Here is a 55,824-nt window from a genome sequence, read left to right on the forward strand (position 1 = left end):
GTGATCCTGCTGCAGGTGACCGAGGCGAAGGTCGGGCGTCTGCGCGTGGACGGCGCGCAATACAACTCGCCGCAGAACATCCGCGACGCGGTGCCCGCGCTGGCCGAAGGCAAGGTGCCCGATTTCAACCAGGCCCAGCAGCAGCTCACCGACCTGAACCGCTCGGCGGACCGCCAGGTGATTCCGGTGCTGAAGCCGGGCGCGCTGCCGCAGACGGTCGACGTCGATCTGAAGGTCGACGATCACAGCCCGCTGCACGGCTCGCTCGAACTGAACAACGACAACAGCCCCGGCACGTCGACGCTGCGCACGACCGCGAGCCTCAGCTATTCGAATCTGTGGCAGCTCGGCCACGTGATTTCCGGCACCTACGTGATCGCGCCGCAGCATCCGAACGATGCGCGCGTCTACGCGTTCTCGTATCTCGCGCCGATCAAGGATTCGCGCTGGAGCTTTCTGGCGACGGTCGTGCATTCGGACAGCAACGTCGCGTCGGTCGGCAACACCAACGTGCTCGGCAAGGGCACCACGTACGGCTTCACCGCGATCTATTCGCTGCCGGCGACGGAGACCTACGCGCATACGGTCAGCATCGAGATCGACCGCAAGCACTACGACGAAGACGTGTCGCTGCCGGGCCAGGGCGGCTCGACGGCGCCGCTCACTTACGTGCCGGTGACGCTGTCGTACAACGGCCAGCTGAGCCTGAAGAACTCGCAGACGTCGTTCTCCGCGTCGCTGACGACGAACATCCGCGGCCTCGGCAGCGACTGGGGCGCGTGGGACAACAAGCGCTACAACGCGACGCCAGATTTCGTGTACGGCAAGTTCGACGTGAATCACACGCAGCGCTTCGCGAACGACATGCAGGCCAATGCGCACGTGAGCGGGCAGATCTCGAACTCGCCGCTCGTGTCGAGCGAGCAGTTCGCCGCCGGCGGGATGAACAGCGTGCGCGGCTACATGCAGGCGGAAGACACGGCCGACAGCGGCGTGATCGCGTCGCTGGAGTTGCGCAGCCCGTCGCTGTCGAAGTGGCTCGGCGGCGCGGTCGGCAGCCGGGTGAACGAATGGCGCTTCCATGCGTTCTTCGACGCGGCGCACCTGTGGCTGCTGAGCCCGCTGCCGGAGCAGACGTCGCGCTTCAACCTGATGAGCGTCGGCGTCGGCACGCGGCTGCAGCTCATGAAATACGCGAGCGCGGATTTCGAGGCCGGCTGGCCGTTGAAGGCCGGCGTCTACACGCGGCAGTACAGCCCGCGGTTCGATTTCTACGTAAGGCTGGGTTTCTGACGGATTTTTTGTTCGTGGCGGGGCGATGCGACGAGCGCGGCGCCCGCCCATTCGGGGAGTGGATCGTGAAGCGAGTCTTGTTTTTCCTGTTGGCGGTGATGCTCGGCGTGCTGCCCGGCATCGCGAACGCATGGTGGCAGAACGACTGGTCGTACCGAAAGGCGATCACGATCGACGCGAGCCCGAAGGGCGCGAACCTCGCGGAATCGGCCGGCCGCGTGCCGCTGCTGATTCGCCTGCATTCGGGCAACTTCCAGTTCGACGGGCTGGCCGACAACGGCGCCGACATCCGCTTCGTCGCGGCCGACGACAAGACGCCGCTGAACTTCCATGTCGAGCAATACGATCCGGTGCTCGGCGTCGCGCTGATCTGGGTCGACGTGCCGAAGCTGCCGGCGGGCGCCGCGGAGTCGATCTGGATGTACTACGGCAACAAGAAGGCGCCGGACGGCGGCAAGCCGGCCGAGACGTTCGACCCCGACTACACGCTCGTCTATCACTTCAACGGCGCGGCCGGCGCCCCACCGAAGGACGCGACCGCGTACGGCAACCACGCGCAGAACGCGTCGTTCCGCACGATCGAGGACGGCATCGTCGGCAAGGGCGCGCGGTTCGACGGCACAGGGTCGCTGACGCTGCCGGCGAGCCCGTCGCTGAACGTGCCGGCCGGCGGCAGCTTCACGTTCAGCGCATGGGTCAAGCCGTCGGCGCTCGCGCCGAACACGCTGCTGTACGGTCGCCGCGACGGCGCGAACGCGCTGCTGATCGGCCTCGACAACGGCGTGCCGTTCGCGGAAGTCCAGGGCGCGGCCGGCAATCCGGCGCCGGTGCGCACGCCGGTCGCGTCGCCGGTCGCCGCGAACCAGTGGACGTATGTCGCGGTCACGGCCGACGGCAAGAACCTGACCGTCTACGTGAACGGCAAGCAGGTGTCGCAGGTCGCGGCAACGCTGCCCGCGCTGAACGGCGTGACGACGATCGGCGCGGATGCGCCCGGCGCACCGGCCGGGTTCGCCGCGTATGCGGGCGCGCTCGACGAACTGCGCCTGTCGAAGATCGCGCGTTCGCCGGCCGCGATCGCGGTCGACGCGCTCGCGCAAGGCTCGGAATCGAAGCTGGTCGCGTACGGCGCCGACGAGAAGCAGTCGGGCTTCGGCTTCGGCTACTTCGGCGTGATCGTGCAGTCGGTGACCGTCGACGCGTGGGTCGTGATCACGATCCTGCTCGGGATGGCGCTCGTGTCGTGGATCGTGATGTGGACGAAGGCGCGCTACGTCGGCACCGTCGACAAGGCGAACCAGTATTTCGTGCAGCGTTTCCGCGAAGTGGCCGGGCGTCACCTGGTCGGCCTCGCGCACGTCGACGAAGGCAGCGCGGAAGGACGGCGCCTGTACCAGTCGTCGCTGTACCGGCTGTACAAGGCCGGCGTGCATGAAATTCACAGCCGCGTGGACGGCAACGGCCGCACGGTGATCACGTCCGAATCGATCGAGGCGATCCGCGCGTCGATGGACGCGACGCTCGTGCGCGAGAACCAGCGGCTGTCGAAATCGATGGTACTGCTGACGATCGCGATCTCGGGCGGCCCGTTCCTCGGCCTGCTCGGCACGGTGGTCGGCGTGATGATCACGTTCGCGGCGATCGCGGCGGCCGGCGACGTGAACGTGAACGCGATCGCACCGGGTATCGCGGCTGCGCTGCTCGCCACCGTCACGGGCCTGTTCGTCGCGATTCCCGCGCTGTTCGGCTACAACTACCTGCTGATTCGCAACAAGAACGTGACCGCGAACATGCAGGTGTTCGTCGACGAATTCGTCACGCGCCTGGCCGAAGCGCATCGCGCGCCCGACCACGCGGTGCTGGCCGACTGACCGCACGCAGGAGACCACCATGCAGGTTCAGGACGACGACAAGCCGTACGACGACATCAACATCACGCCGATGCTCGACCTCGCGTACGTGCTGCTGATCATCTTCATCATCATGACGACCGCGTCGGTGCAGGGCATCAAGGTCGACCTGCCGAAGGCGAGCTCGTCCGCGAGCCTCGCGAAACCGAAGACGAAGGCGATCACGGTCGCCGATTCGGGGCAGGTGTTCCTCGACGCGTATCCGGTGACGATGGACGAGCTCGAAAGCCGCTTGCGCACCGAGAAGGCGACCAATCCGGAATTCCCGATCGTGCTGAAGGGCGACGCAGCCGTGCAGTACCAGAAGGTCATGGACGTGCTCGACCTGCTGCGCCGGCTCGACCTGTCGCAGGTCGGGCTCGTGACCGGCAAGGCGAAGCAGGGCGGCTAGCGCGATGGAAATGACCTACAACGGCGGCCCGCCGCAGAAAGGCCCCGGCCGTTTCGTGAAGCCGGTTGCGATCGCGCTCGTGCTCGCCGGGCTCGCCGCGCTGATCTGGCATTTCGCGGGGGACACCGCGGGCGTGAAGCGCGCGAGCGCGCCGCAGGTGACGACGGTGATCCCGTTGCCGCCGCCCCCGCCGCCGCCGAAGCAGAAGCCGCCGCCCGAGAAGGTGAAGGAAGAGGTCAAGACGCCGGTCGACCGGCCGACGATCGCGCCGAAGCCGTCCGAGGCGCCGAAGCCGTCGGACAACCAGCCGAAGCAGATGACGATGAACGCGCCCGCGCAGGCCGGCACCGACAGCTTCAACATCGGCGCGGGCGACGGCTCGGGCATGGTCGGCAGCGGCGGGGGCGGCAAGTTCGGCAACGCGAGCTATGCGCAGTACATGGTGTACGTGCTGCAGCGTGCGATCGAACAGGACAAGGGCGTGCAGGAGGCCGGCGGCGCGCGGTTCGCCGGCAGCCTGAACCTGTGGATGGATGCGTCGGGGCGGATCACGAAGGTGACGGTCGCGCAGTCGACCGGCGACGCGAAGATCGATGCGGCAGTCGTCGCGGCGGTCGAGGCGCTCGGCAAGGTCGACGAAGTGCCGCCGCCGGCGACGTCGTACCCGGTGCTCGTCAAGCTCCAGGGACGCAAGCCGGCATGACGATGCGCGAGAGAGACCACGAAAGAATCATGGGGCAGGTCCGTCGCACGGATCCTGCCGGAAAAGAAACGAAAATTGTTCGGAGCACTAGATGACTCGGAAGATGAACGGACGGGGCGGGGTGCCCTGCAACGGCGCGCCGCCCGCGCGCCTGTCGCGCGTCGGCGCGGCGGTGCTGACGCTGGGGCTGACGTGCGCGTCCGTCGCACAGGCGCAATCGCTCGAGGCGCAGGCGGCATCGGGGAAGGCCGCGCCGACGGAGAGCGTGGTGATCAACCTGATCAACCTGCTCGTCAAGCGCGGCGTGCTCACGCAGCAGAATGCGAACGAGCTGATCAGCGAGGCGCGCACCGAGGCCGTGCAGGCGCGGGCCGCGCGCGGGTCGGGCGCACCGGTCGTCGCGGGCGGCGTGGTCAATCCGCCGACGCAGCCGGGCGACGTCGCGGTGCCTTACGTGCCGCAACTTGTGCGCGACCAGATCCGCGACCAGGTGAAGCAGGAAGTGATCGCACAGGCGAAGGCCGAGAACTGGGCGCAGCCGAACACGTTCCCCGACTGGGTGTCGCGGATCAAGCTCGACGGCGACCTGCGCGTGCGCGACGAGTATCACTTCTACGGCAGCCGCAACGCGAACAACGTCACGAACTTCGCGGCGATCAACCAGGGCAACGGGTTCGACATCAACCCGAACACCAACACGACGCAGTTGCCGACGCAGAACACCACGCAGAACCGCAACAACCTGCTGCGCTACCGTGCGCGGCTCGGCGTGACCGCGACGCTGTCCGACGAAATGACGGCCGGCATCCAGCTCGCGAGCGGCAACGACAACGGGCCGGTGTCGACCACGGCCACCGCGGGCGGCGGCTTCGCGAAGAAGAACATCTGGCTGAACAAGGCGTTCTTCGCGTACAAGCCGACGCCGTGGCTGAACCTGACGGCCGGCCGCTTCGACAATCCGTTCTTCAAGTCGGACCTCGTGTTCTCCGACGACCTGATGATGGACGGGCTCGCGGCGAACCTGCGCCACGCGTTGCCGTGGAATCCGGACGTCACGTTGTTCGGCACGCTCGGCGTGTTCCCGATCCAGTACACGGGCGAGAACTTCCCGTCGAACAGCACCGACAAGGCCGGCAGCGACACGAAGTGGATGTTCGGCGCGCAGTTCGGCGCCGACTGGAAGATCGACGCGAAGAACCGGCTGCGCGGTGCGGTCGCGTACTACGACTTCCAGAACATGCGCGGCACGCTGTCGTCGCCGTGCGCGCTGTATCTCGGCGCGACCAACTGCAGCACCGACAACGAGGCGCCCGCGTTCATGCAGGGCGGCAACACGCTGATCGCGCTGCGCAACATCGTGCAGAACCCGAACCTCGCGCCGGGGATGACGCCGCAGCCGCAGCTCTTCGGGCTCGCGTACAACTATCGGCTGCTCGACCTGAAGGCGCAGTGGGATACCGTCGTGGCCGATCGCTTCAAGCTGCGCCTGGACGGCGAATACGTGCGCAACCTCGCGTACAACGACAACAAGGCGTTCGCGGCGGCGTCGCTGCCGGTCAACAACTACGAAGCGACGTCGGTGAACGCGACGCGCGCCGACTATCGCAGCGGCCCGAACGGCTTCCTCGCGAAGGCGACGGTCGGCGAGCCGGAGCCGCGCGAGAAGGGCCAGTGGAATTTCTCGATCGCGTACAAGTACCTGCAGCCGGACGCCGTGCTCGACGCGTTCAACGATCCCGATTTCCATCTCGGCGGCACCAACGCACGCGGCTACGTGATCGGCGCAGCCTATGCGGTCGCGCGCGACACGTGGGTGTCGGCCCGCTACCTGAGCTCGAAGGAAGTGTACGGGCCGCCGGTGTCGATCGACGTGCTGCAGATCGAGCTCAATGCTCGCTTCTGACCGGAGCCGCGCATGAATACGATCACTCGCACGATGCCGGCGGCGGCCGTCGCCGCCGCGCTGTTGTTCGCGGCCGTCGGCGCGCACGCGCAGAGCATCGAGGACAAGCTGCGCAGCCAGCTGCGCTCGACCGTGCAGGAGCTGCGCCAGTTGCAGGACAGTCAGGCGCAATTGCAGAGCGACAAGGCGGCGGCCGAGAAGCAGCGCGACGATGCGCTCGCGCAACTGAAGGCGATGCAGGGCCAGCTTGCAGCGGCGCGCGGCGACTCGGGCGCCGAGGCGGCCGCGAAGCGCGCGCTCGCGCAGGAGCGGGCCGGCCGCGAGCAGGACGCGAAGTCGCTCGCGAAATACAAGGCGTCCTATGAGGACTTGCTTGCCGTGTCGCGCGCCCGCGATGCGCAGCACGCGCAACTGCAGAAGGACGTCGCCGCGCGTGACACGCAACTGAAAACCTGCCAGGCACACAATGCCGAGCTGTATCGCGTCGGGCACGAGATTCTCGACGCGTACGAGCATGTCGGGATCGGCACGTTCCTCGCGTCGAGGCAGCCGTTCGCGCAGTCGGCCCGCGTGAAGTACGACGATCTCGCGCAGCGCTACGGCGATGCGTTGTATGCGGGAAAGTACGATCCGGCCGCGCGTGCGGCCGCCACGGCGCCCGCACCGGAATCGGCATCGGCATCGGCGGCGAGCGCACCGTGAGCGCGTCGCGCGATGCCGCACAGGAATCCATCGATTCGTCGAACAGGAGGAACCTCGACATGCAGGACAAGCAACCGAACGCCGGCGCCGAACGCGCGGCACACGATGCGCCGATCGAAGCGATCAGCGCGGACCATCTGGCCGACGTGCTGCGCCGTGCCGGCTACCGCGTGACGGCCGCCGAGCAGAACGGCTCGGTGCAACTGATGAGCGCGAGCCAGGGTATCGGCTTCGCGGTGCGCTTCGGCAACCCGGCGGCGCCGCTCGCGCCGCAGGGTGCCGACACGCCGCTCGCCGCGCTGCCGTACATCGATTACACGCTGTCGTGCGTGCTGCAAGTGCAGGGCGACTTGCCGGCCGAACTCGTCGCGGACTGGAACCGCACCAAGCGCTTCGCGCGTCTTGCGAGCCACGGGCAGTTTCTTGCGCTGGAGATGGACGTCGTCGTCGCGGGCGGCGTGTCCGAGCGCTATCTGCGCTCGACGGTCGAGCTGTGGGATCGGTTGATCCAGGAATTCCTGCTGCACCTGCGCAACCGCCCCGCGATGGCCGAGCAGGAAGCGGCGGCGCGGGCGGCGGCCGGCGAGCCGCGCGCCACGGCCGCCTCCGTCGAAGCGGCCGCGCAATCGTGATCGTCGCGCACCGGCTCGGTGCCGCGCTGCGCGCGTGGCTGCCGGGCCGCACGCGAGCCGACGCGACGGCCGCGGGTGACGCGCCTGTCGCGTGGCGCACGTACGCGCAACACGTCGCGCAGTGGCTGCAGACGGCGCTCGATGGCGACGATGCGGCCGCGGGCCGACTGCGCGCGGACATCGAACGTTGGGCCGACGCGCGGGCCGATGCCGGCGACGACGGGCCCGTGCTGCCGGTGCGCGCATGGCTCGACCGGCGCGGGCGGGTGACGCGGGTCGACAGCGCGGCGGCCGGGCAGGCGGTGCTCGACGCCGCACTGCACGCAGCGTTTGCCGGCAGGGAGATCGGCATGGTGCCGCCGCGCGGGATGACGCAACCGCTCGTGCTGCGTGTGGCGCTGACGGACGCACGCTGATACGGCGTCCGTATTTGAAAGAAGCAATCGAGAGGGCAGTCGAACGATGATGACGAAGATGAAGATGCTGGCGATGGTGGCGGGCGCTCTCGCGCTGGGCGTGCCGCTCGCGGCATGCGCGCAGGACGACGTGATCGCGAACGCCGCGCAGGCGTCGGTCACGCAGGCCGACGTCGCCGGGCTGTTGAAGACCGTGAGCGCGGAAGGGCGCGAGCGCCTCGCGGCCGATCCCGCGGCGCTGGACCAGGTCGTGCGCTCGACGCTCGCGCAGAAGGCCGTGCTGGCCGAGGCGAAGTCGAAGGGCTGGGACCGGCAGCCGCAGGTGCAGGCAGCCGTCGAGCAGGCGCAGCGCGAAATCGTCGTGCGCAGCTATCTCGCGTCGGTGAATGCGCCGCCGGCCGACTACCCGTCGGACGCGGAGCTCCAGTCCGCTTACGACAAGAACCGCGCGGCGTTCACGGCGCCGCGTGCGCTGCACGTCGCGCAGATCTATGTCGCGGTGCCGCCGAACGCGGATGCCGCGACGCTCGACAAGGCGCGCAAGCAGGCCGCCGATCTCGCGAGCCGCGCGCGCAACGGCGATTTCGCGGCGCTGGCGAAGGCGAACTCGCAGGACAAGGCGAGCGCCGCGAACGGCGGCGATCTCGGTTTCGTGCCCGAGCAGCTGATGGTGCCGGCGGTCCGTCAGGCCGCCGACGCGTTGAAGCCGGGCCAGGTCTCCGCGCCGATCCAGACGCCGGCCGGTTTCCACGTCGTGAAGCTGATCGAGATACGCGCGACCGCGCCGCGTCCGCTGGCCGACGTGAAGGAGCAACTGCGCGCGATGCTGCGCGCCCAGCGCACGCAGCAGAATGCCCAGGCGTATCTCGCGAAGCTGGCCGCGAACGCCCCGATCAACGAAGACGCGCTGAAGAAAGCGCTCGCGTCGGCCCGGTAGGCGCGCTCATGGCCACGCTCCGTTCGACGCCGCGCGTCGAGGCGCCCGACGCGCGTACGCCGGAGCGTCGTCGCTCCGCCGCCGCCTCCGACCGTCCGCGCATGCCGAAGGCGAACCCGTGGCCGGGCCGGCCCGGCGAGTGGCCGACGCATTGTCCGCTGTGCTTCGGCGCGCTGGAGCCGCTGCCCGGCGCGGGCGGCTATGCGCGGCACCGCAGCGCGCGATGTTCCGCGCAGTGCGTGCTCACCACACGCCAGTATCAACCGGAGGAGCCGACGATTCGCGGCTCGCGCGACGTGCAGGTCGCGGCTCGTCATCGGGACCGCTTCATCGCGCAGTGGCCGCGGCATTACGCGCTGATGCGGCGCGCGTGGCCCGCGCTCACGATCGGGCGCTTCATCGCGGTGATCTCGTGCGCGGATGTCGCGGATCTCTGGTCGTACAGGACGTTGCGCGACGACGATCTCGCCGCCGTGCTGCTCGTCCTGGCCGGTTTCCTGCGCGTGCCGGATGCGTCGGGCACCGCTGCGCCGGGCGTCCGTATGCCCGGAGCCGGTACGCCCGGAGCCGGTATGCCGGGTGCCCGTATGCCTGCTGCCGGTACGCCGGTCGACGATGCGCGCCCGCCAGCCGTTCGCTGGGTGCGCTTCTGGTTCGACGCGAGCGTGCGCGACGTCGGCGATTTGTGGACGGCCGGCAACGACGCGGCGCCGCTGTTTCGCGTCGACTACCGGGAGCCGCTCGTCACGCCGTATCCGACCGGCGCGCAGGTGCACGCGTGGCAGCCGGTCGACGGCATGCGCGAGGCATGGGCGCGGCATGTCGATGCGGGCGAACCGGCCGTCGACGCAGCCGATCGCGCGGCGTTCGGGCGCTTCCTGGCCCGTGCGCCGGCGGCCGGCACGGGAGCATGACGGCATGCGCGCGACGGCGTCGTTACCGATGGAGGCGCGGATGAAGCGGCGACGAAACGGCATCGCGGCGGCGATCGTCTGCCTGCTGCTGGCGGCCGGCGCGCATGCGCAGGGCGGCCGCGCGGCGGCGGCCGAGCCCGGCTCGGCCGCGAAGCCGGTGTGCGTCGACGCGGAAGTCGACGGCAAGCGCGCGCTGTCGTACGACTGCCTGAGCGAACAACTGAAGCCGAAGGCCGAGCCGCAGGCGGGCGCGTCGCAAACGGATTCGGAGCGGCTGTCGAAGCAGCCGTCGAACCGTCTCGGCACGTTCAACCTGTCGACCGAGCGGAATCGCTTCGGCGCGAACTGGGGCAAATCCGTGACGCCGCAACGGCCGAATGCGCCGGTTGCCGTGCCGCCGAAGTGAAGCGCTCGTGCAGCCGCCGCACGCGAACGGTGCGGCGGACCAACGGTCGGGGAACGGGCATGGGCCGGCGGCGCGCCGGCGCGAACCGACGAGGAGCAGCAACGTGAAAACGGGCAAGCACATCGGCAGCGGGGCGGCGCTCGCGGCCGGGCTCGCAGTGACGCTCGCCTGCGCATGCGGCGCGGCCACCGGCGCCGAGCGCGCGGTGCAGGGTGCCGGCACGCCCACGGTTGCGCTGCCGAACTTCGCGGCGCTCGTGCGGCGCGTCGGGCCGGCGGTCGTCAACATCAGCGTCACGCGCGAAGTCACGCAGATGGGGATCCAGTTGCCGCCCGGCATCGCGCCCGATCATCCGCTCGCGCCGTTTCTCGCGCGGCGCGTGATCGGCAACCGCGAGGAGGTGAGCCTCGGCTCCGGCTTCATCGTGAGCGCGGACGGCGTGATCCTGACCAACCGGCACGTGGTCGGCGACGCGCTCGCCATCGACGTGAAGCTGACCGACAAGCGCCAGTTCAAGGGGCGCGTGATCGGCAGCGATCCCGTATCCGACGTCGCGGTGATCCGCATCGACGCGCACGACCTGCCGGTCGTCGCGACCGGCGACCCGGCGCGCACCGAGGTCGGCGACTGGGTGATGGCCATCGGGTCGCCGTACGGGTTCGCGAATACGGTCACGCAGGGCATCGTCAGCGCGAAATCGCGTTCCCTGCCCGGCGAGCAGGCGATTCCGTTCATCCAGACCGACGTGCCGATCAATCCCGGCAATTCGGGCGGCCCGCTGTTCGACCTGAGCGGCCGCGTGATCGCGATCAACTCGATGATCTTCTCGAAGACGGGCGGCTACCAGGGGCTCGCGTTCGCGATTCCGATCGACATCGCGCTCGACGTGAAGGATCAGTTGCTGCGCACCGGCAAGGTCACGCGCGGCCGGCTCGGCGTGGCCCTGCAGGAAGTGAGCCAGGCGCTCGCGCGTTCGTTTGGCCTCGCGAACCCGGACGGCGCGCTGATCACGATGGTCGAGCCGGACGGCCCGGCCGCGCGCGCGGGCCTGAAGGCGGGCGACGTCGTGCTCGCGGTCGACGGCAAGCCGGTCGCGGAATCGGCGGATTTGCTCGGCATGGTTGCGGCCATGCGGGCGGGCCGGCAAACCGATCTGCTCGTGTGGCGCGCGGGCCGGGCGATGCACGTGATCGCGACGGTCGGCGCGTTCGACAGCGGCACGGCGTCGGCGGGCGGCGAACAAGGCCCCGCGCGGTTCGGGCTCGCGCTGCGGGCCGCGACGGAGCAGGAGCGCCAGCGGCTCGGCGTCGGCCAGGCCCTCGTCGTCGAGCAGGCGAGCGGCCAGGCGGCGCGCGCGGGGCTGCAGCCCGGCGATGCCGTGCTGTCGGTCAATGGCGTGCCGGTCGCGAGCATCGGCGCGCTGATGGCCGGGATCGACGCCGCGCACGGCAACGTCGCGCTGCTGGTGCAGCGTGGCGGCACGCGGCTGTATGTGCCGATCGAGATCGGCCGGGCGGATTCGTCGTCGAAACGGGAGGCGGGATGAAGCGAATGCGCAAGCAGCGCGCATCGGGATGGCTGGGGGCGATCGTCGTCGCGTCGGTGCTGGCCGCGGGCGTGGCCCCGGCCCCGGCCGTCGCGCAGACGGCCGACGTGCCGCAAGCGTGGATCCGCTACGGCCAGCTCGCCGGGCAGCAGTTCCAGACGTGGCTCGAAGCGGACGGCGACGCGGCCGATCGGCTCCACCGCTATCTCGAGACGCGCGTGCTGAACGCGCGCGCCGATGCGCCGCCGCCCGCGATCGTCGTGCGTGCGTGGATCGGCGCGAACGGCGTCGTCACGCGCGTCGAATTCGCGTCGCTCGGCGATCCGGACGCGGACGCGACGTTGCGACAACTGCTGACGGCCGGCCCGCTGACCGAGCCGCCGCCGCCGGACATGCTGCAGCCGTTGCGCGTGCGCCTGCGGCTCGCGCCCAATCCCGACGCGGCGGCGGCCGCACCGGCGTCGGCGGCGCGCATGCCGTGACGTGCCGGGCCGGGTAGAGATCGACGGATATCGTAATAAGATATGAAGAGATCGCATCGGCGGGACAATGACGTCCCGCTTTCCTGAGAGGAGCTATCCGTGCAACTGACCCAGTTAGGCGGGCATGTCGCCCAATCCGGCATCGCCGAGCGGCAAAAACACGCGCAAGCATTGATGTTCGGGATGGCGAACATCGACGAGTACGTGTCCGGCGGCGTGTGCTACGACGCCGCGGCGTATGTCCGGTATCTGCTGCGCGCCGACACGATGATCGCGCCCGGTGTGCTGCTCGACACGATCGGTCAGCTGTGGAAGACGCGCTTCAACTTCGAGACCGGCGATCAATGGGACGGACGTGCGAGCATTCCGGCAGGCACCGCGGTCGGCTTCGCCCGCGGCGGCAATGTCTTTCACGCCGCGATCGCCGTGGGCGGCACCCGGATCCGCGGGATCAACGGCGGCCTGCTGGGCGCCGGATGGCTGCATCCGGTCGATCTGGCACGGGTGCTGCAGCCGGATCCGGCCGGCGGCTTTACGTACGATCGCACGACCATTCGCGTTTATCTGTCGCGCCTGTAGGCCGTCGGGCGTCGAATCTCGCGCCGTTTCCGCCGTGACCCGTTGGCGGCCGCGCGCCGGCGCCGCGCGGCCGCTTTCCCGCCGTTCGGCGATATCCGCATGGCGTCGCGCCGTCCAACGCTGCTATCCTCTCGACCTTGAGTGACGCGTCATCGCGGCGTGGGCGCGCATGCCGCCTCGCGGCGCCGTGCACCGGTGCGAGCCATGCGCGCACTGAGGTAGCATGACCGAATATCCACGACGATCGATGACCTGTTTCGTGACCGACTTCCTTCCGTCCATGTCCACATGGTCAAGACAACGATGAGCGATGCACCCGATCCGGCAGCGCCCGGCGACGACGAGCCGTCCGGCGGCGCGTCGTCGTATCTGGTGCCCGGCCTCGAACGCGGGCTGCGAATCCTCGCCGAATTCTCCGCGCGCGAGCCGGTGCTCGGCGCGCCCGAGCTGTCGAAGCGCATCGGCATTCCGCGCACGACCACGTTCCGCCTGCTGCAGACGCTCGAAGCGCTCGGTTTTCTCGAACGCGTGAACGGCGATCGCTATTTCCGGCTCGGCGTCGGCGTGCTGCGGCTCGGCTTCGAATACCTGAATTCGCTCGAACTGACCGATCTCGGCGCGCCCGTGCTCGAACGGCTGCGCGATTCCACCGGCCTGTCGACGCACCTGCTGATCCGCGACCAGCGTGACGTGGTGTTCGTCGCGAAGGCGCAGAGCAATGCGTCGATGTTCGGCTCGGTGAAGGTGCACGTCGGCACGCGCCTGCCCGCGCATGCGACCGTGCACGGCCACGTGCTGATGGGCGACCTGACGCGCGACGCGTTGCGGCAGCTCTATCCGGAGAAGAAACTCGAACAGTTCACCGAGCGCACGCCCGGCACCGTGGACGAACTGTACGAACGCGTGCGTCATTACGCGCGGCTCGGCTACGCGGTCAGCGAGGCGGCGTTCGAGAGCGGCATTTCGGCCGTGACCGCGCCCGTGCGCGATCACTCGGGCTCGATCGTCGCGGCGATCACCGCGACGGTGCCGCGCTCGGAGATCGGCGACGCCGGCGAGAAGGAGCGGCTCGTCGAAGCCGTGTGCGGCGCGGCGGTCGACCTGTCGCAACGGCTGAACTATCGGCCGCTCGAAAGCGACCCGACGTTCGCGCATGCGCGCCACAAGGTCGCGATGTTCTGATCCGCCGAACGAGCCGCATCGCGGGGCTTCGCCGATCGCCGGCAACCCGTCGCCAACGAGAAAGAGCAGCCCGCGGGCTGCTCTTTTCGTTTGCGGCACCGGGGCAACCGCGTCCGCCGTCGCTCAGAACGAGTGGTGGATGCCGGTCAGCACGATCACCTGGTTCGCGGTGCTCGACGTGCCGGCCGTGAAGAACGCGGCCTTGGCGCCACCCGAACCGTGTTCGTAAAGCACGTTCGCATACAACTGCGTGCGCTTCGACAACGCGTAGATGTCGCCGAGTTCGACCTGAGTCCAGCGGCGGCCGGCCAGCGTCGTGGTCGCCGCGCCGCCCGCGATCGTGTTGAACGCGCTGCTGCGGTAGTTCACGCCCGCGTCGTAGCTCTGGAACGTGTCGGAAAACCCGTTCGACTGCATCTTCACGCGCGTGTAGAGGCCGTGCACGAGGAAGTCGCCGATCTGGTACGACGCGCCCGCGCCGATGTTCTCGACCTTGTTCGCGAGGTAGCCGTTCGCGGTGTTCTGCCCCTGGAACGACGCGATGCCCGTCTGGCCGATCAGGATCGAGCGGTCGTGCTCGTTCGAGTAGACGGCCGACGCCTTGAACGGCCCGTTCGCATAGTTCAGCGCGACGCCGACCGATTTGCCGGTCGAGAAATTCGTCGTGTTGCCGAGCGCGAGCGTCGCCGCGGCCGAGAAGCCCGCGACGCTCGGCGAACGGTACTTGACCGCGTTGTTGTACGGCACGTTGCCGGTCGCGGCGAGCCCGTCGATGTTGCCCGGGTGGAACGCGTACCAGCTCATCGCGAGGTACGCGGTGCTGAGTGGATCGAGATAGTCGAACGCCAGCGGCGTCTGGCGGCCGAGCGTCAGCGTGCCGTAGCGTTCGGCGCTGAGGCCGACGAACGCCGCGCGGTTCCAGATCGTGTTCGCGGTCGCGAACTGGCCGTTGTTCGTATAGAAGCCGTTCTCCAGCTGGAAGATCGCCGACAGCCCGTTACCGAGATCTTCCTTGCCTTTCAGGCCCCAGCGATCGGGCTGCGTATTGCCCTGGATCATCGCCCACTTCGCGTGGCCGCCGACGTTGTTCACGTACGCGACACCCGCATCCAGGCTGCCGTACAGCACCACGCTGCTCTGCGCCCACGCGCCCGACACGGCGCCCATTCCGATGACTGCCGCTGCTACCGCATGCTTGACCATTTTGTCTCCTGACTCTCCAACCTGATGAAAACGTGTTGTGACGGGGCTGCGCAGGGACGGCCGGCCGTCGCGCATGTTCATCGCCGAGCGGGCATTTTTATGTTCCATACAAGGAACAACGTGCCTCTAGTGGAATGAAGTATAGAGGTGTCCGACGGGTGATCAAAAATAAATTTATCGGGCCGGATGGGGAGGGCGCTGATCTGCAACATGGGCTCGAGAATCCTGAAAAACGGACTTAAATCCCCGCAGCCAAACAAAAAATCACATTTGACGAGGTAGACCGCGACGATCGTCGACCCGCCGGTCGGTGTTTTCCCTAGGACATGCAGCTTTTTGTTTTACTCGAGGAAGGTCGCTCCTATAATCACCATCCATAAACTGTTGTTCCTGATATGGAACAAACCGAGAATCGATCAGAAGGAAGGGTGCGAGATGTCTGAGCAATGGATTTGCGCCGGTCACGCCGGCGCGCTGTCGGAAGACACGCCGATCGAGTTCAAGCGGACCGACGGCGTGGAAATCGGGATCTACCGCGTCGGCGACGACGTGTATGCGCTCGAGAACGTGTGCCCGCATGCGTACGCGCTGCTGACGCAGGGGTTCGTCGACGAAGGCACGGTCGAATGCCCGCTGCACGAGGCCGTGTTCGACATCAAGACGGGCGAATGCCTGAAGGGGCCGGGCGGACGTGCGCTGAAGCAGTACGCGGTGCGCCTCGCCGGCGAGGAAATCCAGATCAAGGTGGAATGACATGAAAGAAGCGACCGTCAACTTCAATCCCTTCCTGAAGCCGTGGGTGGCGCCGCAGCCGAACAACGTCGCGGGCAAGGGGCAGATCGAGATCCCCGGCCAGGCAGAGAACCAGGTCTGGCAGAACCGCAAGGCCGAACCGACCCAGTACGAGAACGACCTCGGCGATGCGCTCGAACGCGTGTTCGAGAGCGGCGCGACCGAGCTGGACGATGTCGTCGCGGGCCTGAACCGCATCGGCTTTCGCGCGCCGGACGGCACCGCGTGGACTGCCGAGCGCTTCCGCGCCGAAATGGCCTCGCTGGCGGAATGAGCGCGCGCGCCGCGTGACCGCCGATCCGACGACAACCGCATCCGGAGCACACTGATGACGTCCCCCGCACAATACGAAGCCCAACGCGACCCGGTCCGCGATTACCTCGACCGCGGCATCAAGAATTACTGGTATCCCGTCGCGCCGAGCTGGCAGGTGTCGAACGCACCCGTCGGCCTCACGCGCCTGTCCGAGCAGATCGTGCTGTGGCGCGATCACGAAGGCAAAGTCCATGCGCTGGAAGATCGCTGCCCGCACCGCGGCGCGCGCCTGTCGCTCGGCTGGAACCTCGGCGGCAACATCGCGTGCTGGTATCACGGCATCGAAGTCGACGGCGGCGGCACGGTCAACCGCGTGCCGGCCGTGTCGAACTGTCCGCTCGAAGGCATGAAGTGCGTGAAGTCGTATCCGGTCGAAGAGAAGGCCGGCGCGATCTTCCTGTGGTTCGGCGACGAAGCGCACGGCGAGCCGGCGCCGCTGAACCTGCCGGAAGAGCTCGTGGCCGACGAGTACGGCCATTTCCTGTGCGTATCGAACTGGAAGTGCAATTACCAGTACGCGATCGACAACGTGATGGACCCGATGCACGGCGCCTACCTGCACGCGACGTCGCACTCGATGGCCGAAGGCGACAAGCAGGCCGACATGCGCGTGCGCAAGACGGATACGGGCCTGATGTTCGAGAAGATCGGCCAGCGCGACGTGAACTTCGACTGGGTCGAGCTCGGCGAAACGGGCTGCCTGTGGATGCGCCTCGCGATTCCGTACAAGCAGAAGTTCGGCCCCGGCGGCAACTTCGGGATCATCGGCTTCGCGACGCCGGTCGACGGCGACCACTGCCAGGTCTATTTCTGGCGTACCCGCAAGGTCAGCGGCTGGCAGCGCGACGTGTGGCGCTTCATGTACCGCAACCGTCTCGAAGGCTTGCACTGGGACGTGCTCGAACAGGACCGCTACGTCCTCGAAAGCCTCGCGCCGCATGCGCGCGATCACGAATACCTGTACCAGCACGACGTCGGCATCACGCGCGTGCGCCGGATGCTACGCCAGCGGGCGCAGGAGCACCTGTCCGCGCTCGACGCGCATCGTGCGGCACGCGCCGCTGCGGAGCCCGCGAATGGCTGAGCGCGCTCCGGTCGTGGCGCTGCCCGGTCGCCGCGTGCTCGTCACGGGCGGCGCGCGCGGTCTCGGCGCCGCATTCGTGAAGGCGCTGGTCGAAGCGGGCGCGCAGGTCGCGTTCGGCGACGTGCTGGCGGAAGAGGGCCGCGCGCTGGCCGCGCAGCTCGCCCGCGCCGGCCACACCGCGCATTTCTTCGCACTCGACCTCGCCGATCCGGCCAGCATCGACGCATTCGTCGCGCAGGGCGCGGCGGCGCTCGGCGGTATCGACGCGCTGATCAACAACGCGGCGATCACGAACTCGGGCGGCAAGCTGTCGACGGAGCTCGACGTGTCGACGTGGGACGCCGTGATGAACGTGAACGTGCGCGGCGTGTGGCTCGTCAGCAATGCGGCGTTGCCGCACCTTGCGCAGTCGGGCCGCGGCGCGATCGTGAACCTGGCGTCGGACACCGCGTTGTGGGGGGCGCCGAAGCTGCTCGCGTACGTCGCCAGCAAGGGTGCGGTGATCGCGATGACGCACGCGCAGGCACGCGAGTTCGGCGCGCATGGCGTGACGGTCAACGCGATCGCGCCGGGGCTGACCGAAGTCGAGGCGACCGCGTACGTGCCGGCGGAACGCCACGCGTTCTACCTGCAGGGCCGCGCGCTCGAACGCGCGCAGGTGCCCGACGACGTGACGGGCCCCGTGCTGTTCCTGCTGTCGGACGGCGCGCGCTTCGTGACGGGTCAACTGCTGCCGGTGAACGGCGGCTTCGTGATGAATTGAATCGAAGTTTTCACTCGCAATGAAGGAGAGGACGATGGCGGACGCCGATCTCGAACGCAAGTCGTGGGACCAGCCGGAAGGCGCAAGCTTCAACGACTGGATGGAAGGGCGTGTCGCGCGCTATGCGACGCGGCGCTACGACTGGGACGCGCTGAAGTTCCAGGCCGACTACGATCCGAAGTACCGCCGTGCGCAGATGCGCTATGTCGGCACGGGCGGCACGGGCGTCGCGAAGGACGTCAACACGGTGCCGGCCGGCAACTTCACGTTCTCGACGATGGTCATCCCGGCCGGCAACATCGGGCCGAGCCACATCCATGTCGACGTCGAGGAAATCTTCTTCGTGCTGCGCGGCAAGATGAAGGTGATCTGCGAGCGCGATGGCGAGACCTGGGAAGCGATCCTCGGCGAGCGCGACCTGATCTCGGTGCCGCCGGGCGTGTATCGCACGGAAATCAACATCGGCGAGGAAGACGCGCTGATGTGCGTGATGCTCGGTTCGCCGAAGCCGATCACGCCGACGTATCCGCCCGATTCGCCGCTCGCGAAGATCAAGCGTTGAGACGGAGCGGGTGAAGCAATGCGTGTCATCGACAAACGTGAACGCGACCGCACCGCGGCCTTTGCCGCGCTGCTCGGGCAGTTTCCCGAGCAGCGTTGCGCAGCCGGCGCGGCGGGCACGATCGGCTACCGCGAGGCCGGCGAGCAGCATGCGGGCCGCGCGCTGCCCGTCGTGCTGCTGCACGGGATCGGCTCGGGCGCCGCATCGTGGGTCCGCCAGCTCGACACGCTCGGCGCGTCGCGACGCGTGCTTGCGTGGGATGCGCCCGGTTACGGCGTGTCGACGCCCGTGCACGGCGCGTCGCCAGCCGCCGCCGATTACGCGGCATCGCTGAACGCATGGCTCGAGGCACTCGGCATCGAACGCTGCGTGCTGGTCGGTCATTCGCTCGGCGCGATCGTCGCGGGCGGGTTGGTCCGCGTGATGCCCGCGCGCATCGCCGGCCTGCTGCTGATCTCGCCCGCGGGCGGTTACGGCAGCGCACCGACCGAAACGCGCGACACGCGCCGCGACGCGCGGCTCGCGATGCTCGCGGAACTCGGCCCGGCCGGGCTCGCCGAGCAGCGCAGCGGCAACATGCTGTCCGGTTTCGCGAACGAGGAGGCACGGGCGTGGGTGCGCTGGAACATGGCGCGCATCGTGCCGGCCGGCTACGCGCAGGCCACGCACCTGCTCGCGAACGCCGATCTCGCGGCCGATCTCGCCGGCTTCCGCGGCCGCGCGGCGGTGGCCGTCGGCGCGAACGACGCGATCACGCCGCCCGCCGCGTGCGAGCGGATCGCCGCGGCCGCGCACGTCGGGCTGCAGTTGATTCCGCAGGCCGGGCATGCGGGTTACGTGGAGGCGCCGGCCGCTTATTCGGCGCTGATCGATGCGTTCTGCCGTCAGTGCGATACGCAGTGGGGAATGGCATGAGCGAACCGCTGCAACGAAACGCATCCGAAAACGCGAAGGCCGAAGCCAGCTACGTGGTGCCGGGCCTCGAGCGCGGGCTGCGCATTCTCGCCGAATTCTCGCCGCGCGAGCCCGTGCTCGGCGCGCCCGAGTTGTCGAAGCGGCTCGGCATTCCGCGCACGACGGTGTTCCGTCTGCTGCAGACGCTCGAATCGCTCGGCTTTCTCGAGCGCGCGGACAAGGATCGCAACTACAAGCTCGGCGTCGCCGTGCTGCGGCTCGGCTTCGAATATCTGAGCTCGCTGGAGCTGACCGATCTCGGCCTGCCGGTGATCGAGAGCCTGCGCGATGCGACCGGCTTCACGACGCACATCGTGATCCGCGACGGCCGCGACGTGGTGTTCGTCGCGAAGGCGCAGAGCCAGTCGCCGGTGTTCAGCTCGATCCGCGTGAACGTCGGCACACGGCTGCCCGCGCACGCGACGACGCATGGCCACGTGCTGATGGGCGACCTGTCGCTGAAGGAGCTGCGTGCGCTGTATCCGGAAGGCGCGCTGAGCCGGATGACGAGCGCGACGCCGGAAACGGTCGATGCGTTGTACGAAGTGATCCGCGAAGATGCACTGCGTGGATACGGCGTCAGCAATTCGTCGTTCGAGCGCGGGATCTCGGTCGTCACGGCGCCGGTGCGCAACGAGACGCAGCGGATCGTCGCGTGCATCACGGTGACGGTGCCGCGTCCGGAGATCGACGCGGCGCTGATCGCCGACGGGCTGATCGACAAGGTGCAGCGCGCGGCGGCGGAATTGTCGCGGCGGCTCAATTACCGCTCGGATGACGAGCACACGTTTCTCAAGGCTTTAGGACTCCGATGATCCAGATCGATCTGACCGGGCAGGTGGCGGTGGTGACGGGCGGTTCGTCCGGCATCGGCCTCGCGACGGCCGAACGGTTCCTGCAGGCGGGCGCGTCGGTCGCGATTTGCGGCCGAGACGGCGACCGTCTCGCACGCGCCGACGCGATGCTGCGCGACAAGTACGCCGATGCGCAACTGCTGGCCACGCGCTGCAACGTGCTCGACGAAACCGACGTGACCGGCTTCGCGCAAGCGGTGTCCGCGCGTTTCGGCCGCGCCGACATGCTCGTCAACAACGCCGGCCAGGGCCGCGTATCGACCTTCGCCGACACGACCGACGACGCGTGGCGCGAAGAACTCGAACTGAAGTACTTCAGCATCATCCGCCCGACGCGCGCGTTCCTGCCGCTGCTGCGCGACGCGCAGGCGCCGACGATCACCTGCGTGAATTCGCTGCTCGCGTTGCAGCCGGAGCCGCACATGGTCGCGACGTCGTCGGCGCGTGCCGGCGTGCTGAGCCTCGTGAAGTCGCTCGCGACCGAACTGGCACCGCAGCGCATCCGCGTGAACTCGATCCTGATCGGCATCGTCGAGTCGGGGCAGTGGCGCCGCCGCTACGACACGCAGGCGCAGCCCGGCGAAAGCTGGGAGGACTGGACCGGCGCGCTCGCCCGCAAGAAGAACATTCCGCTGAATCGCTTCGGCAAGCCCGACGAGGCCGCCTGGGCGCTTTTTTATCTCGCAACGTATCTGTCGTCCTACACGACGGGCAGCCATATCGACGTTTCTGGAGGCTTTGCACGCCATGTCTGAAAAAACCACGGTCGGCGAGCTGATTGCCGCCTTTCTCGAGCAGTGCGGCGTGAAAACCGCATTCGGTGTCATCTCGATCCACAACATGCCGATCCTCGACGCGATCCACTCGCGCGGCAACATCCGGTATGTCGGTGCGCGCGGCGAAGCGGGGGCGTTGAACATGGCCGACGGGCTGGCCCGCGTGTCGGGCGGCCTCGGCGTCGCATTCACGAGCACGGGCACGGCGGCGGGCAACGCGGCCGGCGCGATGGTCGAGGCGCTGACGGCCGGCACCGCGCTGCTGCACGTGACCGGGCAGATCGAGACGCCGTACCTCGACCAGGATCTCGCGTACATCCACGAAGCGCCGGACCAGCTGTCGATGCTCGACTCGATCTCGAAGGCGGCGTTCCGCGTGCGCACGGTCGAAACCGTGCTGCCGACGATTCGCGAAGCCGTGCGCATCGCGCAGACCGCGCCCACGGGCCCCGTGTCCGTCGAGATCCCGATCGACATCCAGGCGGCCGAAATCGAATGGCCGGAAGATCTCGCACCGGCACACGTCGCGGTGCGCGAGCACGACGAAGCCCGCGTCGCGAAGCTCGCCGACGCCCTCGCGGCCAAGCGCCGCCCGCTGCTGTGGCTCGGCGGCGGCGCGCGTCACGCACGTGCGGAAGTCGAACGCCTCGTGAAGCTCGGCTTCGGCGTCGTGACGAGCGTGCAGGGCCGCGGCGTACTACCCGAAGATCATCCGGCGACGCTCGGCGCGTTCAACGTGCACGCGTCGGTCGAAGCGTTCTACAAGACCTGCGACGCGCTCGTCGTGGTCGGCTCGCGCCTGCGCGGCAACGAAACGCTGAAGTACAAGCTCGCGCTGCCGCAGCCGCTGTTCCGTATCGATGCCGATGCGCTCGCCGACAACCGCGGCTACCGCAACGCGTTGTTCGTGCACGGCGATTCGAAGCGCGTGCTGGCCGAGCTGGCCGATCGCCTCGAAGGCCGCCTGTCGGTCGATCCGCAATTCGCGGCCGATCTCGCGGCGGCCCGCGAGGCGGCAGTGGCCGACGTGGCGAAGGGCCTCGGGCCGTACAAGAAGCTCGTCGACACGCTGCAGGCCGCCGTCGGCCGCGACTACAACTGGGTGCGCGACGTGACGATCTCGAACAGCACGTGGGGCAACCGCCTGCTGAAGATCTTCGAGCCGCGCTCGGGCGTGCATGCACTCGGCGGCGGCATCGGCCAGGGCATCCAGATGGGCATCGGCGCCGCGCTCGCGGGCGCCGCGGCGAAGACGGTCTGCCTCGTCGGCGACGGCGGCCTGATGGTCAACGTCGGCGAACTCGTCACGGCCGTGCAGGAAAACGCGAACGTGATGATCGTGCTGATGAACGACCAGTGCTACGGCGTGATCCGCAACATCCAGGACGCACACTACGGCGGCCGCCGCTGCTTCGTGCAACTGCACCAGCCCGATTTCGCGCAGTTCTGCGCGAGCTTCGGCCTCACGCACTACCGGATCACGTCGCTCGACCAGGCCGAAGCGATCGTGCGCGAAGGGCTCGCGAAGGAAGGGCCGGTGATGGTCGAGGTCGACATGCTGTCGGTCGGCTCGTTCGCGTCGGCATTCGCCGGCCCGCCGGTGAAGAAGGAAGCGCCGACGGAGCGCCAGTATGCGTAACGGGCAACAGCGGGCGCATGCCCCCGTCGACGTCGCGATGATCGGCTTCGGCGCGATCGGCGCGGCCGTGTACCACGCGGTCGAGCACGATGCGTCGCTGCGCGTCGCGCACGTGATCGTGCCGGAACACCAGCGCGCGGCGGTGCAGGACGCGCTCGGCGGCGCGGTGGAGGTCGTGTCGTCGGTCGACGCGCTGGCCCGCCGCCCCGAGTTCGCGCTCGAATGCGCGGGCCACAGCGCGCTCGTCGATCACGTCGTGCCGCTGCTGAAGGCCGGCACCGATTGCGCGGTCGCGTCGATCGGCGCGCTGTCCGATCTCGCGTTGCTCGACGCGCTGTCGCAAGCGGCCGACGAGGGCGGCACGACGGTGACGCTGCTGTCCGGCGCGATCGGCGGCATCGACGCGCTGGCGTCCGCGAAGCAGGGCGGCCTCGACGACGTGCTGTACGTCGGGCGCAAGCCGCCGCTCGGCTGGCTCGGCACGCCGGCCGAGGAACTGTGCGATCTGCGCGCGATGACCGAGGAAATGGTGATCTTCGAAGGCACCGCGCGCGACGCCGCGCGGCTGTACCCGAAGAACGCGAACGTCGCGGCGACGGTCGCGCTCGCGGGCCTCGGCCTCGATGCGACGCACGTGCGCCTGATCGCCGATCCGGCGGTCGAGCGCAACGTGCACCGCATCACCGCGCGCGGCGCATTCGGCGAGATGTCGCTGGAAATGAGCGGCAAGCCGCTGCCCGACAACCCGAAGACGTCCGCGCTGACGGCATACAGCGCGATTCGTGCGCTGCGCAACCGCGCGGCCCGCTGCGTGATCTGACCGGACTATCGAGCGTCCGCCCGCGCCACGGCGAGGGCGGATGTGCAGAGACAGATTTGTGGGACTTGTGACATGACTCCTTTCGATACGAGCCTCGTACCCGACGGCGACATCCTGATCGGCGGCGAGTGGCGGCGCGGCCGCGGAGCGCCTTACGCGAGCATCTATCCGGCCGACCAGTCGCTGAACATGGAAGTATCGACGGCGAACGCGGAAGACGCGGCCGACGCCGTCGTGGCGGCCGACGCCGCATGGCGCCGCGCCGACTGGGCCGGGCTGAAGCCGCACCAGCGCGCGCAGGTGCTGTACCGCATCGCGGATCTCATCATGCAGCGCCACGAGGCGCTCGCGCACCTGCAGCGCCGCGACAACGGCAAGCCGATCGGCGAGACGCGCGTGCTGGTGGCCAGCGCCGCGAACACGTTCCGCTATTTCGCGGCCTGCCTCGAAACGCTCGACGAGGAGCTGACGCCGTCGCGCGGCGACTACCTGACGATGAGCGTGTACGAGCCGATCGGCGTGATCGCGGCGATCACCCCGTGGAATTCGCCGATCGCGTCCGACGCGCAGAAGCTCGCGCCGGCGCTGGCCGGCGGCAACGCGGTGGTGCTCAAGCCGGCCGAGGTCACGCCGCTCGTATCGCTCGCGCTGGCGCGCATCTGCGAGGAAGCCGGCGTACCGAAGGGCGTGCTGAGCGTGTTGCCGGGCAAGGGCTCGGTGATCGGCGACGTGCTCGTGCGTCACCCGCTCGTGAAGAAGGTGTCGTTTACCGGCGGCACCGAAGTGGGCCGCGGCATCGCGCGCATCGCGGCCGAGAAGCTGATGCCGGTGTCGCTCGAACTCGGCGGCAAGTCGCCGACGATCGTATGCGACGACGCCGATCTCGACCACGCGGTCAACGGCGTGCTGTACGGCATCTTCAGCTCGTCGGGCGAAGCGTGCATCGCCGGTTCGCGACTGTTCGTGCAGCGCGCGATATACGACGAATTCATGAAGCGCCTGGTGGCCGGTGCACGCAAGCTGCGCGTGGGCGACCCGACGCGACCCGACACGCAGATGGGTCCGCTGATCACCGCGAAGCATCGCGAATCGGTCGAACGCTACGTGGCGCTCGGGCTGGAAGAAGGCGGCCGTCTGCTGTGCGGCGGCGAGCGGCCGGCGGGCGACGGGCGCGAGAACGGCTTCTTCTATCAGCCGACGATTCTCGAAGGCTTGCCGAACAGCGCACGCATCTGCCAGGAGGAAATCTTCGGGCCGGTGCTGGTCGCGATGCCGTTCGACGACGAGGCGTCGTTGATCGCACAGGCGAACGACAGCGTATTCGGGCTCGCTGCGGGCATCTGGACGCGCGACTACAAGCGCGCATGGCGCATCGCGCGCGCGCTGGAGACGGGCACCGTCTGGATCAACACGTACAAGCTGTTCTCGATCTCCACGCCGTTCTCGGGTTGGAAGGAGAGCGGGATGGGACGCGAGAAGGGGCGCCTCGGCATCCGCGAATACATGCAGCAGAAGAGCCTCTACTGGGGCTTGAACGACGCGCCGCTGCCGTGGGCAAACTGAGCGAAGGGGAATGACGCAATGAGCATTTTGGGAATCGAGCAGATCACGTACGGCGTCGACGACCTCGCCACCTGCCGGCGCTTTTTCGCCGACTGGGGGCTGAAGGAAGTCGCGCACGACGACACGCGTGCGCGCTTCGAGACGCTGAACGGTTGCACCGTGCTGGTCGTGAAAGCCGACGATCCGTCGCTGCCGCCCGCGTTCGAAGCAGGCCCGACGCTGCGGGAAGTCACGTGGGGCGTCGCGACGCAGGCCGAACTCGACGCATTGCGCACGAAGCTGGCCGGCCAGCCCGGCTATTACGCGCAGGACGATGCACTCGGCTGCATCGATCCGAACGGGATGGCGATCCGCATCGAAGTCACGCGCAAGCGCGCACTCGACATCACGGGCTCGCCGTCGAACGTCTGGGGGCGGACGCTGCGCGTGGACCAGCCGAGCCCGATCTATGCGCGTGCAGAGCCGGTCGAGGTCGGGCATGTCGTGTTCTTCACGAACTGCCTCGACGCGCAGGAAAGGTTCTATCACGAGTTGCTCGGCTTCGAGACGTCGGACCGTTATCCGGGCCGCGGCGCGTTCATGCGCTGCGCGCCGCACGGCGGCCATCACGACCTGTTCCTGCTCGCGCTGCCGAACGGCAAACGCGGCCTGAACCACGTCGCATTCACCGTGCGCGACATCCACGAAGTATTCGGCGGCGGCATGCACATCGACCGCTGCGGCTGGGAAACGCAACTCGGCCCGGGGCGTCACCCGGTGTCGTCCGCGTACTTCTGGTACTTCCAGAATCCGGCCGGCGCGCTGATCGAGTACTACGCGGACGAGGACGTGCTGACGCCCGACTGGCAACCGCGCGAATTCGAACCGGGGCCGACCGTGTTCGCCGAGTGGGCCGTCGACGGCGGCCTGGACGGCAACACGCGCCGGCAGAAGAACGCGAAGGCGCCGGAAGGCAAGTTCATGACGGAGCGCAAATGATGACCGAAGCGAATACGCCCGCGCGGCCCGCGCCGGGCACGGTCGTCGTGATCGGCGGCGGCCAGGCTGCCGGCTGGGTGTTGAAGACGTTGCGCGCGCAAGGGTATGCGGGCCGTCTCGTGATGATCGCCGACGAGCCGCACCTGCCGTACGAGCGCCCGCCGCTGTCGAAGGCCGTGCTGGCCGGCGACGCCGACATCGAGACCGTGCGCGTCGTGCGCCCGGACGAATTCGACGCGCTGAACGTCGAGGCATGGCAGCCGGAGCGCGCGGCGTCGATCGACCGCGCGCGCCGCGTGGTGAAGACCGAAAGCGGCCGCGAGATTGAATACGACCGGCTCGTGATCGCGACCGGCGGCACGTCGCGCCGCTTGCCCGATGCGCTCGTCAACACGCCGAACCTGCATTACCTGCGCACGCTCGACGAAGCCGCCGCGCTCGGCGAGAAGCTGCGGGCGAGCCGGCGCGTGCTCGTGATCGGCGGCGGCTGGATCGGCCTCGAAGTCGCGGCGACCGCGCGCAAGCTCGGCGTCGATGCCGTCGTGGTCGAAGGCGCGCCGCGGCTGTGCGGGCGTTCGGTGCCGCAGATCGTGTCCGACTTCCTGCTCGACCTGCATCGTTCGAACGGCGTCGACGTGCGACTTGGCGCGGCGCTTGAATCGCTCGATGCGCAGCCCGGCGACGCATCGAAGGTGCGCGCGACGCTCGCCGACGGCACGACGATCGACGCCGACTTCGCGGTGGCCGGCATCGGCCTCGCGCTGAACGCGTCGCTGGCGAGCGACGCGGGGCTCGCGGTCGACGACGGCATCGTCGTCGACGAATACGGCGCGACCAGCGACCCCGCGATCTTCGCGTGCGGCGACGTCGCGAACCATCACAACGGCTGGCTGAAGCGGCGCGTGCGGCTCGAATCGTGGGCGAACGCGCAGAACCAGGCGATCGCGGCCGCGAAAGCCGTGCTCGGCGTGCGCGAACCGTACGCGGAGATTCCGTGGTTCTGGTCCGATCAGTACGACGTGAACCTGCAGATCCTCGGCGATCTGCCGGCCGATGCGCAGCTCGTCGTGCGCGGCGATCTCGCCGCGCGTCGCGCGACGCTGTTTTTCGTGGGCGACGGACATGTGAGAGGTGTCATCGCCGTGAACAACGCACGCGAGCTGAAACTCGCGCGCAAGTGGATGAACCAGGGCCGGGCAGTGGATACGGAAGCCCTGGCAGACACGACCCAAGCGCTTGCCTGACCGGCCCAACCGGAAAGAGACCCAGGAGACACCCCGCATGAGCACTTTCGACAACGTCGTGGCCGGCAGGGCCACGATGGAAGCTGCCGCCTCCACGCCCGGCGCGATCATCGCGCGGCTCGAGCGGCTTCCGGCCAACGCGATGCAGATCCGCGCACGCGTGCTGATCGGCACCGCGACGTTCTTCGACGGCTTCGACGTGATCACGATCGCGGCGACGCTGCCGCTGCTGATTCACAAATGGGGGCTGTCGCCGACGCAGATCGGCATGCTGATCGCGTCCGGCGCGATCGGCCAGCTGATCGGCGCATTCCTGTTTCCCGCGCTCGCGGAAAAGCATGGCCGCGTGAAAGCCATCGCGTGGAGCTCGGCCGTGATCGGCATCACGAGCATCGCGTGCGGCTTCGCGCCGACGTTCGAGGTGTTCGTGCTGCTGCGGATCCTGCAGGGGCTCGGGCTCGGCGGCGAATTGCCGGTCGCGGCCACGTACATCAACGAAATCACGCGCGCGCATGGCCGTGGCCGCTTCGTGCTGTTGTACGAGATCGTGTTCCCGATCGGCCTGCTCGTGTCGATGGCGCTCGGCGCGTGGCTCGTGCCGCGCTTCGGCTGGGAAATCATGTACTTCGTCGGCGGGCTGCCGGTGATCCTGTCGCTCGTGCTCACGCGCCTCGTGCCGGAATCGCCGCGCTGGCTCGCGTCGCGCGGGCGGCTCGCGGAGGCCGGGCGCGCGGTCGGCGTGTTCGAAGGATCGGTGCGCGGCGAGCTGCCGCCGGTCACGCAGGCAGCCGCGTTCGACGAGATGGTGCGCCAGCATCCGAAGCGCAGGATGACCGACCTGTTCAGCGCCGCGTATCGCAAGCGCACGCTCGCGGTGGCGACGTTGTGGGCGACCTGCGGGTTCATCCAGTACGGGCTGTCGACGTGGCTGCCGACGATCTACAAGAACTTCTATCACGCGCCGCTGCAGCTCGCGCTGAACCTCGCGGTGATCGGCTCGGTGATGGGCGTGCTCGGCTCGCTGGCCTCCGCGCTGCTGGTCGACAAGCTCGGCCGCAAGCCGGTGATCGTGTGGTCGTTCGTGCTGTGCGCGCTGTCGCTGGCGCTCGCGGGTATCTATCACGCGTCGTCGGTGTACGTGGTCGCGGTCTTCTGTTCGCTGTCGCTCGGGCTGATGGCGTCGGGGTTCATCACCGCGTACGTCTATACGCCCGAGCAGTATCCGACGAGCATCCGCGCGTCGGGCTGCGGGCTCGGCAGCGCGTGGCTGAAGATCGCGTCGTTCGTCGCGCCGATGGTCGTGCCGCATGCGATCATCGGCGGGAACCTCGCGCCGGCGTTCTATCTGATCGGCGTGGTGCCGCTGATCGCGGCGCTGACCGTGCATTTCGTCGGGATCGAGACGAAGGGGAAGGTGCTGGAGGCGCTCGAGGCGTAAGCGTGACCGGCAGTCATGGACGAGGTGCTCAGGCCCGGGGGACGTTGCCCGGGCCTTTTGTTTCACGGCCGTCGGCCGTTCCATGTCGGGCGCTGCAGCGGGCGCGCTGGTTGGCGCACGGTTCGCGTGTTCTAATTCACGGTCCCGATTTTCGTCAGACCGCTGCCATGCCCCTGTTCGAACCCGTCACGCTGAATACGTCCCGCCTCGTGCTGCGGCCGCTTCGCGACACCGACGCGCCGACCTTCTTCGAGATCTGGTCCGATGCGGAAGCGATGCGCTATTTCTCGTTCTCGCCGATGACGGAAATCGAGCAGGCCGAGGCGCGCGTCGCGCGCAACGTGCAGATGTCCGCGAGCGGGGAGAGCCTCGTCTGCGTGCTCGAACTGCGGGAAACCGGCGAAGCGCTCGGCGAGTGCGTGCTGTTCCATGCGAACGCGCAATGCCGGCGTGCCGAGATCGGCTTCTGCCTGCGGCGCGCGTTCTGGCGCGGCGGATACATGCGCGAAGCGGCGTCGGCGTTGGTCGATCATGCCTTCGGCACGCTGCGGCTGAACCGGATCGAGGCCGATATCGATCCGCGCAACGTCGCGTCGGCGCGGTTGCTCGAACGGCTCGGCTTCGTCCGGGAAGGGCTGTTGCGCGAGCGCTGGATCGTCGGCGACGAAGTGTCGGACAGTGCGCTGTACGGGTTGCTGGCGAGCGATCGCCGCTGAGGCCGCTGCGGTGGGTTATTTCGCGGCAGGAACGATCGCGAATGCGTCCACTTCGACCAGTACGTCCGGGCGGAACAACGACGCCACGCCGACGAGCGCGCTCGCGGGCGGGCACGCGGTGTTGACCCAGCGGTCGCGCACCGCGCGAATCTGCGGCAACAGGCTCGAATCGAAATCGCGGACATAGATCGTCAGGCGCGCGACGGATTCGAAGCCGACACCCGCGGTGCGAAGCGTCTCGGCGATATTCCGGAACACCTGGTCGAGTTGCGCCGCATGATCGGCGCCGACGACGGCGCCAGCGGCATCGAACGGGACATGGCCGGACAAATACAGCGGTCGACCGCCTTCGACGAGTATCGCTTGCGAAATGCCGGGAATCGTGGCGCCGGGGGGATTGATGGCACGCAGCATCGGAGCATCCTCTCAGGTTGATGCGGTGGGTCGGGACGGCCCGATCGGGCCGCCGTATTCGAGTCAGGGGCGACCGGCGGCGGTGTTCACCACCTCGCGAGCCAGCCCTCGGCCTGGTCTTTGCCGCGCAGCGTCGCCACCCATCGTTCGGGCAACGCCTGCTCGCCGTACGGCACGCCGTCGTGCGCGCGAGCGAAGCCCGGCGGCGGCGTCATTTCGATCGCGGCAGGCGGCGGAATCGACGCGGCGTCGTGGAATTCGTACGGCACGCCGAGCGCGTCGCAGATCAGCAGGCCAAGCAGGCCAAGCAGGCCGCCGCGCAGGCGGGATCGTCGGTTCGGAATCGGTGTCATCAAAAAGAATCCGGGTTGGGGCGGATGCGTCGCGGAAGGCCGTGCACAAGACCTCGAGATGAACCCCGCTATTATGCGGCCGCCGGCAATTGGCGTCGTTTTCAGACTCGCTGTGGCGGCCGCGGTCGACGTTGCAACGACCTGCGACGATTACGTCAGCGCTCGCCCGGGCGCCCCGTCGACAGGCACGTCGCGCTCCAATGCCCGGGCCGCGAGTTCCTCGACCCAGTCGGCATCGGAGGCAGCCACGACGCCATATTGGTCCGGCGGAAAAAAACCATAGTGGTGAGCCGTCGCAGCCAGACGCTCACATTCGGCGTGAGACAGCAGGCAGGAAGTCACGGTCGATGGCGCCGCCGGTCCACTCCATCTCAATCCGATGCGGATATTGGTGCGTGGCGCAAATGCGATTGCCAGTTCTTGCTGCGGGACCCATCGTTTCGTTTCCAAGGGGAGCGTGGGCGGCCCGTACCCACTGTCTGCCGCAATTCGATGATCCAGCACCAGCCAATGACCGACGGACGTTCGGGCCAGGATCCACTGCCTTAGTCGCGCCTTGCTGGATTTGAGCTTGCCGTCGATCCATTCCTCGACATAGAGGGGTTCCGGATCGTAGTCGTCCGACCACACGATGATCGCCGCACGGAGCGTATGGCGCTCCAGTTCGACACGCCCGTTGAACGGCATTTCACGCCAGTACCGCTGTCGGGTACCGTACGTCGCGACGTACCAGTTCAGGCCGATCCAGGCTGCGATGAAGAGCGCCGTGACCCCTACGACGGTGACGGATGTTTCGCCAACCGCACGATCGATATCGAAGGCCGGATCGACCATTCCGCGGTAGGCGAGCATGCCCGCCATATACGCGAACACCGCGATCAAAGGCCCGACGGCGACCGGCATCACCAGAATGGCGAGCCAGTTTCGGACATGCACGCTCCCCGCCGACTGGGCGCGCGCACGCTCCTCATCGCTCATCGCCGCGACTTCCCGCGCGGCAATTTCGTCGCTCGGGGTGTGGAAGCGCTCATACGTATTCTGGCATTTGGGCATTCGACGGGGCGTTCGATGAAAGGGGGATGAAGCAGGGCTTGCCTCGAGGAACCGATTCTTGCATAGGTCAGGGTCGGTTTTCATCCGGACGCATGTGTGTTCCGTCCGTCAACGAACCGATGCGCTGCGGCCGGTGCGAAGCCATACCGCAGGGGCTCGTATGCGCGGGTGGTCGGAGTCGAACGGTAGCGGATGAAGCGACGCGGGGACGACCCCGACGCGCGGGATTATCGAGCGCGGACGACTTGCCGGATTCACGGGGCGAACGTACGCTTGGTCGATACCACGATCGACCCAGGTTCTCGACCATGCAAGCCCATCCTTTGCGTCTTTCCCCCGGCGACGATCTGCGCGGCGCCATCGAGGCAGCGCTCCACCAACATGAAGTGCATGCGGCCTTCGTGATCCAGGGCATCGGCAGCCTGAGCGTCGCGCAGTTGCGCTTCGCCGGCGTCGATCAACCGACCGAACTGCGCGGCGACCTCGAAATCCTGACGCTGGCCGGCTCCGTATCGCCGGACGGCGCACACCTTCATATGTCGATCTCCGATGCCGCCGGCCGCGTGATGGGCGGCCACGTGGCGAGCGGCTGCGTGGTGCGCACGACGGCCGAGATCCTGCTCGCGCTGCTGCCCGCACATCGCTTCTCGCGCGAGCTCGATGCGGGCACCGGCTTCAACGAACTGGTGATCCGTCGCGAGCCGGGCGGCGGCGCGGCATGAATGGGCAGCGGCGCTAGAATCACCGGCCATCGAAGACGTTTCCCGTTACCGCTCATTCCGCAAGGCGCAATCCATGGATGACACCGACATCGAACAGAAGGCGTGGGACATCGTCCGGACCTGGCTCGAAGGCGCGACGCCCGAACAGTGGCACCGGTTCGCCGCACGCTCCAATTACGACGGCAACGGCCGTGCGTTGCGCTGGCTGCTGGACAACCGCAACGTAGATCGCGCGACCGCATTGCTGATCTACTGGAATCTCGGCGCCGCGTGGTTCGTGCAGTATGCGAACGAAAGCGATCTGGGCGACGCGTCGTATCAACTCGATACGTTTCGGTTGCTTCGCGAAATCGAGCAACGTTACGCCGACGGCTACTACGCCAATCACGGTATCTGGTTCGATCCGCACGACTTCGATGGCGCGGGGCCGAACGATTATCCGGACGTGCCGGTCGCGCGGCCCGTGCCGGCAATGATGCTGCAGCCGACCGACGGGCGCGAGTACGTCGATCTCGACGAAGCCGACGGGTATGACGAAGGCTTGCCGTTCGACGTGGTCGAGCGGCTGCACGCGCTGTACGACTGACGGGACGGGCGCGTCCGGTCGCCGACGGACGAAAAAAAAGCGCCGCAGCCTGTCGGCCTGCGGCGCCTTTCGGTGCGCTGCGACGTCGACCGCCCGCCGCAGCCCGACTGCGTGCTTACAGCTGCACGGTGTCGGCCACTTCCTTGAAGTCTTCGATCTGGTCGAAGTTCATGTACTGGTAGATCTTGTCGCCGTTCGCGGTGAGCACGCCCATGTCGGCCATGTACTCTTCCTTGGTCGGGATCTTGCCCAGACGCGAGCAGATCGCCGCCAGTTCCGCCGAGCCGAGGTACACGTTCGTGTTCTTGCCGAGGCGGTTCGGGAAGTTGCGGGTCGACGTCGACATCACCGTCGCGCCTTCGCGCACCTGTGCCTGGTTGCCCATGCACAGCGAGCAGCCCGGCATTTCGGTGCGGGCGCCGGCCGTGCCGAACACGCCGTAGTGACCTTCTTCCGTCAGCTGCTTCTGATCCATCTTGGTCGGCGGCGCGACCCACAGCTTGACCGGAATGTCGCGCTTGCCTTCCAGCAGCTTCGACGCGGCACGGAAGTGACCGATGTTGGTCATGCACGAGCCGATGAACACTTCGTCGATCTTCGCGCCGGCGACGTCCGACAGCGTCTTCACGTCGTCCGGATCGTTCGGGCATGCGACGATCGGCTCGTGGATGTCGGCGAGGTCGATCTCGATGACGGCCGCGTATTCGGCGTCGGCATCCGGCGCGAGCAGTTGCGGGTCGGCCAGCCATTGTTCCATCGCCGCGATGCGGCGCTGCAGGCTGCGCGGATCCTGGTAGCCCTGCGCGATCATCCACTTGAGCAGCGTGATGTTGCTGTTCAGGTACTCGATGATCGGTTCCTTGTTCAGGCGCACCGTGCAACCGGCGGCCGAACGCTCGGCAGACGCATCCGACAGCTCGAACGCTTGCTCGACCTTCAGGTCGGGCAGGCCTTCGATTTCGAGAATGCGGCCCGAGAAGATGTTCTTCTTGCCTTGCTTGGCGACCGTCAGCATGCCTTGCTTGATCGCGTACAGCGGAATCGCGTTGACGAGGTCGCGCAGCGTGACGCCCGGCTGCATCTTGCCCTTGAAGCGGACCAGCACCGATTCCGGCATGTCCAGCGGCATCGTGCCGGTGGCGGCCGCGAACGCGACGAGGCCCGAGCCTGCCGGGAAGCTGATGCCGATCGGGAAGCGCGTGTGCGAATCGCCGCCGGTGCCGACGGTGTCGGGCAGCAGCATGCGGTTCAGCCACGAGTGGATCACGCCGTCGCCCGGGCGCAGCGCGATGCCGCCGCGCGTGCTGATGAAGTTCGGCAGCGTCTGGTGCGTCTTCACGTCGACCGGCTTCGGATACGCGGCGGTATGGCAGAACGACTGCATCACGAGATCGGCCGAGAAGCCGAGGCACGCGAGGTCCTTCAGTTCGTCGCGGGTCATCGGGCCCGTGGTGTCCTGCGAGCCGACCGAGGTCATCTTCGGTTCGCAGTACGTGCCCGGGCGTACGCCCTGGCCTTCCGGCAGGCCGCACGCGCGGCCGACCATCTTCTGCGCGAGCGAGAAGCCCTTGCCGCTGTCGGCCGGCTGGTGCGGCAGGCGGAACAGCGTCGACGGCGGCAGGCCGAGCGCCTCACGCGCCTTCGCGGTCAGGCCGCGGCCGATGATCAGCGGAATGCGGCCGCCGGCGCGCACTTCGTCGAACAGCACGTCGGACTTCACCTGGAATTCGGCGATGACCTTGCCGTCCTTCAGCGCCTTGCCTTCGTACGGGCGCAGTTCGACCACGTCGCCCATGTTCATTTGCGACACGTCGAGCTCGATCGGCAGCGCGCCCGCATCTTCCATCGTGTTGTAGAAGATCGGGGCGATCTTGCCGCCGAGGCACACGCCGCCGAAGCGCTTGTTCGGGACGAACGGGATGTCTTCGCCGGTGAACCACAGCACCGAGTTGGTGGCCGACTTGCGCGAGGAGCCGGTGCCGACCACGTCGCCCACGTACGCGACCAGGTGACCCTTTTCCTTCAGCGATTCGATGAACTTGACCGGCCCGCGCTTGCCGTCTTCTTCCGGCGTGATGCCCGGGCGCGCGTTCTTCAGCATCGCCAGCGCGTGCATCGGGATGTCCGGGCGGGTGGTGGCGTCGGGCGCCGGCGACAGGTCGTCGGTGTTGGTTTCGCCCGTGACCTTGAACACGGTGATGGTCAGGCTTTCCGGCACTTCCGGACGGCTCGTGAACCATTCGGCGTCGGCCCAGCTCTGCAACACGGCCTTTGCGTGCGCGTTGCCCTTGTCGGCGAGTTCCTTCACGTCATGGAACTGGTCGAACATCAGCAGGGTTTTCTTCAGCGCGTCGGCGGCTACCGCGGCGACGGCTTCGTCGGACAGCAGTTCGATCAGCGGCTGGATGTTGTAGCCGCCGAGCATCGTGCCGAGCAGCTCGGTGGCGCGCGCACGCGAGATCAGCGGGCAGGCCGTCTCGCCCTTCGCGACGGCGGCCAGGAAGCCGGCCTTCACGCGGGCGGCTTCGTCGACGCCGGCGGGCACGCGATGGGTGATCAGCTCGAGCAGCGTCTGCTCTTCGCCGGCGGGCGGATTCGTCAGCAACTCGACCAGTTCGGCGGTCTGCTGAGCCGTCAGCGGCAGGGGAGGAATACCGAGCGCGGCGCGGGCGGCCACGTGAGCACGAAAGTTTTCAAGCATGGGGAGACCTGCTGATATTGCGTTTGAGGGGAAGGCCTTGCCGGCACTCCGGGGCGATTCCAGGCACTGCTTTGAGCGGAATTCTAATCTCAACGGGGTGGAACGTCAAATGTCTTATGTCTTATATAAGAGTTGTCGGTGCGAAACACGGAAGACGTGGTTGCATGGCGGGAGCCGGCCTTGTCGGGCGCGGCCGGGCGGCCGGGTGCAGGGTGTCGGTTCAGGTCCCCGATGTCGCACATATCTGCACAAGCCCGCAGGAAACGGTACACACGGGGCGCGTTCGGGCCGTTACGCTCGCTGTCACGCAACGTGCAGTCGGGTGTCGGAACGGGAGGCGAAAGCGGTCGCGCGCCCGTCGATTCGGCCCGGGCGGCAGCGATTTCCTTGACTCCGGCGATCCACGACATGCGCTCGATAGACGCGATTTTCCTGATGGTGGCGCTCGTCGCGTCGCCGGCCGTTCACGCGGCCACGCCCGGCGACCCAGCGCGCAACACGGCGCGCGACGCGGCGAGCCAGCCGGTCGCGCTGGTCTATCGCGGGCCTGCCGCGTGCGACGGGTGCCCCGAAACCATCGCCAGACGCCTGCGGGAATCGGACTACCGGTTCCGCGTGATCTACGTGGGGCCGGCGGAAAAGCTCGAGATCACGCCCGCCGCGCTGGCCGGTGCGGCGCTCTATGTGCAGCCCGGCGGCGGGCAGGATATTCCCGGCGCGGCAGCCAGCATCGGCCGCCCCGCAATCAGGGCCGTGCGGCATTACGTAGCGAACGGCGGCCGATATCTCGGACTGTGCATGGGTGCCTACCTGGCCGGCGAGCAGGGTTTCGGGCTGGTTGCCGGCGATATCGACTCCGAGGTCGACCGGCCAGGCTCGACGCTTCACGGCACCGCCGATACGGTGACGCCGGTCGTCTGGCGCGGGAAAAAACGCTGGATCTACTATCAGGACGGCGCGCGGCTCCCGGTCGCGCCGCTCGGCTCCGGCGGGATCGTGCTGGCGATCTACCCGAACAAGGACATCGCGGCCGCCACGTACCGCTACGGCAAAGGGCGCGTCGGCCTGGCCGGTCCGCATCCGGAGGCCGATGAAAGCTGGTATCGCCAGAACGGCCTCGAGAACCCGGACGGCGTGGCGCCGGACATGGCCTACGACCTGATCAACGCGACGATGAAGCCGTAGCGGAGCGGCCGCGGCTCATGTCCGTTTGGCGCGATACGCGTCGAGATTTTTCCGTGCCTGCGCGCGGATCGCGCGCTGCATGAAAGGCGTCCAGCCGAGCAGGGCGCCTTTCATCCCGAGCGCCTGACGGGCCCAGCGCCACAGGTCGAAATGGTCGCGATGTTCGACGATGCGTCCGTCGCGAAACCGGAAACGCGCGTCGATCCGGTTGACCACGCTCCGTCCGGTCGCGGCGAACCGGTAGTGCGCGCTCCACGTCGCGCGCCCGGCCTGGTCGTCCGCGGCGACTTCGCCGAACGTCAGCGAGAACGCCTGGGCCCGCGCGACCAGCATCCGCCACATGTCGTGCGCGAGTTCGCCGCGCAGTTCGCCGAATGCGGGATCGCTGAAGACGACGTCGTCGGCATAGCACGCGAGCATCGCGTCGATGTCGCGCTGCTGGAAGGCCGTGTAGAAGCGCTGGATCAACGCGGTGTTCGGATCGGTCATGTCGGGCTAACGGGGCAGGGAGGGTGGACGGTGGCGTCCGTATCGGGGCAGTGGGGCACGCAGCGTGAACCGACACCCGTGCTCGCGACGTCGGGCGTAGCCGGCTCGCCGCCGGATGATACGCGTCAGCGGGCGGCCATCGCGACGTCCTGATCGCTCCGTCCCGTCACCAGGCAGCCCGACATGAAGGCCTCGCTCTGGCTGCCGGCGGCGGTTTCGCCGAAGCCGCGACCGAGCGCATCGGCCCTCACCTGCGCGGCGCCTTGCTCGCACGCGAGCGGGCTGGCGTCTCGGCCCTGCGCGTGCAGGATCGCGCGATCGCCGATGAGATAGGCCAGCAGGGCGAAAACGGCGATATGTACGGCTCGTCTCATGATTCGTCTCCTCGTTGCTCAAGCGTAACGCGGACACGTTCGACGAAGCACTTGGGGCTTCCCCCGGTAAACGTCTGCTGAAAGCGGTGGCGAGGCAGGACGATCCTGTCCTGTTTTTCCGTCGCCGTGCGATGGGCGGGCAATGCGCGCGAGTTTGACGAATGTCAGGGTGCGGGCCGGCGGCGGCGGTCGCACGGCCGTTCAAAGCGATAGCATGAATGCATGATTTGACGGAACGCGATGCAGGTCGACGCATCGGGTCCGGCAAGCAGGCAGGTGTTGAAGATCGCTGTCGAAATAGTAAGGAATCCAAATGTTGAACGTCTCGTCCGTCCTGATCAGTCTTGCTCCGATGTGGGCCATCCTGCTGCTGGCGTCTTCGGCAGCCGCCTATTTCGTGTTCTGGCGCAAGGTCATCGATTGACCGCCGCGCGACCGCGTGCGCACGATGCGCACGCGTGACGCGCCGTTCCCGTCATTGCACCGCCGTCACCGGCACATTCGAAATCCGCAACAGCCGGGCCGTCACGCTGCGCCGAAACACCGACATCAACGCGTGCAGCGGATCGCGTCCCGGCACGGTCACGACGATCTCGTCGCACCCGGTTTCGGCTGCCGTGGCCGCGATCGTATCGGCTACCGGCCCGACCTTCATCACGACGCTGTATTTCACGTCCGCCTCGCGCAGGAGCCGCTCGGCCATCGCGAGATCGTCGGTCGCGAATCGTGTCTCGATCGCGCGCAACCGCGACAGCGGGTAATAGGCTTCGAGCCGCGTCGATTCGAGCGGTGCCTGCACGTTGATCAGCACGACCTCCGACGCGCAGCGCTCGCGATACAGAAACGTCGCGTGCCGAACGGCCTGAAGCGAGCGCGGCGAATGGCCGACCGGAACCAGCAGCTTGAGCATGGACGATGAACCCGGAAACGAAGTGCTTCCAGCGTAGCGGGCGGCCGGACGAAACGATCTAAAGAGATCGGCCGGCCGCATAAAAATGTCGTTAACGCACGCAGTCCCGTGACGCACCAATTAAAAATATAAGAAATTTAAGTTTATGCGCATAAACGGCAGCGAGCGCTAGCGCCGGCCCCGGCCGGTCGGTGCGGACTCTCGCCGCGAGCGCGATTCAGTCGGATCCGCAATGAATTGCGCCGCAAAATATCGGAGGTCGTCCAGGGCGCGTCGCGTAGAGTAGAGCGTCGGCCGCCGCCCGGCGGCGCGCCATTCGATACCGCATCCCAGGAGACCCGCATGCCGCACGGCGCCCCGCAGTTTCTCGCTCCCGCTTCCATTTCCGTCGATCCGATCGTGCGCCTGTCGGCCGGCGAGCTCGCGTCGGCGATCCGCGGCAAGGCGGTTTCGTGCGTCGAGACGATGCGTGCGTATCTCGATCACATCGAGCGCGTGAATGGCGCGGTCAACGCGATCGTCGCGCTGCGCGAGCGCGATGCGCTGTTGGCGGAAGCCGCGGAAAAGGACGCGGAGCTGGCGCGCGGCGAGTACCGCGGCTGGCTGCACGGGATGCCGCAAGCGCCGAAGGATCTGGCGATGACGAAGGGGCTGCGCACGACCTACGGATCGCCGATCTTCCGCGAGAACGTGCCGCAGGCCGACTCCGTCGGCGTCGCGCGGATGCGCGCGGCCGGCGCGATCTTCATCGGCAAGACCAATACGCCCGAGTTCGGGCTCGGTTCGCACACGTTCAACGAGGTTTATGGCGCGACGCGCAACCCGTACGACCTGACCAAGAGCGCGGGCGGCAGCAGCGGCGGCACGGCGGCGGCGCTCGCGTCGCGGATGCTGCCGGTGGCGGACGGCAGCGATTTCGGCGGTTCGCTGCGTAATCCGGCGGCGTTCTGCAACATCTACGGCTTCCGTCCGTCTCAGGGCCGCGTGCCGCGCTGGCCGGGCGTCGACGTGTTCGTGCAGCAGCTCGGCATCGAAGGGCCGATGGGCCGCACGGTCGGCGACGTCGCGCAACTGCTCGCGATCCAGGCCGGCTACGACCGCAACGATCCGCTGTCGCTCGCGGAAGATCCGGCGGCGTTCGCGCAGCCGCTCGACGCGGATCTGCGCGGCAAGCGCGTCGCGTGGGTCGGCGACTGGAACGGCTATCTCGCGACCGAGGCCGGCGTGCTCGCGCAGTGCGAGCATGGGCTGGCGACGCTGCGCGAGATCGGCTGCGACGTCGATGCGGCGCTGCCGGCGTTCGCGCCCGACCGGATCTGGCGCCTGTGGCTCGCGCACCGGCACCTGCTGTCGGGCGGCGGGCTGCTCGCGCACTATCGCGACCCGGCGCGGCGCGCGCTGCTGAAGCCCGAGGCGATCTACGAAGTCGAGGGGTTGCTCGCGATGCAGGGCGCGGCGGTGTTCGACGCGAGCGTCGAACGAACCGCGTGGCATCAGGCGGCGCTGAGCTTCTTCGACCGTTACGACTTCATCGCGGCGCCGACCGCGCAGGTCTTCCCGTTCGACGTCGACCAGCGCTGGCCGAAGGAGATCGCGGGCCGCGCGATGGACACCTATCACCGCTGGATGGAAACGGTCGTGCCGTGGACGCTGGCCGGCTGCCCGGTGATCAACGTGCCGGTCGGTTTCAACGACGCGGGCTTGCCGATGGGGATGCAACTGATCGGTCGTCCGCGCGCCGATCTCGCCGTGCTGCAGCTTGCGCACGGCTACGAGCAGGCGGCCGACTGGGTGGCCCGGCGGGTGCCGGCGTGGATGGCAGCGTAATACCGCGGCCGGCAGGCAGCCCGTAAGCCGGGCGCGAAACGGGTGACGAAACGGGCGGCGACGGGCTGCCCGTTTCGTTTGCATTGCTCGACGCGAAGCGCGCGGCGGAAGCGTTGCGTCGCGTCGCCGGCGCAGGCCGGGGCTGGCGTCCATTGATGCAACCGGAGAAAGAATCGCGGGACGTGCGCGGCATCGCGCGGCAACCGCACGGGAATCTGCGCGACGGGGCCTGTCGGCCGCCGAATTGCAAGCGGCGGCGTGGCCCGATTTCGTTTCGATGTGTTTCAGTCGTTGCGGCGGCGCGCGACGCGCTTCGACAATATCGCCTCGATCATTCGGGCACGAGGGAAACACATGAAGCACATTCGCGCGACGGGCCGGCATCTGGCCTCGGCAGGCATCGCGTTCGGCATCCTGGTGAGCGGCGCCGCGCACGCGCAGCTCGACCTGCAGTCGATCGGCGCGTCGCTGCTCGGCGGCGGGCAGCAGCAGGCCGCGCCTGCGCAGGGCGGTGTCGCGCAGTTGCTGCAGGCCTATGTCGGTGCGAACCAGCAGGTGCTGAACGGTCAGTCGTCGCTCGCATCGGCGATGGGGCTGACGGGGGCGGCCGGACAAGCGCAGCAGGCCGCGAGCCAGCTGTCCGGCGGCGATGCGCTGTCGCCGGCCACGCTGTCGCAGATGGGCGGCGCGCAGCAATCGGTGTCGCAGGCGCTCGGCCAGGCATTCGCGAGCGGCGGCGCCACGCACGGCCCGATCGACAAGCAGGCGTTCAGCAACGGCCTCGCGTCGCTGGGGCAGGGCCTCACGCAGTATTCGCAACTGCAGTCGGGGCTCGGCACGCTCGGTTCGACGAGCGCGGCGTCGCTGCTGCAATCGGGCCTGAATCCGCAGAACATGCAGGCCGCGTCGTATATTGCGCAAAGCGCGCCGGGCCAGTTGCAGTCGCTTGCCGCGACGCTCGGCCAGGCCGTGCAGTTCGCGACGAGCCAGGGCATTTCGGTGCCGTCGGTCGCGTCGTCCGCGCTGAAGCTGCTGCCGTAACGCCGCGGGCAGGCGTGCGCGATGCGGTGGCCGGCATCGTGCGCGCCGGCGACGAACCATGGCCCCGCACAACATGGGGATTTCGCGCGATGCTATCGTGGCGTGTTCCTTCATCGGTGCCGGTTCTCATGACTGACTCGTTCGACCTCTCGCGCTATTTCTCCCGCATCGGCTACGACGGCCCGGCCGAACCGACGCTGGACGTACTGCGCCGGCTGCATCTGCTGTATCCTCAGGCGATTCCGTTCGAAAACCTCAATCCGCTGACCGGCGCGCGGGTCGCGCTCGACCTGCCCGCGCTCGTCGACAAGGTGATCGAACGCCGCCGCGGCGGCTACTGCTTCGAACTCAACAAGCTGTTCTACACCGCGCTCACGACGATCGGTTTTCGCGTGACGCCGCTGATCGCGCGCGTGCGCTGGATGCGGCCACCCGAGAGCGTCACCGCGCAGACGCACATGCTGCTGCGCATCGATCTCGACGGCGCGACGTGGCTCGCGGACATCGGCTTCGGCAGCGCGACGCTGACCGCGCCGCTGCGGTTCGCGCCGGGCGAGCGGCAACTGACGCCGCACGGCGCGTTTCGCGTGATCGATGCGCCGGTCGATGGCGAATTCGACATGCAGTTCGAGATCCCCGACGGCTGGCAGACGACCTACCGCTTCTCGCTGAAGCCGGCCGAGTGGATCGATTACGAAGCCGCGAACTGGTTTACGTCCACGTATCCCGAATCGATCTTCGTGAACGACCTGATCGCGTGCCGTGTGCTGCCGGACGGCCGCGCGGCGTTGCTCAACACCGTGCTGACGCTGCGCGACGCGGCGGGAGCCGGGCGCACCGTCACGTTCGACGATGCCGCCGACTGGGCGGCGTGCCTGCGCGACACGATCGGCATCGATACGGCGGGATTCGATCTCGACGCGCTGTTCGCGCGGCTCGCGGCGCGCAGCGCGAAGTAACGCGGCCGACCGATATCCGACGGCGGCCCCCTCGGCCCTTTCGCCGCCGCCGTCGGTTGACTTTTGCTAGTTTGCTAGCATACTAGCAACCATGACCGACGAAGAAGTGAAGCAATTCAACGTGTACTTGCCGCTGAGTCTGATCCGGCAGGTCAAGCATCGCGCCATCGAAACGGAGCAGTCGCTGTCCGCGCTGGTGGCCGACGCATTGCGTGCATATCTGGCCGCTCCGCGACCGGGGGCCGGGTCATCCAACAAGGAGGAGTGACATGTCATCCGAGCGAATCGAAGCCGTGTACCTGACCACGCACAACTGGGGCAAGTCGGCGAAGTTTTTCCAGGCGCTGGGCTTCACGCTGGAGTTCGAAACCGATCATCAGTCAGGCCAGTTGCGCAGCGGCGACGGCCCGTTCCTGTTCATCGCCGAGGTGCCGGCGAGCGAGACGCCCGACATGCAGGTCGTACTCAAAGTCGCCGACGAGCAGGCCGTGCAGCCGCAGCCGATCGTCGACGTCGTCACGCCGTTCGAGGACACGCACTGGGGCACGCGCGACATGACCGTGCGCGATCCCGACGGCCGCGTATGGCGCCTGCAGGCGCCGGGCAAGCCCGGTGCATGAGGGGATGACGATGACCGACCGCCATCAGGATGGGCCCGACAGCACCGCCGAGCGCGTCGCGCTGTGGCGCGCGCTGCACGTCGAACTCGACGAGCCGCCGCACGTGCTCGCCGATGAAGTCGGCCTGCGTCTGCTCGCGCCGCCGCCCGGCTGGCAGCAGCGCGGCGACATGGATCAGCGCTTCACGCGGCCGTTTCGTGCATCGATCGTCGCGCGGGCGCGCTTCATCGAGGATCTCGTCGTCGACGAGGCCGCGCGGGGCGTGAACCAGTACGTGATCCTGGGCGCGGGCCTCGACAGTTTCGTGCAGCGCCGGCCCGAGATGGCGTCGCGACTGACCGTCTTCGAGGTCGATCCGCCCGCGCCTCAGGCGTGGAAACGCCGTCGCCTGACCGAACTCGGCTTCGGCGTGCCGGACTGGCTGCGCTTCGTGCCGGTCGATTTCGAAGCGAAGCAGTCGTGGCGCGACGCGCTCGTGCGGGCGGGCTTCGATGCGGACAAACCGGCGGTCGTGGTGTCCACCGGCGTGAGCATGTACCTGACGCACGAAGCGAACGTGGCGGCGTTGCGCGAGGCGGCGGCGCTCGCGCCGGGCTCGACGTTCGCGATGACCTTCCTGCTGCCGCTCGAGCATGCCGATCCGGACGTGCGCCCGGGTCTCGAAATGGCCGCCAAGGGCGCGCGCGAGAGCGGCACGCCGTTCATCAGCTTCTTCACGCCGGCGCAGATTTGCGCGCTCGCGACGCAAGCCGGTTTCACGCGGGCCGAACACGTGTCGGCGGCGGATCTCACGCGCCGCTATTTCGCCGATCGTACCGACGGGCTGCGCCCGCCGAATCGCGCAGAGGAACTGCTCGTCGCGACGGTGTGACCGCCGCGTGCCGCGCGTGCGAGCTTCACGCGCGTTCGAGCACCGCCATCTCGCGCACGACCACGAGCAGCACCGCGAGGCTGGCGCCGCCGGATGCGCGCAGATCGGCGAGCAGGTGCTCGTAGCGCGCGAGCGCGGTCTCGCGGCGCGCGCGCCACGCGCCGACGATCGTGTCCGGCGTGGTCGAATCCGGCGATTCCGCGAGCGCGCTGGTCGCGAGCGTGCGCTTGAGCCGCGCGACTTCCGCGAGTGCGGCCGCGCGCGCGAGCATGTCCCAATGCGTCGGCGTCGGCAGCGTGGCCGCGCGTTCGCCGATCCACCCGTAGTTGAGCAGCGTGCCGAGCGAGAAGTAGACGCCCGCGACCAGTTCGAGACTGCGATGGCAGGTCGCGGCCACTTCGGCGATGTCGAGCAGCGCGGCCGAGATGTCGCCGCTCGCGACGCGCCCGGCAAGCGCGGCGTCGACGCCGGCATCGACCAGCACGCGTTGCCGCTCGGACAGCGCATCGAGATCGTCGGCCGGCAGCAGCGACGGCAGTTGCGGTGCGATGCGCTGCACCGCGTCGCGGCAGCGCGCGATCAATCCGGCGATGCCGCCGTCGGCCACCGCCCCCGACTGCAGATGCCGCAGGAACCACAGCGCCGCGCGCTCCAGCAGCCGCGCGACGTCGACGAACATGCGCGCCTGCACGTCGTCGGCGACGCGGTTGTCGAGCGCATCGATGTCGCGCCATACCGCATCGAGGTCGAACACGTCGCGCGCCATGATGCACGCGCGGACGATGTCGCCGGGCTTCGCGTCGGTTTCCTCCATCAGCCGGTGCACGAAAGCGCAGCCGACGCGGTTCACGAGCGCGTTGGTCAGGTGCGTCGCGAGAATTTCACGGCGCAGCGGATGGCGGCGCATCGGCTCGCTGAAGCGCTGTTGCAGCGGCTTCGGAAAATAGTCGACGAGCATCGCGGCCACCAGCGGATCCTCCGGCACGTCGGATTCGAGCAGCGCGTCGTAGAGCCACATCTTGCTGTACGCGAGCAGCACCGCGCGTTCCGGCGACGTGAGGCCGAGCTTCGCGGCCTGCCGCTCGGCGACTTCGTCGTCGGTCGGCAGGAATTCGATTACGCGGTTCAGGCGGCCCGCGCGTTCGAGCCAGCGCATCAGGCGGGCCTCGGCGTCGAGCAGTTCGACCGCATGGCGGCCCGCGATCGACAGCGCCTGCGTCTGGTAGTAGTTGTCGCGCAGCACGAGCAGCCCGACTTCGTCGGTCATCTCGGCGAGCAGCGCATTGCGCTGCTTCTCGGTCATTTCGCCGTCGGAGACGACGAGCCCGAGCAGGATCTTGATGTTGACTTCGTGATCCGAACAATCGACGCCGGCCGAGTTGTCGATCGCATCGGTGTTGATGCGGCCGCCGCGCTGCGCGAACTCGATGCGGCCGAACTGCGTGCAGCCGAGATTGCCGCCTTCGCCGACGACCTTGCAGCGCAGGTCCGCGCCGTTCACGCGCACCGCGTCGTTCGCGCGGTCGCCGACCTGCGCATGGGTTTCGCGCGCCGCCTTCACGTAGGTGCCGATGCCGCCGTTGTACAGCAGGTCGACCGGCGCCTGCAGGATCGCGCGGATCAGCTCGGTCGGCGGCAGCGCGTGCGCGTCGATGCCGAGCGCGGCCTGCACGGCCGGCGACAGCGGGATCGTCTTCGCGGTGCGCGGATACACGCCGCCGCCCGGCGAAATCGCGGCCGCGTCGTAGTCGGCCCAGCTCGAGCGTTCGAGCGCGAACATGCGCTGGCGCTCCGCGAAGCTCGTCGCCGGGTCGGGGTTCGGGTCGAGGAACACGTGCCGGTGATCGAACGCGGCGACGAGCCGGATATGCGGCGACAGCAGCATCCCGTTGCCGAACACGTCGCCCGACATGTCGCCGATGCCGACCACGGTGAAGTCGGTGGTCTGCGTGTCGACGCCCATTTCGCGGAAGTGCCGCTTCACCGATTCCCACGCGCCGCGCGCGGTGATCGCCATCTTCTTGTGGTCGTAGCCGACCGAGCCGCCGGACGCGAACGCGTCGTCGAGCCAGAAGCCGTATTCGTGCGAGATCGCGTTCGCGTAGTCGGAGAAGGTGGCCGTGCCCTTGTCGGCGGCGACGACCAGGTACGGATCGTCGGGGTCGTGGCGTACGACGTCGGGCGGCGGCACGATCGCGTTGCCGGCGAGGTTGTCGGTGAGGTCGAGCAGCCCGCGCAGGAACGTCTGGTAGCACGCGATGCCTTCGCGCATCCATGCTTCGCGATCGCTCGGCGGCGGCGGGTTCTTCACGACGAAGCCGCCTTTCGAGCCGACCGGCACGATCACGACGTTCTTCACCATCTGCGCCTTCATCAGCCCGAGCACCTCGGTGCGGAAATCCTCGCGGCGATCCGACCAGCGCAGGCCGCCGCGCGCGACGCGCCCGCCGCGCAGGTGCACGCCCTCGACACGCGGCGAATACACCCAGATCTCGAACATCGGCTTCGGTTCGGGCAGGCCGGGCACCTTCGCCGGATCGAACTTGAACGACAGGTACGGCTTCGATTCGCCGTTCGCGTCGGCGAGGAAGTAGTTCGTGCGCTCGGTCGCGTTGATCACGCCGAGGAACTGGCGCAGGATGCGGTCCTCGTCGAGGTTCGGCACCTGGTCGAGCGCGCCTTCGATCGCCTTCAGCAGCCGCTCGGCCTGCACGTCGCGCGTGTTGCCGATGTGCGGGTCGAAGCGCAGCAGGAACAGCTCGACGAGTTGCCGCGCGATCGCCGGATTGCCGGTCAGCGCGCGTTCGATATAGGCGTCGCTGAAGGTCGAGCCGACCTGTCGCAGGTATTTCGCATACGCGCGCAGGATCGTCACTTCGCGTGCGCTCAGGTGCGCGCGCAGCACGAGACGGTTGAAGTCGTCGTTCTCGATCCGGCCGCTCCAGATCCGGTCGAACGCATCCTCGAACAGGCCTTTCACGCGCTCGATGTCGAATTCGGTGTCGTCGGCGAGCTCCAGCCCGAAATCGTGTACCCACGCATGCGCGGCGTCCTGCGTCTGGATCCGGTATGGCCGCTCCTCGTCGACGCGCACGCCGAGGTGTTCGAGCATCGGCAGGCTGCGCGACAGCGCGATCGGGTCGCCCGCGCGATACACCTTGAAGCGGAACGCGCGCGGCTCGGCCTCGATCGGCCGGTACAGGTTCATCGCGAGCTGTCCGGAATCCTTCACGCGCTCGATCAGCTCGATGTCGCGCACGGCCGTGCGCGCCGGATAGTCGTCGCGATAGCCGGCCGGGAACGATTCCGCGTAGCGCTGCAGTAGACGGTTGCCTTGCTCTTCGCCGAAGGCGTCGAGCAGCGCGTCGGCGAGATCGTCCTGCCAGCGGCGCGTGACCTGCACGAGCCGCGTTTCGAGCTCGCGCGTGTCGACGTCGGGCATCGTGCCCGGTTCCGCATGCACGACGAAATGAATTCGCGCGATTGCCGATTCCGACAGCAACGGCGTGAATTCGACGTTCACGCCGTTGTACGCATCGACGAGCAGCTTCGCGATGCGCCGGCGCAGGTCGGTGTTGTACTTGTCGCGCGGCACGAACACGAGGCAGGACACGAAGCGGTCGAAGCGGTCGCGGCGCACGAACAGGCGCGTACGCTGGTGTTCCTGCAGGCGCAGGATGCCGAGCGCGATGTCGTAGAGCTGGTCTTCGTCGGCCTGGAACAGTTCGTCGCGCGGATAGGTTTCGAGCACCGTCACGAGCGACTTGCCGAGATGCCCCTTCGGCAAGAAGCCCGCGCGCCGCAGGATGTTCGCGCACTTGCGGCGCACGATCGGGATCTCGGCGGTCGACACCATGTATGCGGTCGACGTGTAGAGCCCGATGAAGCGGCGCTCGCCGGCGACCTTGCCGTCGGCGCCGACGAGTTTCACGCCGACGTAGTCGAGATAGCCGGGGCGGTGCACGGTCGCGCGCGAATTCGCCTTGGTCAGGAAGATCGGCCACGCGCCGGTGATGATGTCGGCGGCGGCTTGCGGCAGCGGCGTCACGTCGGGCGCATCGGACGTGCGCAGCGATTCGCGCAGGATGCCGAAGCCCGAGCCCTCGATGCCGCGCAGGCCGAAGCCCGTGCCGTCGGATACGAGCGCGTAGTCGCGCTGACCGAGGAACGTGAAGTGATCGGCGACCATCCATTCGAGGAACGCGCGCGCCTCGATGTCCTCCGCGGTCGATTCGCGCGCCTTCATCTCCTTGATCGTCGCGCGCGCGATGTCGACGATCTTCGGCCAGTCCTCGACCGACGCGCGCACGTCGCCGAGCACGCGCGCGATGTCGTCGCGCAGCGTGTCGAGCAGCGCGGCGTCGCCGCAGCGGTCGACTTCGAAATGGATGAACGACGCGAGTTGCGATTGGCTGTCGCTGGAGGTCGCGCCACCCGCGTCGACCCGCTCGATGCCGCCGCCGGCGCCGCGCCAGATGCGGAACACCGGATGCAGCGCCGAATGCAGCGCGAGCCCGAGACGGTTGACGGCCATCGTCACCGAATCGACCAGGAACGGCATGTCGTCGTTGACGATCTCGATCACCGTGTGGTCGGAATGCCAGCCGTGCTGTTCGAGGATCGGGTTGTACACGCGCAGGCGTTCGCTGCCGGGCACGAACTTTTGGGCGGTTTGCCAGTGCGCCATCGCGGCGCCGTACAGGTCGGCGATGCTGCGGTTCTGCAGATCGTCGGCGTCGACGAAATCGTAGTAGTGACGCAGGAAAGGCTCGACGATCCGGAACGTGGCTTCGGGCAGGCGCGCGCGCGCGAATTCGACGACGTCGGAGAGCAGGTGTGCGACGACTTCCTCGTTCTTCGCTTCCATGGCGGTCTCCGTCGGGTGGCCATTGGCTGCTGCGTCTGTCCGGCATTATGCGCCGATTGCGTGACAAAGCGATGTGCGGGTGCACAACGGAGGCGGGCGTGAGGCGCCCGCATGCAGTGCCCGTCGCGGGCATCCCGCGGTGCAACGTTCAGCGCAGGGCGTGCGGCGCCGAAGCAACGCTGCCCTCGGCACTCAGCCCTCGTCGCTCCACAGCTTCCCAGCCGTCGCCCAGTTCTCCTTCTTCACGTCGGTGAGGATGATATCGACCGAGCCGGGCGTGCAGCCGAGCGTCTCGCACGTGACGCGCGTGATCGCTTCGACGAATGCGCGCTTTTGCTCGACGGTGCGGCCTTCGAAGAGCTGGATATTGAAAGTCGGCATGACAGATGCTCCGTTGGGATTGAACGATTGACGATGAACGATTCGGTCGGGTGCGCAGGCAACGTCAGTCGCGATACGACGGATCGATCCGGTCGAGCCGGCGCAGCAGCGCCGGCCATTCCAGTTCGCCTTCGATCGCGCCGCCGTCGCGCAGTTGTTCGGCGGTGCGCTCGGCGACGGCCGGCTCCGGCAGCACGAGCGGCCCGCCGCCGGCCTGCGCGCGCACCTGGATGTCGCACGCCTTGATCAGCGTATCCATCAGCACATAGGCTTCGGCGACGGTCCGGCCGACCGTCAGCGTGCCGTGATTGCGCAGCAGCATCGCGGATTTCGCGCCGAGGCTCGCGGTCAGCCGCATGCCTTCGGCCGGCGAGAACGCGAGCGCTTCGTAGTCGTGGTACGCGAGATCGCCATGAAAGCGCAACGCGTGCTGCGACGCCGGCAGCAGCCCGTCGCGCTGGATCGACACGGCGATGCCGGCGGTATTGTGCAGGTGCATCACGCAGACGGCGTCGGCGCGCGCGGCGTGCACGGCCGCATGCAGCGCGAAACCGGTCACGTTGACGGCGTGCTCGCCGCCGCCGATCCGCTGGCCGGCCAGGTCGATCTTCACGAGGTTCGATGCGCAAACCTCGTCGAACGTCAGGCCGAACGGGTTGATCAGGAAGTGGCCGGGCTCGCCGGGCACGGTCGCGGACAGATGCGTGTAGATCAGGTCGTCCCAGCCGTTCAGCGCGACGAGCCGGTACGCGGCGGCGAGGTCGACGCGCAGCCGGCGCTCGGCGTCCGAGATCGGGCCGCCGGGCTTCACGGCATCAGGACGGTGTGCGAACGACATCGGGTTCTCCGAGGGTGAGGCGGCGCGCGACGGCCACGGTCGCCCACGACGCGAGCGCGAACGGGGCCGTGAACACGGGGATGCCCGCGCGCATCGCGAGCCATTGAATGAGCGCGGCGAGTGCGGCGGCCGCGAGCGCCGCACGCGGCCCGCGCGACATCAGTGCGAGCGCGGCGAGCGCGCCGTTGAAGCCGAGCAGGCCGCCGGCGAACGCCGCGCCGCTTGCGCCGAGTGCGACCAGCAGCACGGTCGACACGGCCGCGCCGCCGACCGCGAACGCGGCCGCGCGGCGGGATGCGACGGCGAGGCCGGCCACGACCAGCACGCCGGCCCATGCGCCGTGCGCGAAGGTGGTCTGGGCGACACCCGACAGCAGCGCGTCGGTGATGGAAGCCGGCGTCAGCGTCGGGCTGGCGGTCGCGCCGTCCGCATGCTGCAACGCGATGAACGGGAACCACAGCGCGGTGACGGCCAGGCACGGGCTCGAATACGGGCACTGGCGCCAGCGGGCGAGCGACACCCGCATCGCGCGTTGCACGAGCGCCGCGCCGATCGCCGCCAGCGGCACCAGCGCGATGGCGGCGAGTGGATGGGGCGCGAACAGCACGGCGATCAACGCGGCCAGCGCGCCGTTGAAGCCATGCAGCCCCTGTTCGACGTCGCGGCGCTCGGCGCCCGTCAACACGGCCGTCATGCTGGCGGCGGCCGTGCCGACCAGCGCCGCGCACGCGAGCCGCAGGTCGGTCAGCGCCAGCGCGGCGAGCAGCAGCGTGCCGGTGAGCGCGTTCGCCTGCAGCACGACCTGCCCGATGCCGCGCAGCAGCATGCGCAGGTCGATCGGCGGCGAGGCGGGGCGGGCGGTAGGCATGATGACGGCGGAACAGGATGAGCCGCGAGCATAGGACACAATCCCATGCACCGGAATAGGGAATTCTGGATAGTCGGGATTTGTGGTTGGTGCCCTGAAATGGGGCGTGACAGGTGTGTACTTGGATGTTTGTTAGCGTTTTAGCGAGCTTTATACGGTTTGTTAACATATTCGCGCCATTGCTATCGTTTTCGCGTGAGCTAGCGCGTTAACGTTTTCGTGTGGGATCGTGGAATTGTCAGTTCGAGGATGAGCACAGAGCGGCGCGAGTCGTGGAAGCTATCCGGTCAGCGTTCGAGGGGCCGGACGTAGACGTCGAACGCAAATGACGCACGCTGGACTCTTTGACGGTAGCATTCCCGATTGCCGGGATTTGCGCGACGATGCCCCGCAATGGGGAAACCGGGAGGCGGAACGATGCGTGAAGTGCGATGGGCGTCGCTCGAAGGCGACGGGGTCGAACATCTGACGTTCGACCGGCGCGGCGGCGCGATCGTCGTCGAAAGCGCGGTGGTCGGCCAGCGGTACGGTCGCGCGTATGGGCTCGCGTATCGCGTCGAATGCGACGCGCAATGGCGCGTGACTTACGCGGTGCTCAAGGTGATGGGCGGCGGCACGCTCGAATTGCACGGCGACGGCGCCGGGCATTGGCGCGACGGTTCAGGCCGCGCACTGCCGGAACTGGAGGGTTGCATCGACATCGACATCGCGGCGACGCCGTTCACGAATTCGCTGCCGATCGGCCGCCTCGGGCTCGCGCGCGGCGAGCGGCGGCCGATCGACGTCGCGTACATCTCGACGCCGGACCTGACCGTCAAGCCGGTCAAGCAGGCTTATGCGTGCATCGAGCCGGGCCGCCGCTATCGCTACGAAGGGATCTTCCGGAATTTCACCGCGGAGATGGACATCGACGACGACGGGCTCGTCGTCGATTACGAGACGCTGTTCAGACGCCTGCCGGCACCGCCGACGGCGCGCTGAACCGCGGCGTTCGTCGCCGCCGGCCGCTCCTGCGCGGACGCGAAGCGGTCGATCCGCGATGCGATCATGTCCGGGTGACGCAGCACGATCCAGTGCGTGCCGTCGATTTCCTCGCGCACGTGGTCGCCGAGCCAGCGATCGAGATCGACCGACATCTCGGGCGTCACGTAGCGATCGCGCGTCGGAACCAGGATCTGCACCGGCGCCTGCGCGTACCGCTCCCGCGGCCTGCGGGCTCGCGCGAGAAAATTCGCGCGGTACATCTGCATCCCGTTCAGCGCGTTCTTCAGTTGCACGGGATCGCGCTCGGCGCGCACGCGTTCGGTGAGCTGGAGCCAGCGCGGCCACAGCGCCGCACCGCCGAGCCGCCACACCAGCGACGGTACGAGCGGCAGGTGGAAGAACGCGATGTACCACGACTTCAGGCTCTGCTTGACGCGCATCTTCGCGCGGAACACGTGATCGAGGCACGGGCCCGAGATCGACGTGTACGACGCGATGCGGCCGCGGAACGCGGGATCGGTCACGGCTTCCCAGCACTGGATCGAGCCCCAGTCGTGGCCGACCAGGTGGAACGGCCGGCCGCCGCAGGTCGCATCGGCCACTGCCTTCAGGTCGCCGGCGAGCCGTTCGAGCGTGTAGTCGGCACGGCGGCGCGGCGCATCCGATGCACCGGCGCCGCGCACGTCGTATGCGATCACGCGGTAGCGTTTCGCGAGCCGCGCGCGGATCGGCGCCCACACGGCCGCCGAGTCGGGATAGCCATGCACGAGGATCAGCGGCGGCGCGCGACGCGAGCCGCTTACGTAGACGGCGAGTTTCACGTCGCCGGACCGGACGGTCAGCATCTCGTGAGCGCGCGCCATGGCGTCATGCCTGCGCCACCGAATGCAGCGGCACGCGGCGCGGGGCGGCCTGCGCCGCATAGCGCGCGTTGGTCGCGTCGATGTTCTCGAGCAGCGTGTCGAGCTCCTGCAAGTACTGATGGTTGTCGTGATCCCACGGGTGGAAGCCCGGGCGGAAGTAGTCGAGCCATTCGCGCGCGATGCTCGCGAACACGCCGTTCTTCGGGCTGTACAGATACTTCACGAGGCGCCACATGCCGCCGAACTTGCCGTGTTCGCGACGATGGGCGAGCATCAGCCGCACGTGGAAGTCGAACACGATGGCCCAGAAGAACACGGTCGTCGTCAGCATCGTGCCGGTGCGCAGCAGATAGCTGCCGAGGCCCGGCTTCATCACGGTGCGCCACACGTCGTAGGACACCGCCTTGTGCTCGGTTTCCTCCATCGCGTGCCACATCCACATCTGCTGGTAGCCTTCGACGGAGCCGTCGATCCGGTGCTCGTGGCCCGACAGCAACTGGTTCGCGAGGATCGCCGTGTAGTGCTCGAGCGCGATCGTGATCGCCAGCTGCATCGAGTGCGGCAGCACCTTCTTGAACCAGCCGAGGATCGTCCACAGGCGCTTGTCGAGCTTGTGCGCGGGCAGGCCGGACGCTTGCAGCAGGTCGTTGTACTCGATGTGTTCGCGCGTGTGCATCGCTTCCTGCCCGATGAAGCCGAGCACCTGCTTCTTCAGCTCGGGGTCCTCGATCCGGTCGCGGTAGTGGCGCACCGAATCCATGAAGAAGCGCTCGCCGGCCGGGAACAGCAGCGACAGCGCGTTCATGAAGTGCGTGACCGGCACGCCCTGCACATGCCAGTCCTTCGCGCGTTCGGGCGGCAGCGCGAAACGGATGTCGCGCCGCACGGGCATCATGTTCGGTGTCGTCATGATTGTTCTCCCTGGTTGCCTGCATTGTTGTAGGTGGCGTGCACCGGCGCCGGCGTGCCGCGTGCGGCATGGCGGCGGGCCTTCGCGGCCTCGCGGCGCGTCGCGAGCACGACGAGCGCCTGGTAGGCGGCCGGCAGGATGCGCGCCATCCAGTCGGCGCCCTTCGCGTCGCGGCCGATCAGCACGCGGCGCTTGTTCTTGCGCACGCCGGCGAGGATCGTGCGCGCGGCGTCGTCGGCGGTCGTGATGAAGAACTTCTCGAAGCTGTCCTTGCCTTGCTGTTCGCTCTCGACGATGAAGCCGACCATGTTCTTCGCGACGCGGCTCGATTGCGCGATGTTCGTGCGGATGCCGCCCGGATGCACGCAGGTGGCCGACACGCCGCACTTCATCATGTCGAGTTCCTGGCGCAGCGATTCGGTGAAGCCGCGCACCGCGAACTTGGTCGCGTTGTAGCCGCTCATGCCAGGCTGCGCGAAGATCCCGAAGATGCTCGACGTGTTGATCACGTGGCCGTCGCCCGATGCCTTCAGGTGCGGCAGGAACGCCTTCGTGCCGTGCACGACGCCCCAGAAGTTGATGTTCACGATCCACTCGAGATCGCCGTATTCCATGCCCTCGATCGTGCTCGACAGCGCGACGCCCGCATTGTTGAAGATCAGGTTGACCTTGCCGTGCTCCTTCGCGGTGTCGTCGGCCCACGCGAACATCGCGTCGCGATCGCCGACGTCGAGCACGCGCGTCGACACGCGCACGTTCGGCGCGATCGCGCGGACGATCCGTTCGGTTTCGGCGAGGCCGACGCCGTTCTTGTCGGCGAGCGACACGTGGCAGCCGGCCTGCGCGAGCTGGATCGCGAGCGCGCGGCCCATGCCCGAGCCGGCGCCCGTGATCGCGGCGACCTTGTTGGCGAAATCTTTCATGTCGGTGGCTCCTTGTCTGGCTCAGGCCGCTTCGGCGGACGTGGAAGCGGAAGCGGCGGGCGCGGCGACGGGCCGCGCGGTCGTGTCGTGCTGCGGCGCGCGATACGCGTGGTAATCGGCGATCGAGAAGTGCGCGGTTGCCTGCCTGAAGCGCCACGTGAAGCCCGGCCACAGTGTCGTGTTCTTGCCGGTGCGCGGGTCGAGGTACCAGCTCTTGCAGCCGCCCGTCGACCAGATCGCCTTTTTCAGCTTGCCCTGCAGGTCGTTGTTGAACTGCGCCTCGACGAGCGGGCGCACCTCGATCGCATCGGCGCGTTCGCGGTGCATCGCCTGCAGCGCGCCGAGGATGTACTCGATCTGCGACTCGATCATGAACACCATCGAGTTGTGACCGAGGCCCGTATTCGGGCCGACGATCATGAAGAAGTTCGGATAGCCCGGCAGCGTCGTGCCGAGATACGCATGCGCGCCGTCGCGCCACGCGTCGACGATGTCGAGGCCGCCGCGGCCGATGATCGCCCCGCGCGGATACGGGTCGGCCACCTGGAAGCCGGTACCGTAGATCAGGCAGTCGACTTCATGACGCTTGCCGTCGGTCGTCACGACCGCGTCGGCTTCGATGTGGTCGATGCCGGTCGTGATCACGTCGACGTTCTTGCGCGACAGCGCCGGGTAATAGTCGTTCGAGATCAGCACGCGCTTGCAGCCGAGCGTGTAGTTCGGCGTGACCGTCTTGCGCAGCTCCGGATCGGGGATCTGCTTGCGGATGTGGCGCAGCGCGAGCTTCTGCACGTTCTTCATCAGCGACGGATGGATCGCGAAGCCGAGCACGCGCGATTCGAGCATCCAGTAGATGCCGCTGCGCACGATCTTCTGCGTGAACGGCAGCGTGCGGAACAGCCATTTCTCGAAGCCGGTCAGGTTGCGGTCGGGCTTCGGCATGATCCACGGCGGCGTGCGCTGGAACAGCGCGAGCGACTTCACGCGCGGCGCGATCTGCGGCACGAACTGGATCGCGCTCGCACCGGTGCCGATCACCGCGACGCGTTTGCCTTCGAGCGCGTAATCGTGATCCCACTGCTGCGAATGGAATGCGCGACCCTGGAAGGTTTCGACGCCGGGAATCGCCGGCAGCGCGGCGCGCGACAGCCCGCCCATCCCCGACACCAGCACGCGCGCGGACAGCCGCTTGCCGTTCGCGAACGTGAGGCGCCAGCGTTGCGCGGCTTCGTCGTATTCGGCGCGCTGCAATTCGTGATTCATCCGCAGGTGCGGGCCGACGCCGAAGCGCTGCACGCAGTCTTCCAGATACGCGCGGATCTCCGGCTGCGGCGCGAACATGCGCGTCCAGCGCGGGTTCGGCGCGAACGAGAACGAATAGACGTGCG

General features: G+C 68.0%; 56 protein-coding genes (2 of these 56 running past the window's edge). 40 read left to right on the top strand and 16 right to left on the bottom strand.

Annotated elements, in window-relative coordinates; genetic code table 11:
- The 15 genes from WS95_RS02315 to WS95_RS02385 form a co-directional block, all read left to right on the top strand.
- Positions 1-1,293 carry the 3' portion of a ShlB/FhaC/HecB family hemolysin secretion/activation protein gene (locus WS95_RS02315; protein WP_230624761.1) on the top strand. It extends 363 nt beyond the left edge of the window, so 1,293 of the gene's 1,656 nt are visible here — the last part of the coding sequence; its start codon lies off the left edge, out of view; it ends in the stop codon at positions 1,291-1,293.
- A 65-nt stretch (positions 1,294-1,358) separates the two neighbouring features.
- Entirely contained in the window at positions 1,359-3,164 is a 1,806-nt protein-coding gene (locus WS95_RS02320; RefSeq protein WP_059822757.1) for a DUF2341 domain-containing protein, read from the top strand.
- 19 nt (positions 3,165-3,183) lie between these two features.
- Positions 3,184-3,594, top strand: a complete 411-nt coding sequence (locus WS95_RS02325; protein WP_027780971.1) for an ExbD/TolR family protein — start codon at positions 3,184-3,186, stop codon at positions 3,592-3,594.
- A gap of 4 nt (positions 3,595-3,598) precedes the next feature.
- Positions 3,599-4,297 carry a TonB family protein gene (locus tag WS95_RS02330; protein WP_059822071.1) on the top strand — a complete coding sequence of 233 codons (699 nt, stop codon included), beginning with the start codon at positions 3,599-3,601 and terminating at the stop codon, positions 4,295-4,297.
- 91 nt (positions 4,298-4,388) lie between these two features.
- Positions 4,389-6,200 carry a putative porin gene (locus tag WS95_RS02335; RefSeq protein ID WP_059783029.1) on the top strand — a complete coding sequence of 604 codons (1,812 nt, stop codon included), beginning with the start codon at positions 4,389-4,391 and terminating at the stop codon, positions 6,198-6,200.
- 12 nt (positions 6,201-6,212) lie between these two features.
- The gene (locus WS95_RS02340; protein WP_059822073.1) at positions 6,213-6,902 is read left to right on the top strand and encodes a hypothetical protein; all 690 of its coding nucleotides are present in this window, start codon (positions 6,213-6,215) and stop codon (positions 6,900-6,902) included.
- Positions 6,903-6,961: 59 nt separating this feature from the next.
- Positions 6,962-7,534 (top strand): YbjN domain-containing protein, encoded by a 573-nt coding sequence (locus WS95_RS02345; RefSeq protein ID WP_059822759.1) that lies wholly within the window; start codon positions 6,962-6,964, stop codon positions 7,532-7,534.
- The gene (locus WS95_RS02350) at positions 7,531-7,950 is read left to right on the top strand and encodes a hypothetical protein (RefSeq protein WP_257139555.1); all 420 of its coding nucleotides are present in this window, start codon (positions 7,531-7,533) and stop codon (positions 7,948-7,950) included. The genes WS95_RS02345 and WS95_RS02350 overlap by 4 nt, the downstream gene beginning before the upstream one ends.
- Positions 7,951-7,996: 46 nt before the next feature.
- Positions 7,997-8,887, top strand: coding sequence for a peptidylprolyl isomerase (locus WS95_RS02355; protein WP_059822075.1), 891 nt, complete (start codon positions 7,997-7,999; stop codon positions 8,885-8,887).
- Between the two features lie 8 nt (positions 8,888-8,895).
- The gene (locus WS95_RS02360; protein WP_059822077.1) at positions 8,896-9,801 is read left to right on the top strand and encodes a hypothetical protein; all 906 of its coding nucleotides are present in this window, start codon (positions 8,896-8,898) and stop codon (positions 9,799-9,801) included.
- Between the two features lie 40 nt (positions 9,802-9,841).
- Entirely contained in the window at positions 9,842-10,207 is a 366-nt protein-coding gene (locus tag WS95_RS02365; protein ID WP_034204568.1) for a hypothetical protein, read from the top strand.
- A 103-nt stretch (positions 10,208-10,310) separates the two neighbouring features.
- Positions 10,311-11,753 (top strand): Do family serine endopeptidase, encoded by a 1,443-nt coding sequence (locus tag WS95_RS02370; protein ID WP_059822763.1) that lies wholly within the window; start codon positions 10,311-10,313, stop codon positions 11,751-11,753.
- Entirely contained in the window at positions 11,750-12,235 is a 486-nt protein-coding gene (locus tag WS95_RS02375) for a hypothetical protein (protein WP_034204569.1), read from the top strand. The genes WS95_RS02370 and WS95_RS02375 overlap by 4 nt, the downstream gene beginning before the upstream one ends.
- Before the next feature lie 99 nt (positions 12,236-12,334).
- A complete protein-coding gene (gene tecA / locus WS95_RS02380; protein WP_034204570.1) occupies positions 12,335-12,814 on the top strand; it encodes a type 6 secretion system effector deamidase TecA in 480 nt (159 codons plus the stop codon).
- 288 nt (positions 12,815-13,102) lie between these two features.
- Positions 13,103-13,996 (top strand): IclR family transcriptional regulator, encoded by an 894-nt coding sequence (locus WS95_RS02385; protein WP_027780959.1) that lies wholly within the window; start codon positions 13,103-13,105, stop codon positions 13,994-13,996.
- Between the two features lie 123 nt (positions 13,997-14,119).
- On the opposite strand, the gene WS95_RS02390 is transcribed toward WS95_RS02385, so the two are convergent.
- Positions 14,120-15,199: a porin gene (locus WS95_RS02390; protein ID WP_034204572.1), complete on the bottom strand. Its 1,080-nt coding sequence runs from the start codon at positions 15,197-15,199 to the stop codon at positions 14,120-14,122.
- 435 nt (positions 15,200-15,634) lie between these two features.
- Here WS95_RS02390 and WS95_RS02395 point away from each other — a divergent pair, with 435 nt between their 5' ends.
- The 15 genes from WS95_RS02395 (at position 15,635) to WS95_RS02465 (ending at position 29,697) form a co-directional block, all read left to right on the top strand.
- Complete coding sequence (locus tag WS95_RS02395) at positions 15,635-15,952, top strand: non-heme iron oxygenase ferredoxin subunit (protein WP_006489883.1); 318 nt, start codon at positions 15,635-15,637, stop codon at positions 15,950-15,952.
- 1 nt (position 15,953) lies between these two features.
- Positions 15,954-16,265 (top strand): recombinase-like helix-turn-helix domain-containing protein, encoded by a 312-nt coding sequence (locus WS95_RS02400; protein WP_034204573.1) that lies wholly within the window; start codon positions 15,954-15,956, stop codon positions 16,263-16,265.
- Between the two features lie 54 nt (positions 16,266-16,319).
- Complete coding sequence (locus WS95_RS02405; protein WP_034204574.1) at positions 16,320-17,390, top strand: aromatic ring-hydroxylating dioxygenase subunit alpha; 1,071 nt, start codon at positions 16,320-16,322, stop codon at positions 17,388-17,390.
- Complete coding sequence (locus WS95_RS02410; protein ID WP_034204575.1) at positions 17,383-18,153, top strand: SDR family oxidoreductase; 771 nt, start codon at positions 17,383-17,385, stop codon at positions 18,151-18,153. The genes WS95_RS02405 and WS95_RS02410 overlap by 8 nt, the downstream gene beginning before the upstream one ends.
- A 34-nt stretch (positions 18,154-18,187) precedes the next feature.
- Positions 18,188-18,715, top strand: a complete 528-nt coding sequence (locus WS95_RS02415) for a cupin domain-containing protein (RefSeq protein WP_034204576.1) — start codon at positions 18,188-18,190, stop codon at positions 18,713-18,715.
- Between the two features lie 18 nt (positions 18,716-18,733).
- Positions 18,734-19,630 (top strand): alpha/beta fold hydrolase, encoded by an 897-nt coding sequence (locus tag WS95_RS02420; RefSeq protein ID WP_034204577.1) that lies wholly within the window; start codon positions 18,734-18,736, stop codon positions 19,628-19,630.
- Positions 19,627-20,484, top strand: a complete 858-nt coding sequence (locus WS95_RS02425; RefSeq protein ID WP_059822078.1) for an IclR family transcriptional regulator — start codon at positions 19,627-19,629, stop codon at positions 20,482-20,484. Before WS95_RS02420 ends, WS95_RS02425 begins: the two co-directional genes overlap by 4 nt.
- The gene (locus WS95_RS02430; protein ID WP_059822080.1) at positions 20,481-21,278 is read left to right on the top strand and encodes an SDR family oxidoreductase; all 798 of its coding nucleotides are present in this window, start codon (positions 20,481-20,483) and stop codon (positions 21,276-21,278) included. Before WS95_RS02425 ends, WS95_RS02430 begins: the two co-directional genes overlap by 4 nt.
- Positions 21,271-22,938, top strand: coding sequence for a thiamine pyrophosphate-binding protein (locus WS95_RS02435; protein ID WP_059783051.1), 1,668 nt, complete (start codon positions 21,271-21,273; stop codon positions 22,936-22,938). Before WS95_RS02430 ends, WS95_RS02435 begins: the two co-directional genes overlap by 8 nt.
- Positions 22,931-23,758 (top strand): aspartate dehydrogenase, encoded by an 828-nt coding sequence (locus WS95_RS02440; protein ID WP_059783052.1) that lies wholly within the window; start codon positions 22,931-22,933, stop codon positions 23,756-23,758. The genes WS95_RS02435 and WS95_RS02440 overlap by 8 nt, the downstream gene beginning before the upstream one ends.
- A 72-nt stretch (positions 23,759-23,830) precedes the next feature.
- Positions 23,831-25,321 carry an aldehyde dehydrogenase gene (locus tag WS95_RS02445; RefSeq protein ID WP_034204582.1) on the top strand — a complete coding sequence of 497 codons (1,491 nt, stop codon included), beginning with the start codon at positions 23,831-23,833 and terminating at the stop codon, positions 25,319-25,321.
- An 18-nt stretch (positions 25,322-25,339) separates the two neighbouring features.
- Positions 25,340-26,299, top strand: a complete 960-nt coding sequence (locus tag WS95_RS02450) for a VOC family protein (protein WP_059822082.1) — start codon at positions 25,340-25,342, stop codon at positions 26,297-26,299.
- Complete coding sequence (locus WS95_RS02455) at positions 26,299-27,543, top strand: NAD(P)/FAD-dependent oxidoreductase (protein ID WP_059822764.1); 1,245 nt, start codon at positions 26,299-26,301, stop codon at positions 27,541-27,543. Before WS95_RS02450 ends, WS95_RS02455 begins: the two co-directional genes overlap by 1 nt.
- Before the next feature lie 37 nt (positions 27,544-27,580).
- Positions 27,581-28,981, top strand: a complete 1,401-nt coding sequence (locus tag WS95_RS02460) for an MFS transporter (protein WP_059822083.1) — start codon at positions 27,581-27,583, stop codon at positions 28,979-28,981.
- Between the two features lie 167 nt (positions 28,982-29,148).
- Positions 29,149-29,697 (top strand): GNAT family N-acetyltransferase, encoded by a 549-nt coding sequence (locus tag WS95_RS02465; protein WP_059822086.1) that lies wholly within the window; start codon positions 29,149-29,151, stop codon positions 29,695-29,697.
- A 15-nt stretch (positions 29,698-29,712) separates the two neighbouring features.
- On the opposite strand, the gene WS95_RS02470 is transcribed toward WS95_RS02465, so the two are convergent.
- From WS95_RS02470 to WS95_RS02480, 3 genes are all read right to left on the bottom strand, one after another.
- Positions 29,713-30,111 carry a RidA family protein gene (locus WS95_RS02470; RefSeq protein ID WP_059822087.1) on the bottom strand — a complete coding sequence of 133 codons (399 nt, stop codon included), beginning with the start codon at positions 30,109-30,111 and terminating at the stop codon, positions 29,713-29,715.
- Positions 30,112-30,197: 86 nt separating this feature from the next.
- A complete protein-coding gene (locus WS95_RS02475; protein WP_059822089.1) occupies positions 30,198-30,464 on the bottom strand; it encodes a hypothetical protein in 267 nt (88 codons plus the stop codon).
- A 150-nt stretch (positions 30,465-30,614) separates the two neighbouring features.
- Entirely contained in the window at positions 30,615-31,517 is a 903-nt protein-coding gene (locus tag WS95_RS02480; RefSeq protein WP_059822091.1) for a hypothetical protein, read from the bottom strand.
- A 308-nt stretch (positions 31,518-31,825) separates the two neighbouring features.
- On the opposite strand from WS95_RS02480, the gene WS95_RS02485 reads away from it, so the two are divergent.
- Together WS95_RS02485 and WS95_RS02490 are read left to right on the top strand one after the other, a co-directional pair.
- On the top strand, positions 31,826-32,239 hold the full coding sequence (locus WS95_RS02485; RefSeq protein WP_034204590.1) for a PPC domain-containing DNA-binding protein: 414 nt from the start codon (positions 31,826-31,828) through the stop codon (positions 32,237-32,239).
- Between the two features lie 73 nt (positions 32,240-32,312).
- A complete protein-coding gene (locus WS95_RS02490) occupies positions 32,313-32,825 on the top strand; it encodes a DUF4274 domain-containing protein (RefSeq protein ID WP_034204591.1) in 513 nt (170 codons plus the stop codon).
- Between the two features lie 115 nt (positions 32,826-32,940).
- Here the strand turns inward: WS95_RS02490 and acnB are convergent, their stop codons facing one another.
- Entirely contained in the window at positions 32,941-35,526 is a 2,586-nt protein-coding gene (gene acnB, locus WS95_RS02495) for a bifunctional aconitate hydratase 2/2-methylisocitrate dehydratase (RefSeq protein ID WP_034204593.1), read from the bottom strand.
- Positions 35,527-35,913: 387 nt separating this feature from the next.
- On the opposite strand from acnB, the gene WS95_RS02500 reads away from it, so the two are divergent.
- Positions 35,914-36,711: a BPL-N domain-containing protein gene (locus tag WS95_RS02500; protein ID WP_236872705.1), complete on the top strand. Its 798-nt coding sequence runs from the start codon at positions 35,914-35,916 to the stop codon at positions 36,709-36,711.
- Between the two features lie 15 nt (positions 36,712-36,726).
- Here WS95_RS02500 and WS95_RS02505 read toward each other — a convergent pair whose 3' ends face one another.
- The 3 genes from WS95_RS02505 to WS95_RS02515 all read right to left on the bottom strand — a co-directional run bounded on the left by WS95_RS02505 (position 36,727) and on the right by WS95_RS02515 (position 38,484).
- Entirely contained in the window at positions 36,727-37,200 is a 474-nt protein-coding gene (locus tag WS95_RS02505; protein ID WP_059783068.1) for a nuclear transport factor 2 family protein, read from the bottom strand.
- 125 nt (positions 37,201-37,325) lie between these two features.
- Entirely contained in the window at positions 37,326-37,574 is a 249-nt protein-coding gene (locus WS95_RS02510) for a hypothetical protein (RefSeq protein WP_034204596.1), read from the bottom strand.
- Positions 37,575-38,049: 475 nt separating this feature from the next.
- Positions 38,050-38,484 carry a universal stress protein gene (locus WS95_RS02515; protein WP_034204597.1) on the bottom strand — a complete coding sequence of 145 codons (435 nt, stop codon included), beginning with the start codon at positions 38,482-38,484 and terminating at the stop codon, positions 38,050-38,052.
- Positions 38,485-38,826: 342 nt separating this feature from the next.
- Between WS95_RS02515 and WS95_RS02520 the strand changes: the two genes are divergently transcribed.
- From WS95_RS02520 to WS95_RS02545, 6 genes are all read left to right on the top strand, one after another.
- Entirely contained in the window at positions 38,827-40,311 is a 1,485-nt protein-coding gene (locus WS95_RS02520; RefSeq protein ID WP_034204598.1) for an amidase, read from the top strand.
- Positions 40,312-40,665: 354 nt separating this feature from the next.
- Positions 40,666-41,352 carry a hypothetical protein gene (locus tag WS95_RS02525; protein WP_034204599.1) on the top strand — a complete coding sequence of 229 codons (687 nt, stop codon included), beginning with the start codon at positions 40,666-40,668 and terminating at the stop codon, positions 41,350-41,352.
- A gap of 128 nt (positions 41,353-41,480) precedes the next feature.
- Positions 41,481-42,311 carry an arylamine N-acetyltransferase family protein gene (locus WS95_RS02530; protein ID WP_059822092.1) on the top strand — a complete coding sequence of 277 codons (831 nt, stop codon included), beginning with the start codon at positions 41,481-41,483 and terminating at the stop codon, positions 42,309-42,311.
- 91 nt (positions 42,312-42,402) lie between these two features.
- Positions 42,403-42,579, top strand: coding sequence for a ribbon-helix-helix protein, CopG family (locus tag WS95_RS02535; RefSeq protein WP_034204601.1), 177 nt, complete (start codon positions 42,403-42,405; stop codon positions 42,577-42,579).
- 1 nt (position 42,580) lies between these two features.
- Entirely contained in the window at positions 42,581-42,931 is a 351-nt protein-coding gene (locus tag WS95_RS02540; protein WP_034204602.1) for a VOC family protein, read from the top strand.
- 10 nt (positions 42,932-42,941) lie between these two features.
- Positions 42,942-43,802: a class I SAM-dependent methyltransferase gene (locus tag WS95_RS02545; protein WP_059822766.1), complete on the top strand. Its 861-nt coding sequence runs from the start codon at positions 42,942-42,944 to the stop codon at positions 43,800-43,802.
- 25 nt (positions 43,803-43,827) lie between these two features.
- Here the strand turns inward: WS95_RS02545 and WS95_RS02550 are convergent, their stop codons facing one another.
- The 4 genes from WS95_RS02550 to WS95_RS02565 all read right to left on the bottom strand — a co-directional run bounded on the left by WS95_RS02550 (position 43,828) and on the right by WS95_RS02565 (position 50,756).
- The gene (locus tag WS95_RS02550; RefSeq protein ID WP_059822094.1) at positions 43,828-48,669 is read right to left on the bottom strand and encodes an NAD-glutamate dehydrogenase; all 4,842 of its coding nucleotides are present in this window, start codon (positions 48,667-48,669) and stop codon (positions 43,828-43,830) included.
- A 192-nt stretch (positions 48,670-48,861) separates the two neighbouring features.
- Complete coding sequence (locus WS95_RS02555; protein WP_059783078.1) at positions 48,862-49,050, bottom strand: 4-oxalocrotonate tautomerase; 189 nt, start codon at positions 49,048-49,050, stop codon at positions 48,862-48,864.
- Positions 49,051-49,114: 64 nt separating this feature from the next.
- The gene (locus tag WS95_RS02560; RefSeq protein WP_059822095.1) at positions 49,115-49,888 is read right to left on the bottom strand and encodes a class II aldolase/adducin family protein; all 774 of its coding nucleotides are present in this window, start codon (positions 49,886-49,888) and stop codon (positions 49,115-49,117) included.
- Positions 49,866-50,756: an urea transporter gene (locus tag WS95_RS02565; RefSeq protein ID WP_059822097.1), complete on the bottom strand. Its 891-nt coding sequence runs from the start codon at positions 50,754-50,756 to the stop codon at positions 49,866-49,868. The genes WS95_RS02560 and WS95_RS02565 overlap by 23 nt, the downstream gene beginning before the upstream one ends.
- Before the next feature lie 417 nt (positions 50,757-51,173).
- Between WS95_RS02565 and WS95_RS02570 the strand changes: the two genes are divergently transcribed.
- The gene (locus WS95_RS02570; protein WP_034204607.1) at positions 51,174-51,737 is read left to right on the top strand and encodes a putative glycolipid-binding domain-containing protein; all 564 of its coding nucleotides are present in this window, start codon (positions 51,174-51,176) and stop codon (positions 51,735-51,737) included.
- Here the strand turns inward: WS95_RS02570 and WS95_RS02575 are convergent.
- The 4 genes in view from WS95_RS02575 to WS95_RS02590 are tightly spaced (at most 21 nt apart) and all read right to left on the bottom strand, a layout consistent with a single transcriptional unit that may run on beyond the window.
- The gene (locus WS95_RS02575) at positions 51,689-52,603 is read right to left on the bottom strand and encodes an alpha/beta fold hydrolase (RefSeq protein WP_059783084.1); all 915 of its coding nucleotides are present in this window, start codon (positions 52,601-52,603) and stop codon (positions 51,689-51,691) included. The genes WS95_RS02570 and WS95_RS02575 overlap by 49 nt on opposite strands.
- A gap of 4 nt (positions 52,604-52,607) precedes the next feature.
- Positions 52,608-53,513: a metal-dependent hydrolase gene (locus WS95_RS02580; RefSeq protein ID WP_059822098.1), complete on the bottom strand. Its 906-nt coding sequence runs from the start codon at positions 53,511-53,513 to the stop codon at positions 52,608-52,610.
- Positions 53,510-54,436 carry an SDR family NAD(P)-dependent oxidoreductase gene (locus WS95_RS02585; protein ID WP_034204609.1) on the bottom strand — a complete coding sequence of 309 codons (927 nt, stop codon included), beginning with the start codon at positions 54,434-54,436 and terminating at the stop codon, positions 53,510-53,512. The genes WS95_RS02580 and WS95_RS02585 overlap by 4 nt, the downstream gene beginning before the upstream one ends.
- Before the next feature lie 21 nt (positions 54,437-54,457).
- Positions 54,458-55,824: the 3' portion of a flavin-containing monooxygenase gene (locus WS95_RS02590; protein ID WP_059822100.1), read on the bottom strand. 217 nt of this gene lie beyond the right edge of the window; 1,367 of the gene's 1,584 nt are visible here — the last part of the coding sequence; its start codon lies off the right edge, out of view; it ends in the stop codon at positions 54,458-54,460.

It is taken from the genome of Burkholderia sp. MSMB1826, assembly GCF_001526325.1.
Taxonomy (GTDB): Bacteria; Pseudomonadota; Gammaproteobacteria; order Burkholderiales; family Burkholderiaceae; genus Burkholderia.

What these genes read in the sequence shown, in the direction of transcription:
- WS95_RS02340 (WP_059822073.1), top strand. Translation starts at nt 6,213, where the DNA reads ATGAATACGATCACTCGCACGATGCCGGCGGCGGCCGTCGCCGCCGCG.
- WS95_RS02515 (WP_034204597.1), bottom strand. Translation starts at nt 38,484, where the DNA reads ATGCTCAAGCTGCTGGTTCCGGTCGGCCATTCGCCGCGCTCGCTTCAG.
- WS95_RS02400 (WP_034204573.1), top strand. Translation starts at nt 15,954, where the DNA reads ATGAAAGAAGCGACCGTCAACTTCAATCCCTTCCTGAAGCCGTGGGTG.
- WS95_RS02410 (WP_034204575.1), top strand. Translation starts at nt 17,383, where the DNA reads ATGGCTGAGCGCGCTCCGGTCGTGGCGCTGCCCGGTCGCCGCGTGCTC.
- acnB (WP_034204593.1), bottom strand. Translation starts at nt 35,526, where the DNA reads ATGCTTGAAAACTTTCGTGCTCACGTGGCCGCCCGCGCCGCGCTCGGT.
- WS95_RS02550 (WP_059822094.1), bottom strand. Translation starts at nt 48,669, where the DNA reads ATGGAAGCGAAGAACGAGGAAGTCGTCGCACACCTGCTCTCCGACGTC.
- WS95_RS02365 (WP_034204568.1), top strand. Translation starts at nt 9,842, where the DNA reads ATGAAGCGGCGACGAAACGGCATCGCGGCGGCGATCGTCTGCCTGCTG.
- WS95_RS02345 (WP_059822759.1), top strand. Translation starts at nt 6,962, where the DNA reads ATGCAGGACAAGCAACCGAACGCCGGCGCCGAACGCGCGGCACACGAT.
- WS95_RS02565 (WP_059822097.1), bottom strand. Translation starts at nt 50,756, where the DNA reads ATGCCTACCGCCCGCCCCGCCTCGCCGCCGATCGACCTGCGCATGCTG.
- WS95_RS02480 (WP_059822091.1), bottom strand. Translation starts at nt 31,517, where the DNA reads ATGCCCAAATGCCAGAATACGTATGAGCGCTTCCACACCCCGAGCGAC.
- WS95_RS02430 (WP_059822080.1), top strand. Translation starts at nt 20,481, where the DNA reads ATGATCCAGATCGATCTGACCGGGCAGGTGGCGGTGGTGACGGGCGGT.
- WS95_RS02445 (WP_034204582.1), top strand. Translation starts at nt 23,831, where the DNA reads ATGACTCCTTTCGATACGAGCCTCGTACCCGACGGCGACATCCTGATC.
- WS95_RS02325 (WP_027780971.1), top strand. Translation starts at nt 3,184, where the DNA reads ATGCAGGTTCAGGACGACGACAAGCCGTACGACGACATCAACATCACG.
- WS95_RS02360 (WP_059822077.1), top strand. Translation starts at nt 8,896, where the DNA reads ATGGCCACGCTCCGTTCGACGCCGCGCGTCGAGGCGCCCGACGCGCGT.
- WS95_RS02580 (WP_059822098.1), bottom strand. Translation starts at nt 53,513, where the DNA reads ATGACGACACCGAACATGATGCCCGTGCGGCGCGACATCCGTTTCGCG.
- WS95_RS02520 (WP_034204598.1), top strand. Translation starts at nt 38,827, where the DNA reads ATGCCGCACGGCGCCCCGCAGTTTCTCGCTCCCGCTTCCATTTCCGTC.
- WS95_RS02450 (WP_059822082.1), top strand. Translation starts at nt 25,340, where the DNA reads ATGAGCATTTTGGGAATCGAGCAGATCACGTACGGCGTCGACGACCTC.
- WS95_RS02570 (WP_034204607.1), top strand. Translation starts at nt 51,174, where the DNA reads ATGCGTGAAGTGCGATGGGCGTCGCTCGAAGGCGACGGGGTCGAACAT.
- WS95_RS02415 (WP_034204576.1), top strand. Translation starts at nt 18,188, where the DNA reads ATGGCGGACGCCGATCTCGAACGCAAGTCGTGGGACCAGCCGGAAGGC.
- WS95_RS02490 (WP_034204591.1), top strand. Translation starts at nt 32,313, where the DNA reads ATGGATGACACCGACATCGAACAGAAGGCGTGGGACATCGTCCGGACC.
- WS95_RS02560 (WP_059822095.1), bottom strand. Translation starts at nt 49,888, where the DNA reads ATGTCGTTCGCACACCGTCCTGATGCCGTGAAGCCCGGCGGCCCGATC.
- WS95_RS02405 (WP_034204574.1), top strand. Translation starts at nt 16,320, where the DNA reads ATGACGTCCCCCGCACAATACGAAGCCCAACGCGACCCGGTCCGCGAT.
- WS95_RS02585 (WP_034204609.1), bottom strand. Translation starts at nt 54,436, where the DNA reads ATGAAAGATTTCGCCAACAAGGTCGCCGCGATCACGGGCGCCGGCTCG.
- WS95_RS02555 (WP_059783078.1), bottom strand. Translation starts at nt 49,050, where the DNA reads ATGCCGACTTTCAATATCCAGCTCTTCGAAGGCCGCACCGTCGAGCAA.
- WS95_RS02455 (WP_059822764.1), top strand. Translation starts at nt 26,299, where the DNA reads ATGACCGAAGCGAATACGCCCGCGCGGCCCGCGCCGGGCACGGTCGTC.
- WS95_RS02460 (WP_059822083.1), top strand. Translation starts at nt 27,581, where the DNA reads ATGAGCACTTTCGACAACGTCGTGGCCGGCAGGGCCACGATGGAAGCT.
- WS95_RS02530 (WP_059822092.1), top strand. Translation starts at nt 41,481, where the DNA reads ATGACTGACTCGTTCGACCTCTCGCGCTATTTCTCCCGCATCGGCTAC.
- WS95_RS02485 (WP_034204590.1), top strand. Translation starts at nt 31,826, where the DNA reads ATGCAAGCCCATCCTTTGCGTCTTTCCCCCGGCGACGATCTGCGCGGC.
- WS95_RS02420 (WP_034204577.1), top strand. Translation starts at nt 18,734, where the DNA reads ATGCGTGTCATCGACAAACGTGAACGCGACCGCACCGCGGCCTTTGCC.
- WS95_RS02475 (WP_059822089.1), bottom strand. Translation starts at nt 30,464, where the DNA reads ATGACACCGATTCCGAACCGACGATCCCGCCTGCGCGGCGGCCTGCTT.
- WS95_RS02435 (WP_059783051.1), top strand. Translation starts at nt 21,271, where the DNA reads ATGTCTGAAAAAACCACGGTCGGCGAGCTGATTGCCGCCTTTCTCGAG.
- WS95_RS02375 (WP_034204569.1), top strand. Translation starts at nt 11,750, where the DNA reads ATGAAGCGAATGCGCAAGCAGCGCGCATCGGGATGGCTGGGGGCGATC.
- WS95_RS02335 (WP_059783029.1), top strand. Translation starts at nt 4,389, where the DNA reads ATGACTCGGAAGATGAACGGACGGGGCGGGGTGCCCTGCAACGGCGCG.
- WS95_RS02465 (WP_059822086.1), top strand. Translation starts at nt 29,149, where the DNA reads ATGCCCCTGTTCGAACCCGTCACGCTGAATACGTCCCGCCTCGTGCTG.
- WS95_RS02425 (WP_059822078.1), top strand. Translation starts at nt 19,627, where the DNA reads ATGAGCGAACCGCTGCAACGAAACGCATCCGAAAACGCGAAGGCCGAA.
- WS95_RS02385 (WP_027780959.1), top strand. Translation starts at nt 13,103, where the DNA reads ATGGTCAAGACAACGATGAGCGATGCACCCGATCCGGCAGCGCCCGGC.
- WS95_RS02330 (WP_059822071.1), top strand. Translation starts at nt 3,599, where the DNA reads ATGGAAATGACCTACAACGGCGGCCCGCCGCAGAAAGGCCCCGGCCGT.
- WS95_RS02540 (WP_034204602.1), top strand. Translation starts at nt 42,581, where the DNA reads ATGTCATCCGAGCGAATCGAAGCCGTGTACCTGACCACGCACAACTGG.
- WS95_RS02440 (WP_059783052.1), top strand. Translation starts at nt 22,931, where the DNA reads ATGCGTAACGGGCAACAGCGGGCGCATGCCCCCGTCGACGTCGCGATG.
- WS95_RS02470 (WP_059822087.1), bottom strand. Translation starts at nt 30,111, where the DNA reads ATGCTGCGTGCCATCAATCCCCCCGGCGCCACGATTCCCGGCATTTCG.
- WS95_RS02355 (WP_059822075.1), top strand. Translation starts at nt 7,997, where the DNA reads ATGATGACGAAGATGAAGATGCTGGCGATGGTGGCGGGCGCTCTCGCG.
- WS95_RS02390 (WP_034204572.1), bottom strand. Translation starts at nt 15,199, where the DNA reads ATGGTCAAGCATGCGGTAGCAGCGGCAGTCATCGGAATGGGCGCCGTG.
- WS95_RS02505 (WP_059783068.1), bottom strand. Translation starts at nt 37,200, where the DNA reads ATGACCGATCCGAACACCGCGTTGATCCAGCGCTTCTACACGGCCTTC.
- WS95_RS02525 (WP_034204599.1), top strand. Translation starts at nt 40,666, where the DNA reads ATGAAGCACATTCGCGCGACGGGCCGGCATCTGGCCTCGGCAGGCATC.
- WS95_RS02395 (WP_006489883.1), top strand. Translation starts at nt 15,635, where the DNA reads ATGTCTGAGCAATGGATTTGCGCCGGTCACGCCGGCGCGCTGTCGGAA.
- WS95_RS02575 (WP_059783084.1), bottom strand. Translation starts at nt 52,603, where the DNA reads ATGGCGCGCGCTCACGAGATGCTGACCGTCCGGTCCGGCGACGTGAAA.
- WS95_RS02545 (WP_059822766.1), top strand. Translation starts at nt 42,942, where the DNA reads ATGACCGACCGCCATCAGGATGGGCCCGACAGCACCGCCGAGCGCGTC.
- WS95_RS02535 (WP_034204601.1), top strand. Translation starts at nt 42,403, where the DNA reads ATGACCGACGAAGAAGTGAAGCAATTCAACGTGTACTTGCCGCTGAGT.
- WS95_RS02510 (WP_034204596.1), bottom strand. Translation starts at nt 37,574, where the DNA reads ATGAGACGAGCCGTACATATCGCCGTTTTCGCCCTGCTGGCCTATCTC.